We start from the raw sequence: 57,671 nt of genomic DNA on the forward strand, positions 1-57,671 counted from the left end.
GGAGCCTTCTCTCTACCGAGTCGAGCTTCTCCCATCACGCGGATAGGATCACTTCCGAAAACCTTGGTCAGAATCCCAAGATAGTGTGTGAGAACATTATGCATCGCGCCACCGCCGAGTGAGAGATCAAATGTCCACGCCCACGGAGAGTTTGAGTTAAACATCGGTAAGAAGGCACAAATTTCTACCGCCTTTATCCGTCCGATTGCTTCCGAACGAACCAATTCTTGAATCCAGGAAGTTGTAGGATCATACGCTTGAGTTGCTGCGTAAGCATGCTTAATACCAGCTCTCTCAACCGCATTCAACATACGTTTTGCTTCAGCCGCAGATACTGCGAGGGGCTTCTCACAAACAATATGGGCTCCTAGGGCAAGAGCCTCTTGGACAACATCCTCTCGTAACGCAGCAGGTGTCGCCAGCGAAATAATATCAGGCTTCAATTCCCGCAATGTAGCGCGCCAATCAATCGATGCTACAGGAACATTGAGCCTGTCTGCTACCCCCTTTACGATATTAGCATTACGAGCGCAAATAGCAACCACTTCAACGCCTGCACTTCTAAGTCCTAAAGTATGGCCTTCCCCAGCCCAACCGGCACCAATAACAACTGCCCGCAACGGCGCGCTCATTTCAAACCACCTCCGCTTCACGTTTCCTACCGATTCCAATATATGCAAACGGCGATGCTCTAATACAAGGGTCAAGCAAGTTCTAATCGTCTCCAGAATAGGTTCATTGACTTAAGTCAATGAACCTAAATACCCTCCCCGCTACAATGGAGTCACCACGTATAACTAGGAGGGTCTCTGATGATTGTCCAAGGAAGAGAGCTGTCGAATCAGCGAAAATCGGCTCTAACTACCGGTATAGCACTCCTGATCATGACGCTTGCCGCACTTTTTTCATATGGCTTTGTACATGCAAAGATCCTGAATCAGGGAGATACGAACGCCGTACTCCAGTACATTATTTCGCATAATCATCTTTTCAAAGCTGAAATCTTGGGTTGGATTATCATTCTGCTATGCGATATTGTTGTGGCTTGGTCTTGCTATGTATTCCTAAAGCCAACAAATAAAAATCTGGCGTTGCTCGGTGCATGTTTCCGTCTTGTATATGCGTCCCTATTGGGAATAGCGATCTTAAATTTACTATTCGTGCTGCTGCTTACAAACGGGACCGAATATTTATCTAGCTTTACCTCAAATCAACTTGGTGCACTAGTAATGTTACATTTACAAGCCTTTGATGCCTTCTGGTCCGTCGGTTTAATCGTCTTTGGCGCACATCTGCTGATTATGGGCATATTGGTTCTCCGATCTGACAGCGTTCCGCGATGGATTGGCATCCTGCTGCTGTTAGCTTCGATAGGCTACATTCTCATTCACCTGGGTAACCTATTTTTTGCGGATTACGCGGAAATCAGGAAGATACTTGAAACCGTTTTTACTGTACCTATGACAGCGGGAGAACTAGGCTTTGGAATATGGTTGCTATTCAGTGGAGGGAAATAGATATATCTATGTTCAGCTATTAAAGTTCTCGATTCATTCTCTTTTTTATTCTACTTAAGGACTCCGGTGTTATGCCGAGAAAACTCGCCAATTGATGCTGAGGAACCCGGTCGATTAAAGAAGGTCGTTTCATTCGCAGGGTCTTGAAGCGTTCTTCAGGCGAAGAAGCGATAAAAGCAGCGAATTCCGCTTGTACCTGACCAAAGTTTTCTTCAATCATCTTGCGAGTCATCGACTCTAACTGCGTGTATTTGGTATACATGTCCTTTTCCGTATTCAGGTCGCCAACGACCGCCACAGAATCTTCAACGCATGCGATGGTGTAGTCAGATGACTTGTCTAACCTATAATGATTAAAAATGGCGATGGCTTGCTCTTCGGTGTAAAAGTTCGATGTAACCTCATTCCCCTCTTCATCGATCGAGTACTGCCTGATGCATCCATTCAGAACGAAATAACATTTTGTGGGAACCTCTCCTTGTCTAAGGAGGACGGTTCCCTTCTTAAATTCTTCTATATGAATCTCGTTTACGATCACTTGTTGTTCTTCTTCACTAAGGGAGGTCAATCTCGACATATACTTGAATAAAATATGGTTCATATTTCCCCACTCTCCCTCTTGACCAGTCATCCCGTATATCGCCCAAGCACACACCGCTAAACCTGCGACGCATGCCCAAAAAAGGCCGTAAGCCCTCCGAAACGAAGGATTCGCGAACGCAGTTCGTATCATAATCTCATTCACGGTAAGGATGAGTCCGACAAGCGAATATCCTCCCCAAATTTTAAGCAGCGTAAAAGCCGACTCGCCGGTATCGTTGAATAGACATGAGATCCCTATAACGCAATTAAATAAGGATTTGTTCCATTAACCTCCCTCTGTTCTTGTCCTCTGATAGTTCAGAAAAAAGTTCAATCTCGCTTATGCCCCTTAAGTTTGACATCCAATTTATCATAATGCTACTGTATACTTGAGGTGATCGAAATGGCAGAAACAGCCAAAAGTATGTTTGTTAATTTACCAGTAAAAGACCTGAAGAAATCTATGGCGTTTTTCACCCGGTAGGCTTTGAATTCAACCCAAACTTTACTGACGACAATGCCGCTTGCATGGTCATCGGAGAAAACATTTACTCCATGTTGTTGGTTGAAGCGTATTTCAAGACCTTCACCAAGAAAGAGATTTCCGATGCATCCAAAACAACCGAAGTCTTAGTTGCATTAATGGTCGAGAGCCGCGAAAAAGTGGACAAGTTAGTTAACAGCGCGATTGCAGCAGGTGGCCATATTGCAAACGACACACAAGATCTCGGCTTCATGTATCAAAGAAGCTTCCTAGACCTAGACGGTCATCAATGGGAAATCGGCTATATGGATGAAAGTGCGATTCCGCAAGAGTAAGGAATTTTGATATTGCTTGTTCATTATACGTAGGGATGTTGTCTTTGTGGTATAAATATCTCCCGTTAACCTTACAGGCCACCGATTAATCGGTGGCCTGTTCTTTCATTTACGGCTTAGTTTGCGGCCTAAGACGAGTTCGCTTGTACAGCATCATCCATATTTGCGCGGCGATGAAGATCGAGGAATACGTTCCACATAAAAGACCGAACAGCAGGCAGAGCGAGAACAGCCTAACGCTTTCCCCGCCCATAACGAACAAAGCCAATGCGGCGAAGAAAACAGTAAGTACCGTGAAGACGGAACGCCGCATCGTCTGCCACAAACTTGCGTTTACGAGCTGTTCCAGCTGCTCCGCGGTCGTGGGCCATTCCTTCCTCATGTTGCTGCGAATCCGGTCGAAAATAACGATCGTATCGTTGAGTGAATACCCGATAATCGTCAAAAGCGCCGCGATGAAGGTTAGATCGATCTCCAACCCGAATACGGAAAACAGTGCGATTGGAATTAGAATATCATGGGCGAGCGCGATGATGCATCCGATGCCGTACAAATAATGAAATCGAAGTGCCGTATACAGCACAATCGCTCCGGCAGCCATCATAACGGCGTAACCCGCCTTCTTCACCGTTTCGCCGGCAACGATGGGATCGACCGTCGATTCCTGTCCGGTCACCTGCTCCCCATACAGCTGCCGCAGCTTGTCTTCGATCGAGTCGAGCTGAGAGGGAGACAACACGTTGCCGAACGTTGTAACGGCGGAGGAGCCGCTGCCGTTGCCCGCCTTGACGATGGGCTTCATGTCAACGGACGGAACGACTTCGTGAATTACCGCCCCGATGTCCGCGGTTTCAAACGGCGCTCCAATCGCCAGTTCCAGTCTTGTCCCCGACTTGAAATCCACTCCGAGCTCCAGCCCACTGAGGAATATCGCCGCCAATCCCACTACCAGTATGAACGCGGAGAGGCTTAAATATCGCTTTCTGCGTTTGACGAGATTCGGATACCGCACGGTATTTTCGGATTTGCCGCCGACAATGCGAACGCCGAACCAGCCGATGCTGCGGATAGCCTCTCCTCTAAGCAGCAGCCACAGGAACAGCCTCGAACCGTACACATTGGTGAGCAGACTGACGACGATTGTCATTGTCAGTACGATCGCAAAGCCTTTTACGGAGCCATCTCCGAAAATCATTAAAATAAGGGCGGCAATGAGCGTCGTCACATGAGCGTCGACAATCGTGGCCATTGAAGCACGCGCGCCGATGCGGCAAGCGGAGCGCAAGCTTTTCCCATCCCGCAGCTCTTCTCTAATCTTCTCGTAAGTAATAATGTTCGCATCGACCGCCATGCCAATGGCCAGCACGAAGCCGGCGATGCCGGACAATGTCAGCGATGCGTTCATCCAATCGAGTGCAACTAGGCCGATGTAGGCGAAGCAGGCGATCGTCAAATTGGCTACCATCCCCGCAAGCCGGTAAACCGCAGCCATAAAGACGACAATCGCCGCGACCGCAATGCCGCCCGCAAGCAGCGTGTGATGCAGCGCCTCCTCTCCGAGCCCGGGCGAGATCGTATCGACCTGCAGCTCGATTAGGCGGGCGGGAAGCGATCCGGCGTTCAACAGGTCCTTTAGCTCGACTGAAGAGTCCTGATCGCCGCTTGTTATGGCGGATACTCCGTCTCTGATAACAGCTTGTACGACAGCTTTCGATACAACTTTGTCGTCCATCAGAAACGTAAGCGTCTTGCCCAGATTGTCCTGCGTTACCCGCTTCAGCTTCACCGGATCCTTGAATTTGACAATGACCTCCGGCCGATTCAGTGTATCAAACCCCGTATTCGCGCCGTTTGGCAGCAAATCGCCGCCGTCCAGCACGACGCGGCCCTGATCGTCTTTTATGCTGAGATAGGCAGGCTGGCCGATCAGCTCCCGCAGCTTCGTCTGGTCGGCATCCCCGGCGATCCGGACACGGATCCGATCAGCTCCTTCGATTGTTAGCTCCGGCTCGGAGACCTTCGTAATGTTGACGCGTTTCTCGATCATCCGCTCGGTCGCGAGCAGCAGCGGCTTCGTCACTTGCTGTTTGGAATCGATTGGCTTTACTTGATAGAGGATGTCGAAGCCGCCCTTAAGATCGAGGCCCAGCTTTAAATTTCCGACGATATTCGGCAGAGTCGATGTGATCAATGCCAGCACGAATAGAACCGTCAGTATAAACGGCAGCAAGCTTTTTATTGTTTTGGACAATTCAAATACTCCCTTTCATTCTATAAAGTCATAGATGAACAGAGAGCAAGCTCGTATATCGGGATTGAAAACGAACGGGGTCGAGTACATAGAGCCGTTTGAGGATTTGCACGGGAGAACGGAAATAGAACCTAAGCCTGACCTTGGGGGAAGAGGAGGATAAAAAAAGGAGAAGAAAAACAAAGGAGAATACAACCTGCGACACATGTTGGCCGTTCTTGGCTGCGCCAACTTCGATCGCGCCGAAGCCGTAATCGTCGCCGCCCGCGATAAACGCCGGACCGGACGCATAATTGTAATCCGAGGAGGAATCGGCATGCAGCAGCGGACATAAGCAAGCAATGAGTAGAATTGCGATTGCGAACGCAATATGGAACCATTTTCTCATTGTAACACCTCCCTTCCGCATAGCGGGATTATAGCATATTTTCATTCAGAAGATAAGGAATGTGGGATTTATCACCATTTATTGGGTTGTAATCGTAACTATTGCAGATTCTTCGTAATCTTTATTATCCTGTACCCATTTAAGGATGTATTCGTGAGTGAATTTCTTATCCTGGAAATGAACATTGCTAATTGTAAACCCTTTAGTATGTGGTTGAATCGAGCTGGTCGAAACTATCAAACTACCCTTAAGAGTAAGTGACGGACTAAATGCTATTGCATCTCCTAAATAATCAAATTCAATGTTATAATCGCTCATTTGACTATTTGGTGTTATTGAAACTTTCCAGTGGTCAGGAGTTTTAGATAACGACCATTCTAATTGCGTTACAGGCTGAACACTTTCTTTAGAAGTGTACTCTTGTATAGCCTTCTCTTTACTCTCGCATCCACCAATAAGCAAGACTGCCAAACTCAGTGTGAGCAATACGATTACTTTGTGCATTAGATCCCCTCTCTCAATGATCATTTCGCCCATAGATTGGGAAACTCATTCACACGAGTAACTCTTGTGGAAAAACCCTTTAAACGGGATATCGTCTTCCAGGCATTTTATGAGAAACGACAGTTCCTCATCACACTCCGGCTCCTCACCATTATTCTGCATCGTTTCAAATGCATCCACAATATTTTCCATGAGCGTTATGTTGATGAATAAGGGTAATCTATCCAACATCGTATTATCGATCTTAGTCTCCGATCTGTATCCTTCAAGGACTGTCTTGAAATAATCATCCATAAACTTTTTGCGTTTATCCGCGTCCGATTCAGCTGCTATCCAGCCCATTCCGCTTGTCCAGAGATCTGCTAGGTCATACATATACCAACCGAAACATGAATTATCGAAATCATATACGGTTATTTGTCCTGTATCGAAATCGATCGAATAATTCCCATCATTGTAGTCAAAATGGATCATACCGAAAGACTCACGGTTTCTGTCCAATCCTTCTAAGGTTTTAAGGAGTTGTACCAGCTTCTCCTTGAGCAAAGAAAACGTAGCTGGTATCCGTCTATTGATAGTTTCGACGTTGAATGTATCACTAAAACTATTCCGGCGATGGACTGGCGTATATGCTTTCGATAACTGGTGAAGTTTCCCCAAGACTTTGCCACAATTATAATAATATTCGGTAATCGGAACGCCTTCCCGGTACCGATAATTATTGTCCACTAGCCTTTTTCCTTTGGCCTTTTTAAACACACAAATATAATAGGTATGCTGATTATGAGCGATCTCTTCCAGCAGATTCCCTTTCCCAGAGCTGACAACATCCGAAACACTTCCGCCATGCTCGAATAAATACCTGACATACTCAAGCTCTCCCAGGTAATCATCCCGGGTTCTGTCATTTAAGAAAGCGATTCTAACAATTATAGAATCGTTGCCCTCTTTCTCACAGGTATAAACGACATTACGCCCTCCATCATGCGCATTAACCAACTTGACTTCATAACCTTCTAATCCGTATAACTCTGATACTATTGGAAGTAAATATGCATCACTGACTTTAATAACCTCTTTAATATTTATAATATCTCCTCCAGTCAAAACATGTAATTATCCAAGCATCCAGTCTAGATTATTCGCGCAATTATATTCAATCCCTTTTTTAGGGAAAGCCGCCTGTAAGCGACACTAAAACCATATAGGGTATCGATAATTTCATTTTTTGCAGCCTGTCTTTCCTTGGAAAGAGCGATCAGATGACGATGTCATATTCTAACCTGTATGTAGAAAAAGGCGCCCTTATGGGCGCCTCGATTTATTCTTATGTTGCTTCCGTATATCGTTTGAAACTATCCAAAATCGCTTGCCAACCCGCCTGTTGGAATTCAACGGGGTGAGTGCTCTCGGGGTCGAAGATTTCAACGACCTTAGTGGCCTCGCCTTGATCGACGAACGCAATATCCACACTCCGTCCATCTCCCAATGTGTAGGAGATCGTCTCATGCAGCTTCACTTCGTCGTAAATTCCGCTAAAATCAAAACCCATGCTGCCATCCATCGCTTCCATCCTTGTCAGGAATTTGCCGCCAACCCGCAAGTCGTTCTCCGCTCTTGGCGCATGCCATTCCTCGGAAGGTTGATTCCACTTCGTAATGTGGTCCGGCTCGGTCCAATAGTTCCATACTTTTGCTACAGGGGATTGAACGACGGTCTCTACGGTTACTTTCGTTGGATTGCTTGTTTCCATTGTGAAGGACACCTCTTTACGGGAATTTTGTTTCTCACTAATATAGACGAATGCCAATTTCCGAATTCATCGGTCTATTTGTTCCGGAAGCCCTAATCGGGAAAATAATTTTGCATTAATGAAATTTTGAACATGGAATATCCGATTATCTTTCACTTCAATCACGTGAATGCCCCAAGGCACCAGGACGGATGCCTCCTTACCCGGCACATACTGCGCCAGAGCGGGATAACCGCCATTCACTGTAGTTGGTAAAAATTTAGACCCCTCGCAATGCCAGCGCGTAATAGCAAAAAACGCGGACAAATCGTCTTGCCCGCTTATCCACATGGCGAAAGGCGGCATGGACATACAACCTTCCTCATGGAACAACGACACAAGCGCATGGATATCGAATTGCTCAAACGCTTCCACGTACCGCGAGAGAAGATCCTGATCGGGATCGACATCCATCTTACTAAATTGGTCGGAGCGAAGCCGCGTTCGTTCCATCGTCTCCCTGGCTCTTTGCACGGCGCTGTTCGCCGCTGCCGGCGACATTCCCAACGTTTCCGCAATTTGTTTCGAAGACCATTCAAAGACGTCCTTAAGAATAAGAACCGCTCGTTGACGGGGCGGCAAGGTTTGCAAGAGTGCGATGAAGCAGAGCTGAAGGGTATCCTTGCGAATAAGAGCATCTTCCGGATTTTCTCCGAATTCGGGTGAGGGCCAAATCCAGGACGAATCCGGCAGCGTTTCGTTTGGTTCGACAATTTTGACCGCCGGGTCGGACAGGTCAACGGGAAGTGTACGGCGCTTCGCTTGCCTCAGCTTGTCCAGACATAAGTTCGACGCTATGCGGTAGACCCATGTTTTAATGGATGAGTCCTGTCTGAATCGATCCCAGCTCTGCCATGCCCGAATATAGGTTTCCTGTACAGCATCGTCCGCATCATCTATGGATCCCAACATTCGATAACAATAAGAGGTTAACCCCGGCTTGTAGCTCTCAAATAACTTCATATCAAAAGCGGTATCGTTCATCTTCGCCCCCCTAGGTCTCTCTTCTTGAAACGCCCTCCTTCCATCATATTCGAATCATTCGGCAGCGACAAGGCGAAACGGCTACGCCTTCCTTTGGCAGAGAGGCGCGTTTCGGTACCAAGAACAAAAAGAGACCCGCAGCAACGGGCTGCGGGTCTAAAATGTATATTTTAAAAGGGGGTTGAGTTTTATTATAGCTATTCTTCATTAAACCGAGATGAAGATCGGATTTCAATCGTGTTACAATTTTTCGCTAGATTTATTGCGTCAATTTCTCATGACTTTGGCCTGTTAAATGGACTTTATAATGCCCGGTGGTAGTGTTCCTCTCATCGGTTGTACCCAATTCATAATAACCGGAAATATAAACGCCATCATCTGCAATTTCCCAGTTATCTCTTACAACCGCAATATTGCCTTCGGGAGTCTGTTGCAGTTTAACGCCATAAATATAACCTTTAACACCAAGATACTCTTCGGTATTATCCTGTAAATTAACCTTCAATAAATTGCTGTGATCATTTACTAAAGGCCACGGATCAACACCAGGACCATTAACCAAAATATACATATCTGTACCGGTGAATTTGATATCGAAAATAGGGTTAGCATAGATAAGTTTTAGCGTGCCGTCTATATATTGATAAATAGAATCTTCCCCGACTTCCGCGTCAACACTGAAGACCAGGTATTTTGTATCCGAAACCGTAAACCAATGAAACGGAGTCCCGGGAGTCCCGGGATAAGGATTATAGCTGTTAAAAGGATATTCGCGACCAGACCAATCATGCAAAACCATCGATCCATCATCCTTGTAGTAAACGAGTAAGTTATTGTCACCATAAAACACTTTATTACCTTTACCTTCTATTGCCCATTGAAACATTGCTAGATATCGATAGCTGTCAGCATATTTTTTAATGAATTCCGATTTGTCAGCAATGAAAATCAGTTTATGAGCGTTAACGTAACCAACCGATTTTCTCAAAGCCTCGCCAATAGCACGTAAAGGTAAATAAGTACGACCACCTGAAGCCTCAGCCGCTACATCCAGCTCCTGTTCAACCCCATTTACGTGTATTTTCTTGCTGCCTAATATCAAATCCACTTTCAGGCTGTTCAGCGTTACGGTAATTTTTTTGTTTGGAGCAGACCAATCTACTCTAGCACCAAGAGCTTGAGCGACTGTGCGCAGCGGCACCATCGTACGGCCCTGCTCAACAAATGGTTTATCGCCGCTGGCCTCATTGCCGCCTATAAAAAATCGTTCCTGCCCTATCTCCATAATGACCGTTTTGGAAAAATCTTCTTTCGAGAGACTTCTATTGTAATTTAAGAGTGTTGCCGCATTGACAATGTTAGCTATGTTGGTACTTGTATCCGCGTTGGCAGTAGCAGTTGCACCGACAACAGGTGAAGAGATCGAACCTAGCCCCAAGAAAGCAATAAGCCCAAAAGCAATGTGATTTCTCATCCTATCATTCTCCTCAATCATCTTTCAGTATTAATCACTTCCACCGAAGACCATGACATATCCATCCAGGTCCTTAACCGCGAAATGTTTCCACTGACTATTTCCCATTGGTTCTATTCTTGGTTCGTATGCAATTATTGCTCCCTTTGACTTGAATTCATTATACAATTGTCCAACCCCGTCAAAATTGCTATAAAAATAAGAATCCCATCCAATGGTTTGCTCGTCCTCGGTTGGTTTATCCGGCTTTGGATTAGGGCGAACGTCTTCCGGCTTATTCGCTTGTTGAAGGATAAAGCCAAGATTATTTCCGCGTTCGGTATGTCCCCATCCGTCGACTTGGAATCCTAGTACATCTTGATAATACGTTCTTGCTTTTTCGAAATCCGAAACTAATCTTACTTGTAGGAAATTCTTAAGATAAACATTCTCGTTACTCAAAGGAACACACTCCCGTTAGTTAATGGACTCATCAAATGTAAAATTCTTCATCCGCCACTCATACCCTTTTTTTGGATAAAGCATTACATTCGCGAAAAGCGAAGTGTTTACAGCCCAAGCATTTATTAGTATCTAAGTGGGCTATCGCATAATCGATCGCATTGCCTGTATGTTCAAACACGCGGTCTTTCCCAATTCGTTCAATCAATCCAGTTTGTTTCAGCAATTCCAATGGCTGCGACTGGATTCCCGATATCAAAATCATGCTGCCAAGTTTCTCTGTATGCTTCACTAGAACTGCGAGTTGGGACTCCCCTGTTGTATCCATGAATGGGATCTTACCCATGCGCAGCAATACAATTCTCGAGTGTATTCGGAGAGTATCCATGACTAATTGCTCAAACTTACTTGCGGTCCCAAAAAATAAAGGGCCTTCTATTGAGAGGATGTTGATTTGCGGACAATCGCGTTCTGCTGTCACCATGTAAGCTTTTACCTTTTCATGATGAATCGCCGGATCGGGTAAAACCTTTGAGATGGTCAACGTCTCGCTCATCCTTTTGACAAAAAAAATAATTGCCAAAGCAAGTCCCACTTCGACTGCAGTTGTTAGGTTTGTAAAAACGGTCAATGAGAATGTGATCAGTAATACCACTGAGTCAGTTGTTCTTGTTCTTAGGATCTGCATGAACTTCTTGCGCTCACTCATATTCCAAGCAACAAGCATCAGGATGGGAGCCATACTAGCAAGAGGGATATTTGATGCATAGGGAGCAAGTAATATGAGGATAAGAAAAACGACGATGCCGTGTATGATCCCTGACATCGGCGACACTGCGCCGCTCTTGAAGTTTGTTGCAGTTCGTGCGATCGCTCCGGTGACGGGTATCCCACCGACCAGGGGGGTCACCATGTTTGCAATTCCTTGGCCAATCAGTTCACGATTGCTGTTATGGCGGCTGCCTGTCATGCCATCAGCCACTACGGCCGATAACAGTGATTCGATCCCCCCAAGAAGTGCAATGATGATTGCAGGCTGAATGAGTATTTCTAACTTACCCCATGTCATTTCCGGAAAGTGAAAATGAGGTAGTGCACTAGGTATGTTCCCATAGACGGATCCGATTGTAGCCACGCTTCCTTTGAAGAACAATGCAGCAATGACACTAGAAATGACAAGTCCAACTAAGGATCCCGGAACTTTAGGTACTAATTTCGGCATAGCTATCATGAGAATCAAGCCTACTCCCGCAGTCAAGATGCTATAGATGTTTATCGTTGATAGATGCGTAATAATCTCTCTCATGTTGGGCAAGAAATGTTCATGTTTTTCAATACTTTTAAGCCCTAGGAAGCTCGCGATCTGTCCGCTGAAAATAATAACCGCTATGCCGGCAGTAAAACCTATTGTAACTGGGCGGGGGATGAACGTAATGAATTTGCCAAACTTTAGTACCCCCATCGCGACAAGAATAATGCCTGCAAGAAAACCGGCAATCAATAGATTCTCGTAGCCGTACTGCATGACGATTGCAAAAAGGATGGGGATAAAAGCACCTGTCGGTCCGCCAATTTGGAATTTAGAGCCGCCGAACAGTGAAATGAAGATACCGGCAACAATAGTCGTATAGATGCCATATTCGGGCTTAACACCTGAAGCAATAGCAAATGCCATCCCTAATGGAATGGCGATAATCCCTACAACCAGACCGGAGACAAGATCTTTTCTGAACGCGGATAGATGATACCCTTCAAATCTTCCTGTCCATTTTATCCGATTCACCTTCTTATTTTGAATATTTGATTATTTGAATATATATGGAATAATACTCCTGGATTTAGTCGATGTCAACACGAAAAGAACGGGATTGCGTTCGCGAAGAAACCTCTAAGAATATAAAAAAAGGCCATCCATCATTTCACATGGATACCCTGATTTGTTCGATTTATGATTCTTTGCGAATGTCTTCGAGCAGTGAAATCGCATCTACGAGGTGATTATCGAAGATTTGCTTTGCTACGGATAATAAGTCTTTGATTAGCGGGTCTCGTAAAGAATAAATGACTGTTGTTCCTTCTTTTGAGCCATATACGACATTTTTATTTCTAAGTACCGCCAACTGTTGAGATACTGCAGAACCTTCAGACCCTAATATGTTTTGTAACTCATTTACGTTTCTGTCGCCTTCGCATAGAACTTCAAGAATTCGAATTCGCATCGGATGAGCGAGAGCCTTGAAAAACTCAGCTTTAAATTGTTGAATCTGGTTCATGGCATTTGCTCCTTAATCATTAAACTTCTAAAGATATGAATATAATAGCACACTTCCACAAACGGTTGAAAATAAGCTTTCCAGTCTGGGAAATAAACTCCCTCGGATGCACTAACCATTTAATAACGAGTTGGCGGGTCTCATCACACTGTAGGAAACCATCTTTTGTCATTTCCACAAGTCAAATCTTTCGTTACCTTCTTGTAACTGTTTCTTTACCGTTCTGTCATTCCTTTCAAGGCTGGTCTGGGTATTATGAGGTTGTAAGCCAACCGTCCCTTGTCTCCAATAATAATATGAGGTGAAATTCTAAATGTTGAACAAATCGAAACACTCGTATAAGTTAGCCGCCAAGCTGGCCTTGACCGGATTGATTGCGGTAAGCTCCATGACGGCAATCTCTCATTCGAATGTCCAAGCGGCAGCAGCCAGCGCTAGCACGAACTCGCAGAATGACTATATTGAGAGCATTTACAAGCTTGCGAGCGAAGGAAAAATCCCGGGCTTAAACGCCATTGCGGGCAAAACGCCGATCTCCGCCGTTCGTTACAAATGGGGCGAACCGGATGTAGGCGGTGACCTGAAAGGCAACCATTACGAAGGGTACAATTTGGGCATGGGAAAAGGCGAATACGGCTTCGGCATCAATAAAACCGGCGTCATCTACGATTTGCGCAATTTTGGGACGTCCATCGATCGGACGGGGGGCATCAAATCGCTGACCTTCGCGTCCGTCATCAATACGCTTGGTACGCCTAAGGAAGTTCGTTTCTCTGGCGCGGACAAAATCTATGTTTACCATCCATCCAAAGCATACGAACTGAAATTCGTCGGCCCAAGTAAAGTAGCCAAAGGCAAAATCGCGCATATTGACCATATCAACGTCTATGCGGGCAAAGCGAACACGTAACACGATGCAGAGCGAAAAAAACCGTCCCGGCGCAGCACTCGCTGAGCATGGACGGTTTCTTTTTTGTATACCAAGTTAGCACAACAAGGTACGGTCAACCGGCTGCTTGTCGGCAATCGGACAATCTTCTTTCTAAACCTCTCCTGCCAAAAGCTTGTACAATGCTTGAGTGCCGCTGTTCTCTTCTCCCTTGCTTGCAAGCTCATCATATAATGATTTGGCTAATTCAAGCCCGGGTGTTAATAATCCCATTTCTTTGGCAGCATCAAGAGCAATCCCCATATCTTTGATGAAGTGTTTGACATAAAAGCCGGGCTCGAAGTTTCCGTTGATCATTCGCGGTCCCAGATTACTTAATGACCAGCTCCCGGCTGCTCCGGTTTCTATGCTTTTCAATACGGTATCAGGATCAAGTCCTGCTCTTTGAGCATATACGATCGCTTCACAGACACCAATCATAGTGGATGCTATTGCAATTTGGTTGCACATCTTTGTATGTTGTCCGGCACCTGAATCGCCTTGCAATTGGATATTCTTGCCGATAATTTGAAAAATCGGAAGCAGTGCTTTGAAAGCAGAAGCGTCTCCACCAACCATGATTGCTAATCTGGCTTCTCTTGCCCCAATATCGCCGCCGGAAACCGGCGCGTCAACTGCGTAGATTCCTTTATTTTTCGATTCCAAATAAATTCTTCTCGCCAATGATGGTGTAGATGTTGTCATATCTATGACATATGTGCCTGCTTTTGCATTTGATATGATTCCGTCTGGTCCAAGATAGATTTCTTCCACATCTTTAGGATATCCCACCATAGTAATAACAACATTTGCTTGTGAAACTACCTCCGCTACAGTATCCTTCCAAACTGCGCCCTGAGTGATCAGTTCATTTGACCGACTTTTTGTCCGATTATAAACGATTAAAGAATATCCTGCCTTCAACAGATGACCGGCCATGCTTTTACCCATTACGCCAGTACCAATAAAACCAATTACAGTATTATCTTTATTAAGCATCATACGTGCGCTCCTTTAAATAAGAGAATGTCAAAACGTTCTTAGTTTTCTTTATTTTATCATTTCTGTCTATTCAACTAAACGGCCCGTTAGCTGAGAAAACAAAAACGGCTGCAGGAGCAACCGCAATTTCACTAACGTTTCCCGTTAGATCAATAAAGATAGCCTAAAAAATCTAAATTCCCCTCGCTCCAAGCGATCTTTCCTACTTCCTTAATCATCAATTCATCAATTGCCTCAAACCCTATACCATTTGTAATCAGAGTTTCATTATCAATTTTCACCCATTTACAATGGTTCTTTACTAATTTATAACCATTTTTCAAATACAAGGTCATGTTATCTGCAAATAAAAGTATAAAGTCAATATTTCGTCGCACAGAAAACTTATCGATTTCTACAAGCAGCGTTGAAGCCACTCCCTGGGAGCGAGTGTTTTGTGAAACACATAAATCAATTACACCCAGTATTCTTACGGGTTTCCCATTTAGATTCATCACCCTATAATCTAATCCAACGTGTCCTATAAGTTGGTTTTCCTGGTTAAAAGCTAGAAATCTAAAATGCGGTAGTTGCTTAAAATAAATTCTGTTTTTTGGATAAACTTCTGGAAAACTGGCGTTTAATAATTCTTGTATATTTGCTGATAATTCATTACTTAGATCATATTCAAATACCATATCTATCTTCAAATTACCTCTCCAATACTTAATTATTTGTTTTATGCCTTTTCTACATATCAATCAGCGGTAGCCTTCACGTTGTTTCATTATTTATGTCGGCGGCAAAGATCTACTCTACGAAATTTGATTTACCATGAGCCACTAACATATTTCCGCTAGGGTCATAAAAATCGAAATCCATTCCAAGGATCTCTGTTTCTCCGGATTCGGTACGAATAGCTCCTCTTTCTTCTCTTACCTGGCCAATTTGTACCTCTTTACTCTTTAGGTCGGACAGTAACTTCACGATATCCGTTGCTTCAAAACCGATAACGACCGACATGGTTCCCTGGTGCAATTCTCTTTCGCATAGAAAGATCGATGGACCCGAAGGGAGAGCAACTATGGCCATTTTATTGTCCGGTCGTTTAAAGTGCAGCTCGAATCCTAGTTTACTTATGTACCACTCCATGGAATCCTCAAGATTCTTAACTGGAACTTGAAGAAATGAGACACTGTTAATATTAGTTTCTGTCATATTAAATAGCCTCCTATAAAATTAATTGGACTCCTGCTTCCCTTTAACTCATTTACTCCAAATAAATTAATCGTATTAAATTTGCTTTGCGTGTTGTACTGGTGTAACATTTACTAATAAAAGCACCTTTGGAGAAGAGGACCTAATCATGGCAAAAGAAAAACCGCTATTCGCTGCTAAACAAGAATTAAAGACAGACCAAGATTTCGAATTAGCGATGATGCATAAAGAACCCATTGAAGCCTACCAAGATCGTATGCGTATGAGACCTATTTCCACAATTAAATCTTACAATGATCACTCCGTACGTATTGTCGATGGAACAACCATCGTCCGTGGCTCAAGCAGATTTTACACGTTAAGTGAAGAGGATAGACAGAAATACATTACAACTTAATGATACCGCGGAAGGGGAGGTGCATTGCGCCTCTCCTTTTCTTTTTAGCAAGCCCAGAACAGCAGTCCTTCTACGTCCTCTCGATTGAGCACATTTCGATCGGACTATGCGCGCGATTTCTCCTGTTGCCTGGACCATAGATTTTGATACAATCCCGTAACAGTCAGTCGGACAATGCCTTTTTCGCTTAACGTTATCGCATCCTTCTCATACGCATCATTCGGAAATAGGTAGAATGAAAATTCATCCCCATCCTTGAAATTAAGGCCGCCGGTGCCGTACGTGGCGCTTTCATACTCGTTTCCCTTATATGCAGCCGTCATCTTCGCAGCCATCTCCCTTGTGAATTCATGTTCGCCTACCGTCTTGTGATGCGTGCCCGAAATTAATGACGCTCCGTTACGCGAATAAGTTCCGACCGCCCGAAATCCGATCCGATATCCTCCTCCTTGCAAGCCGACGTTATCCATCCACATCACATAAATCCGGTGCGCCCCGTCATTGTACAACTCTTTACCTACGTTGCTCTCCAAATCGGCCAAATCAACGGAAACGGAATACTCCCCCGTAACGGCATAACCGTGCTTATCTGTAAATTTCTCCGTGTTATTCGCGATATCCGCCATTTGTATCGTCCATGCAGCCGGATAGCCAACCAGCCAGTAATAAGAAAATACCACAGCAGCCGCGCCGATTATCGCAATGATAAGTTTTGTTTTAAGTTTCATTAGAGCCTCCGAATCTGTTGAAATATAACAACTCTAGTGTAACATGATCTCGAGCTGCTCGCTTGAAGGCGGTGATTATTAGGCTATGTTATACTCTAAAGTCGATATTCAACCATAAGAAAACCGCCTTGGTGAAAAGGCGGTTCTGTATGTTAATAGTTTATATGCTTGATACAACGCAGAAGTTTATTATCGTGTCGCCTCAACCCCAAATCGTATTGCCTCTTTAAGCATATCAATGTTTATATCTTTTAGCGTTTTGAACTTCATACAATATCCGCTCACACTCGCCTTGCCCAGTTTTTTTCCGTACGTCCGGTTTAAATATGTCTTATCTTTAATACCAAGGATATAGACAGAGATTCCGGTTTTGTTAGCACTGATACCAATTTGATAAAACTCTCTGGTTTTTCCATCAGCATATTTTATAGTGTGAATTCCATATCCTATATTAGGATTGGAAACAGTTATATTTTCATCGTTTTTACCATCCAAGAACCATAACTTACATTCTGGCATTACTTGCAAAATGATGCGGTGCAAAGTTTGCATATCACTACGCTTTGGTTCAGATTGGCTCGTCATATAATTTTCGATTTGTTCTTGTACGTTCATATAAGTGCACACCTCTTCAAATAATTGCCTTTATTATTGTTTCCAGATTTATTTTTTTGACATAATCATCCCGCACTTATAATCTTGATTGCGGGTTTATTGTGTCATTCCTCACAGTTATAAGCTATCCTCTTACCTGTATCTGAGTGAATTACATTCTACCGATTCGAAGATTTCCAATCGTTTGTTTAAAACTCGATCAAGAATAGCATAATAAAGGAAAACTTAGCGTGCTGATTCAGGGGATGAAAAATGACAGCAATTTCTTTAGAAGCTTTAAAGCAGCGCCTCGCCCTAATTGAGGATGCAGAGATAATTGATCGAGATACTACCGACGGACTTCGTTTGACATTTATTTATCTTGAAACCTTAATCGATCAGGAGCGTCTTAACGAATCGATTCTTGAGCCCCTCGTTCGATCATTCCAAAGTTCGGTGGAAAAAAGCCTAGCTACCGCCAAAATTGCACGTTTATCCAATTTGGAGCAAGCCCTCCAGTATCTCATGAAGGGCTCAGTGCTAGTTTACGACTCATCCAGCAGGCAATGGCACGCTATTATGCTCCCCAACTCGCTCAGCCGGTCCATCGAAACCTCAGAGACGGAAACCATAATGTTCGGCCCAAAAGACAGTTTCAGCGAGCAGCTGGAGCAAAACATCTTGCTGATTAGAAGAAGGCTTCCTTTAACAGCGCTTAAAACAGAGAGATACTCCGTCGGCTCCTTAACCCAAACAACCGTAGTCCTTATGTACATCGACGGGCTAATCAATCCGGAATTTGTAGCGGTCGCGAAAAAAAAGCTTTCCAGCATCGACTTCGATATGTTTTTGGACTCTTCACATGTTGCAGCGTTTATGGAAGACCATTATCACAGCATCTTTCCTCAATATCTCCAGACCGATCGACCGGATTCCTGCGCGTATGCACTAGGCATCGGAAAATTGATCATTTTCGTCAATAACACTCCTTTCGCCTTAGTCGCTCCGATTACGCTGTTTCACTTGTTTCAGTCGCCGGAGGATTATATTAACCGCTGGTTGGTAGCTAGCTTCTTGAGGCCGTTACGCTATCTCAGTTTCCTTCTTTCCATTACTCTAATTCCAATTTACGTGGCATTAACGACTCATCATTATCAAATGCTTCCCCTACAAATTTTATATGTAATCATCGAGTCTCGTAGCAAACTGCCACTATCCCCCTTCTGGGAAGCGTTTATTATTCTTATTACGCTAGAAATTATCAAGGAAGCCAGCCTAAGAATGCCGACCAAAACGAGCCAAAACTTGGGGGTAATTGGAGGAATCGTTATTGGACAAGCTGCGGTAGAAGCCGGATTCGCAAGCAAAGTGCTAATCGTATTGGCAGGCATTTCGGCGATTTCCACTTTTCTCGTTCCAAACTATCTGGTCACCAAATCCAGTTTACTGCTTCAATTCATATTCTTGATTCTCGCGACCTATTTGGGCGTTCCCGGCATTTTGCTAGGACTCTTCGGCATGCTTGCCCATCTGAACGGGCTTACGTCCTTGAACCAGCCCTACTTGGCGCCGGTATCTCCGTTTTATTGGAGAGATTGGGTCGATCTTTTCATCCGAGGGCCGTTACACGCTATGCGCATTCGTCCTGAAGCATTGCGTCCTTTAAACAAGTATCGTATTAGCCGAAGGAGTAAATGAACCCATGCAAACTATGTCGCTGTTTCGAAAAACCTCACATCAAGAAAGCGGTTTTTACGCGCTTTTCCTCACCAATAGAATTCAAATGCTATATTACATGATTGTCATGCCCTCAGCCCTCGTTCAGCCGTATATGTTATTGGTGATTGTAGCAATGGGCATAGCCTCCCAATTTTGCCTATATATGCTGTCCAAGTGGTTCGCAACTCCCTACTCTGCCCAAGGGTACCAGGGTTTTGAAAGAGTATTCGGAAAAACAGGCATCAAAATTTTAGCTTTGGCAAGCTTGCCGCTCCTTTTGCTCAAGTTCTCTTTCATTTCAGTCAGTTATGCCGATATCATGCAGCAATTTGTTTTTCCTTCTATGGACCGAGAATGGCACATTGTGTTTCCTTTTATCCTTAGCTGCTATTTGGCGCTGTTTGGAATGGAAAACATGGTACGGTTCGTAGCGCTCGTGTTCATTGGAACGATTTGGATCTTCTTTTTGTATATTCCGTTTTTTTTGGTGCAATCAAATTCGATTCACGATTTATACCCTCTCATTCCGATTGGCCCAGAGCCGTTTACATGGAAATCACTACTGCTCGTTTTTTCGTCGTACTCCGGACCTGAATTTTTAATCGCTATTTCATACTGGCTTAATCCGCAACGGAAAATGCTAAAATATTTGACGGTCGCTAACGCCATCTCGGTCGGCGAGTATCTCTTTATTTCCATTGCGTCCTTGCTCTTCTACGGCTCCAAATACTTGCCAACCATCAAATACCCGAACGTGGAGATGGGGCGCTACCTGCAATCTCCTGTATTCGAAAGGATCGATATTATTCTGATCTCGGCATATATGTTCAGCTTCCTTTACTCGATCGCCTTGTTCGTGTTAATGATATATGGCGCATCTCGTTTTCTAGGCAAGACGAAGACAAGCACTACGCGTATTGGGCTGATCGTTAGCGGCTGTGCGGCGATGGCCGTCACTCTTCCGATCAGTAAATGGTTTTGGGAGCCCGGGATCGAGCAAGCATTTTGGCTCGAACTGCAGATGTGGGCAGGATCCGCCTCTTACTTGTTAGTGCCTCTTCTCGTCTGGATCGCGATCAAGCGCAAAGCCAGGACAACGTCATGAAACGCTTCGTACGAGCAACGCTTGTGCTGCTATCGTTTTCATTGTTGACATTCGCATGCAGTTGCGTCCCCTTACCAGAAAACAATATAATCGAAGAAATCACGCCGATCATTTTCTGGTCCGTACAGGGTGGAGGAGAAGAAGACGGAAAGATAACAATCAGCACGCTCGTCCCTCCTCTTATCAAGGAGAAGAAGCGCGTCCTTACCCTTAAGGTCTCTCTATTGAATGAAGGCAATAAGGGGTTTAATTTAACCTATTATAACGAACTGAAAGCCGGTCAAATCCGCTTGCTGTTCGTGGACGAAGCTTATGCGAAACGGGGACTGACCCGTCTTATCAATACCGTCCTGACCGATCCGAACATTTCGCAACGGTTGTACTTAGTCATCACGAAAGGCAACTTTAATGAATTCCTCGCCAAACACTTGGATGAAACAGACAATATTGATTATTACCTTTATCGCATGTTAAAACATTACGAGAAGAAAAAACAAGGCGAAATTACCGTCGTCAATTTGCACCAGTTTATGAAAATGCTGTACTCCCAGGTTTCCGATCCCCAGCTACCAGTATTTCGCGCGAAAGGCGAACAGTTCCTGTACGAAGGCACAGCATTTTTCGACCGGGACAGTATGGTTGCAGAGATACGTGGAAAGGACGATCAAATCAATCAATTGTTGTATAGGGACAGATTCGTACGATATTTAGTCCTTCCTGACCTCTCGGTTACGCTAGGGCATATTCGCGCGCATACCCGTAAGAAACTAGCCCCGGATTTATCATCCCTATCCATCGAAATCGACGTGAAGGGAAGAATTGATGAATTAGATTCGCTCTCAAGAATCGAAAATAACTTCCAATTTGTCGCTCTCACACAAAATATCGAACGGTACTTGGAGGAGAATGTCATCCGCTTGCTATCCAAAATGCAAAAATTACAGATTGACCCCCTTCAAATCGGGGGGTTGACTGCTAAACCGTTCTCCAAACCAATAACCAGAGATACATGGGATAGGCATTGGTCTACTATGAAGATTAATGTAAAAGTGCGGCTACATTTAGAGTCTCTGACGAAGGTAAAATAGTAAGTTGGAATTTTGTTCAAAGAGGTCGGCACAGCAACAGCCCCGGAAGAGAAAATAAAGCTGGTTCATCACCCAGAAAGCGATTACATTAAATTTGATCCCTATACATCTGTAACCATTTTTCCTGTATAAGTAAATTAGCCATAGTTGAGGAATGACGAGTAGATGGGTAAAATCACATCAACAATGGTTCCTTCGTTGACCGTGCTTTCGATGTGAACACTCCCTCCGTGTTCGTGGACAATCTTGTTGCTGACCATTAGGCCTAATCCCGTTCCCTTTTCTTTGGAACTATAAAAGGGTTCTCCAATGGATTTAATTCGTTCCGATGAAATGCCACTTCCTTGGTCTATAAATCGAAATTTGATAAACTCTGAATCATGGCATAGAATCTGTGTTTTGATGATTCCACCGTTTGGCATAGCGTCAACCGCATTCTGGAGAATGTTAATAAATACTTGCTTGATTTGATTCTCATCGCAGTAGATACGTGGTACTTCCGAGTCGTGTTCTTCAATAATCTCAATGTTGTTTAATATGGATTGTGTACTGAATAACAACACCACCTGTTGTAAAACAACCGCCGCATCAAATTCCTGCATTTTCGGAGTTTGGGGTTTGGCAAGCGTTACAAATCCCCATAATATAGCTTCCAATCTCCCGACCTCAGATAGAATCAATTCAATATACTCGGGTTTTTCGTTACCTTGTTGTAACAGCTGGGCGAATCCCTTGATCGAGGTTAGAGGATTTCTAAACTCATGTGCAACCCCTGCCGCCATTTGACCTACTATCGAAAGCTTTTCAGTTCGTAGAAGGAGTTCTTCTGCCTTCTTTCGTTTTGAAATATCACGAGACCCGTACACGCATTGCACTACTTTGCGATTTTCATCAAATATAGGAGTGCCCCTGGTCTCGATATATACCCAACTGCCATCTGCTTTTTTACACCTCCACTCAAAATCGAACGTTGATTCTAGTGTAACCATGTCATCGAATTGCCTCTTAACGTACGCAAGATCGTTAGGATGAACGAAATAAAAAGCAGAATTTCCTTCAAACTCGCTGGACGGAAATCCCAAGACCAATTCATGGGACGGCGAGGCATATAGAACTATACCTTCCATATCCACGACACCGACTAAATCCTGGGTATTTTCGGCAACAAAACGACACTTTTCAGTCGTTTGTGGCGGGATCCAATCGGGATGTTTCATTGGGTCAAATAATAGTTTGGTCACACCTTACTCCTCCTCCATACTCCTCCTATAGAACATTGCATTTAACAGTGAGTAGACCTGGCTCGAAGAGATTCGTCCAAGTACCAGGATCCTCGTGTGTGACACTCCAAGTATGTACGATCTATTAAACTGCCAGTTAGCGTAATAAACAATCGGTCACGGATCCATTGGATTACCTCCACAAAAGCATGTTACCTTTCTAAACGAGTAATTGGAAGGGTTTGTTACAAGAACAACACAGAAAAGACCAAACAGCACTATCATGCGGTTTGGTCTTTTCTACTAATTTCTATACTCCAATCAACCTCTTATTACCAGCCGATATCATCACGCGATGCAGCTTTTTCACCGACATACGCAGCCATTTCCTCTACGCCGGCAGATTTAAACTTGTCTTGAATGCTGTGCAGCATCTTCAGCGCTTCGTCATCGGATTTCGCGTAGCATGCTTTGCGGAATTCTTCGTCAAAGTTTAAGCTTGCCGTTTTATCCCTGAACTCTTGATATTTAGGCCAATCTCTTTCCAGATAAGTTGCGCTGACCTTGTCAATGATTTGGATCGGCAGTCTCTTCGAATAGCTAGCCTCGAGTTTCTCCCATTGCGTCTTCTGGTCATCCGGAATCGGCCAAGTGACTTCAGAGGAGAAAGCGCCCATGAAGCTGCCGGATAGATAGTTGAGGCCTTCGTCACGCTTCACATCCGGATTATCGTCGAATTGCTTTTTCACATCTGCAACCCATTGCGGCTTGCCATCTGCCAGCGTATAATCTTTGCCTTCGATGCCCCAGTAAGCGAGAAGTCGGCCTTCATCGCTGTTCAAATAATCAATCAAACGCAGCGCTGCATCCGGATCTTTGATCTTCGCGCTCAAGAAGATAACCGGGAACCCGGAACGACCTGGCTTCTCGACTTGCGTCACAATATTACCGCTCTTATTCTTCATTGGGCCGAGCAGTTCGTATTGCATTTCAGGATTCGTTTTATAGAGAGTTTTTTGCAATTCGCCAATCATGCTCTGAGCGCCGAATACAGCCAGCTTGCCTGTAGCGAGCTTCTCATTCGCTGTCGTATCGGTATTGCTGAATGCCTCAGGGTCAAAGAGACCATTTGTGATCAGCTTTCTCATATAGAGCAGGCGAGCTTCTTGGTCTTTGGATTGTGTCCAGTGGATAAGCTTGCCGTCTTCCTGACGGAAGTCCGAAATGTTGTAATCAGACCAGCCGGATAGGAATTGGCTATAGTCCCAACCATTATGCATCGTACCGGAAGGGATGACCGGCTTGCCGCTAATATCTTTGAAATTGCCGTTCTTGATTTTAGTTAACAGATCAGCAAGCTTTTCTTCCGTGTCGATATCGGCACCATTAACATTCAACGCCTTTAGAATATCTCCACGGGCATAGAGGCCGTAGTTCCAGTTATGAATGCTCTCTGGAGTGCCGTCCGGCGTCTGCATAGGAATGACATATTGCTTGCCTTCCAAATCAGGACTATTCAGGTCAAATTCTGCAAAATCCTTCGCTACACCTTGCGTCATCAGTTTCTTCACGTTCGGATATTTATCAAGATAAGGGGTTAAATCGAGAAGTTGGCCTTCCAAAGCTGCTTTCTTGATGACTTGTCCTTCCCCGCCTGTCGTGGACCAGTACGGCGCATTTACGATATCCGGAACCGTATCCGAAGCGAAGATCGTGTTCAGTTTCTCAACTTCGCTTGTTGTGATCGATTCCAGCTTTAACGTTACGCCGGTTTTCTCTCTAACCGCTTTGGCAACCGGATTGTTTTCCTGATCCTGCGGAAATCCCGCACCGCCGCCGTTCCAGGCGCTTAGGAAGGATAGAGTAGCCTCCTTAGGTGCATTGGATTCGTTTGTCCCCGAAGAATTCGTTGTTCCCGAATTGGAGGAACCCGAATCATTGTTGTTTCCTCCGCATGCTGTTACGGATAATGCAATCATCGGGACGGCAAGCATCAAGCTAAGAGAACTTTTTAGTCTGGTCTTACGCATTAGACAAGCCCCTTTCTTTTGCTATTTTTTTTTATATAAAAGGCGATGCCTTCTATACTCGGTACTCGACTACTCCTTGAGCGAACCTACCAGTACGCCTTTAACAAAATACTTCTGAAGGAATGGGTACACACAGATGATCGGTGCCGTAATAATGATAACGAAGGTCATCCTGAGTGCCTCAGGCGTTACACCTCGCAGCGCCATCTGGTTTTCGTTCATGTTTTTAATGGACGATCCACTGCTCGAACCCGTCATGGACTGGAACGACGCTTCACTGATCATTTTGTTCAGGAACGTTGCTGCAGGTTGCAGATCTTCTTTTTGGATGAAGAACTGTCCGGTAAACCAGTCGTTCCAGACGCCTACCCCAACGAAGAGGGCGATGGTAGCCATTACCGGCATCGAAAGCGGGAGGATAATTCTCCAAAATACGCTTAACTCGCTTGCGCCGTCGATTCGCGCCGATTCCGATAGACCTAATGGGATCCCGTCGAAGAACGTCTTCATAATAATGGCATTGAAAAAACTATACAGCGATGGTAGGACAAGCACCCAATACGTGTTCAGGATATGCAGTTCACGGTACAGAATGAAGGTCGGAATAAGTCCCCCGCTGAACAGTGTTGTGAAGAAAAAGAAGAAGACGATATACTTTCTGCCCGGCAAGCCTTTCCGCGAAAGCCCATAGGCTAGTAAGGCCGTCAGCAGCGTAGAACCTACGGTTACGATAACCGTTCGGGAAATGGAGATCCAAAATGAATTAATAATGTGCGGATTATTGAATGCTTTGCTATAGTTCTCAAACGTACCTACCCTCGGGATGAAGTAGATGCCGCCCTTCATGGCGTCATAGCCGTCATTGAAGGATAGCGCCAAAAAATAGATAAAGGGATAGAGTGCCGTCAGGCAGAATATGAGCAGCAGCGTATAGTTCACTGTGGAATAGAATTTATCAGCCGCCGACAGTTTTCTCACACCCATACCTGCACCTCCTTAGGTTCATAAAATAAATGTTGCCTGATTACCATAGCGATACGTCGCTCACTTTTTTGGAAACTTTATTAACGGCTACTATGAGGAGCAGAGAGATCAGTGACTTAAACAACCCGATCGCCGTGGAGTAAGCAAATTGCCCCTGCTGAATACCTGTTTTCAAAACATAAGTGTCTAATATTTCCGAGACGCTGAGTGTAGCAGGCGTCTGCATCAACCAGATTTGGTCAAAGCCGGCGTTCAGAACGCCGCTGAGAGAGAAGATCAGCAAGATACCGATCGTAGGCGTCAAAGATGGCAGCGTAATCTTAAACAGCTTACTCCATCGACCTGCTCCATCCATTTCCGCAGCTTCATACAAATGCGGATCGATATTAGTCAAAGCGGCCAAGTAAATGATCGAGCCCCAACCTACGCCCTTCCAAATATCCGAAATGACGACCAGTGGATAAAATAAGGACGGCATCCCCATAAAGAAGATCGGTTCAAGCCCCATATGATCCCTGATGTCATTAACCAGTCCCACATTAGGAGAAAGAATTTTCTGCATCAGCGTCACAACAACGACCCAGGAAACAAAGTGCGGCAGATAGGAAATCGTTTGAAAGAGTCTTTTTATTTTGCTATGCATAACGCCATTCAGCATCAATGCAAGGATCAACGGCGCCGGGAATCCAAGCAACAGCTTCAGGAAGCTAATAGACAGCGTATTGTAGAGCACCGAATAGAAACTGGAATCGCCTAAGAATTGCTTGAAATACCGAAGGCCTTCCCACGGACTGTGCAGGATCCCCAGGTTGTATTTGAAATCTTTGAACGCAATCAAAATACCGTACATCGGATAGTAGCAAAAAACGAGATACCAGATAAAAGCCGGGAGCATAAATAAGTAGATATGCCTGAAACTCCATACTTTAGCCCATGCATTGTTCTTGTTTAACCGCGCCACTTCGGGCATGACTTCAACACTTGCTTCTTTTGCAATCATTATTCCTCCCACCTTCTACAGGATATAGCCAAGCGAAGCGCTTCAACTAATGAATCGACAGACATGGATGCGTGAAGTGCAAAGGCATCGGCTGATCGCCAAGCAAGTTCTGCGTCGTCCTGCAAGCGATTACATTAATCTCATACAACAATATTATATTTAATATATTTATTCAATACTTATCAAAAAAATTGTTTTTATCAGTGCTTTCGACACAAAACACTTCTTTTAGCATACTTTTTTATTTGAAATAGGATAAATTACTCATATTTTCGAGCTTTTACAAAATAATTTATAGTAAAATATATTTAATATATATTTAAGCATTAAGCGTTGGTATGTAGGAAAATCGAGATTGGTGTCGTAGCAAACCCGAAACATTTAGGTATAAAGGAAGAGGTACTTTTATTAGGCTAGTGCTGTTACATTCGCCATTTGAGCATATAAAAACGCCTCAAATCCATATAAAAAACCACATTGGCTAAAAACACTCCCCGTAATTTCTGTCGCGGATTGTTTTTCAACCAATGTGGTTGCTTATATTCCTGATGCCTTCTTCATTTTCAGTGTTACCATCCAATATCTAAATAAAGCTATTCTACCCGCGACCTCATTTTCATGTGGTCGTAAGATTGCAGTAGCCCGGGATCGAACGTTCCTGCCCGTGCGATCCGTTCATCCCCTAGCATGAAACTATCAAGATAGTGTTTTTAGCTGAGTATTGGTCATATGACACAAAAGAACTCACATAGAAGGCCAAAGCCTGGCTTTTTGGCCTTGTGGAATTTCGAGTCAGGCAGACCAACACCGCCTGGTAAAACCTACCTCCCCCTCCAATTCATCATACCTTACCAATTCTTAACTTTTGGGCGATTCCAGCCTTGAGCGAGGCGGCCTGCCCTTCCGTTAAGCGGCGCATCGCAACCGCATAGTCGACCGTCTGCAGCATTTCATCGTAAATTTTAAAACGAGGCTGTGGATCGATTAGGTCCTTCCAATTAAATTTTTGTTTGGGCACGTATTTATTAGCGACGTCTTCGTATTTCAACAAGCACTTAAAATATCTTTGCAGAAATTGGAGATCCAAATCCAGCTCCTGCACGTCAACAACAACAACCACGTTGTTTCTGCCGACTTCGGCCCCTGCCACGTTCGTCGCGATCCATGTTACCGTATAGCGATAGTTGTTATCGACGGTGTCGTTATAAAGTTTCAAACCTTGGCTACCGTCCGAGCCCTTTTCGCGAATAAATCGAACCGTAACGGGCTTTGAGGTCGTTTTAGATTTTATAAATATCGGCACAGTATCGGGTTCGTAGGTGAGGCATTCCGTCGTGAAGGTAATGAAACCTTGATCCCGATCGGTCGGAACGGGCTGACCCTCAATTTCCCACTTCACAGTCATGTATGGGTATGTAAAGCGGATAATATCCTCGTGCAATGCCGTTTTGCTTTTCCAGCCGATATGGGTTCCTGCTGTTATGCATAAAGAATCTTGATCCGTGATGATTTCTCCTTCGGCCAGCTGCTGCTGGTTCAAAACGTTCGTGTTATGCTTGATGTCTAAAGACGATATCTTCACAGTTCTATTTATTTGTCCTAGCAGCTCGTATTTTGAAGTCCATTGACCATCGGCGTCTGTCGGTTCGATATCGAAACGAAAAGGGAAATGCGGTGCCGCATTTATCAACTCCTTCTCGTCGTAAACTAGACGAACGTTATCAATCTGGTCATCGGCGTCGAAGAAGTTGACGATCAGATCAAACACATTGGAGTCCTCGATAACGGCATCTTCCACCACGTGTTTTGCCGACTCTCTCAGGTTATCGGCGAACTGTTGAAACATACTCTCGACCGCGGCAATCAAGTCTTGAGTTACTGCAAACGCCTCGAGTACTTTCTGTTCGGTTATGCCATTTATAAAAAAATTCCATTGATCCTCCAAAAAAACTCGCAGCGCTTCATTTGCCTTCAAGATTGAGGAGTCGGCCGTAGCGTCCTCATCCATGAGTACAGCAACCATCACCATCTTAGAGGGGATGAGGTGATTTAGGCCACCATATTGCAGTTTGATGGGACGAAGTACAAAGTTGTGGGCGCCGACATTGTGAGGGATGTCGTACATGTTGTCGTGTCCGGGAACGTTACGTCCATTGCCGATATTGCCATGACCCCCAGCTCCCGCCGTAACTGTGATGTTCCCTTGAAAGGAAGCTTGACCGGGGATCCGTTGACGTACGGTGGAACCATCCAGTTGAAAAAAATATGTCCACAAATACGGTTCGTCGCCGCCAGCCTCGTCATTCCAGAGGCAATTCAAGCGCGTTAGCTCCAAATTAACATTCAGTTCCAATTTCCATCTCCCACTTTCTGATTCATTTTCGTTACAACCTTAAAAGGCAGCTCCTATTCGAATTTATCTGGGAAGACTAAGGCTGCTCATGTTATAGATTTTATGAGACGAATCTTTCTTTCAAACCATATGCCCTAAAATATTCCATATTTGACCAAGTCAACAGAGTATTTGCTGCCTTCCCCTGCCTCACTAATAAATAAATTCTAGTAACCTCAATAGGAAGAGAAATCATTTATTTATCGCTAGCGAAAGAAAAAAATTTATAATAATATCCATTACTGGAATTATATTTAATCTATATTGAACTGATATGAACTAACATACACGTTAGCGTAAAAGATGATCGTAATGGAACTAAAACCTTTCCATGAAATACAATCAATAACCCGATAGCGGAACAGGCTACCGATTGTCGGTAGCCTGTTCTGTTGCATTATTGTAACTGTTATTTGCGCCATTAAATTTATCAAAAGTTGCTTATACGACGACGTTACTTCTTAATGATATGTTCTTTTCATTCATCAGAGTTCTCCCCGTCCGTACTTCGCTTATTACTAATGTTCGTTAATTCAAAGTCCTCCTTGGAAATCCCCAAGTCTAAGGCTAATCTTTTCTTGATTACCATAGCCTGCTGCAAACTGGTGGCTCGATACTCGATAGTAGTTCCGGTTGAATCTTCGAATAAATAGTAACTCTTTTTATTAGACATAAACGATGCTCCTCACTTTCGGTGGTAGTCAACAAAGTCATTATGTCCCTGTCTCTAGATTATAAACGTCCCCCCTCAGATAAGGGATGAATCTGAAAATCACTTCGTTTCATTATTACTAATTCTTTCTATTGTTATCGTTCTCCATTAACCCCGTATTCCTTTAGTTAAATCCAGTTTGTTACTATCTCTTAACCTAATCACTTTCTCATTGTAAATTTCCAACTTGTTTTCAAAACTGTGTCTACGTTGTTCAAACTCCCTTGTCCATTTGTACATCATCTTCAACATCGTGATATCTGACTTATAATGACACCTTTCGATACCAATTTTTTGCTTAATAAATCTTGTTAGGATTCTGACCTTTCGCTTCCATAATGGAGTATCAAGAAATATGATTGTATCTGCCATTTGATACAGACATTGATAGGAATCTCTATCTGTACCTTCAAATATCCATGTTCCTTTATTATCGATCTCTTTTATAACTTCAATTTGTTCCTCTGGAGAACGTTTGTAACGTCCAGTAAGAGTTTTATGATGGACGATGGAGTCAAGTTCATACCAAGGGACACTAATTTTCCTTGACAAGCTTTTAGCCAATGTCGTTTTACCACTAGCCACAATTCCAATAATGAGGATCTTTTTCATTCGTGGTCGATCTCCTTGGATTGGCGATTTTTTACTATTACCCTTTCGCCATAGCTACGATTAACCCTTTGTTGTGCTATCAATCTATGAAAACCTGTTGCTTCAATGAAAAACGGCAGCCGATAATCAATCCAGCTGCCGTCGTATTCTATTGTGCTATCGTTTCCCGTTAGTGCACTATATATTGATTTCCATTATTTCCATCCCTTGATATGTCTACGTTCATCATGGTTGGGATGTGTTTTTTCGGAACAGCCAGCAAATGAACAGGGGCAGAAGGGTCTTTACAGTGAAATACAATAACCCGGTCATCTTCATATTCTACTTTTGCTGGAAGTTTTCTGTCGACAAATTTACAAAAGACGCAGTCCATCTCCATTTCACTATCGCCTCCATAGCCAACTACCCGTTAAGCTAAAGGCTGCGCTTAGCAGCCTAACTATTCGTTCGGCCAAGTCGGGTTCAAATTGCATGTCTCATAGACGAGCAACGACCCGCGCTCGTCGTCCGGCACCGCATACAGCCGCAGCTCTCTGCCCGCGGTCTCCAGAAATACCGGATTGCGCGTGATCACATGTCCTCGAGGCGAAAATTCCGTAATGGGCACTTCGTGAATTGCCTCCAGCGCGTTCATATCGATCAGAGCTAAACCGCCTAGCTCGTACGGCTCGGCATGGCCACCTGCCGGATTGGGATTGGCCAGCTCGGAGATGCCGCTCGCGATCATTATCCCCTCGCCTGCATATTGACCGTCCTGATAATCCACAAAGTGGCTCGCATTGTCTTTCGTTCGCAGCATCCGCCCCGCCCGGTTCCATTCGTAGAACGTGCGCGAGCCCCAGCTATTCCCGATCAGCGATCCGTTCCGGCCATCATGAACCACGCCCCCGATGTGATCCCGGACGCGAAAAGCTTCCTCTGCGAGCATCGTCATCGGATCCACCTTGTACACGATAGATTCGCTATGCGGCCTATATTCGGCGACCGGCACCCATAGATGTTCGCCGTCGAAATCAATTCCGCCCGGATGGTACATGTCCCTTTCGCCAAGCAGCGTATGCTTCACGAGCTTCCCTCGGTTGTCAAAGGCAAACAGGTGCCCGATTCCCATGCCGGGAGAACGGTCATACCCGTCCAGCGGTTTATCGTAGCGAACCGGCATCTCGGTAAGTTCAACCGAGGACATGTAGAAGAGGTCACCTATGCGAACCATCCCTTGGGCATGGCCGTTGTTGAATTGCAGACCAATCTTGTCTCGCAGTTTCCACTTCGTACTGCGTGTAAGCATTCGGAACGATGCGATGAGCTGATTATCCATAATGAGTTTGTCCTCCAAAGTAAAAATGGCACTGCGATCCGATGCCCCGTCGAACTGCAAAACTGTCCTTGTTGTTTGATCATCTCTGCCTGTTAGCTGGTATTTATAAACAGTTTTCCGTTAGTGTAACAGTTAATCTATCAATATTAAGATTTACTTATTGGATTTAGTTCAGATAACCATCCGTACACATTAACTATTCGTCCAGTCAACTCACCATCAGTACCAACCTCAGATATAACAAACGACGGATATTCGGAATCATCTAAATTGTCCATATAGGGGTGTTCAAATCGATAGAATGTGTCCATGATTCCTTCATAATGGAATACTTTCAATAGGGTCATCAATTCCTCGGGCGTAATACCTGCATTGTTCACTTTTTGAACGATCTCCTTGATTAAGGGATATCCATTTCTCTCAAGGGAACTTGCACAGTCTGACGGGTTTTTATCGTAATCAGCAAGGCTATTCTTCAGATATCGGATAAATCTGTACTCTGACAGAGCCGGTGAATTTCTTTCGATTTCTGAATATGCAATCCCCAACGCTTTTGTCTTTTCAATATTGGGGGTAATTCTTTGCACTTTGTCAATCAGTAAGTCCGCCTGGGCTTTCTTCTGCATATCGAGTTTTTCATACCAATTTTCATAATACATACTATTACACTCCCCAACATGGATTTTATCGAAAAAAGATGCAAAGATTTCACCATAAAAAATACTACATTTTCATGAGTGCGAATACTATCCGAAATTTGAACTAAACTGCCAGTTAGCAGAACAGGCTGCCGTCTATGGCGGCAGCCTAGTGTCGTTGAGCTATTGTTCTCCGATAGTTCAATCATTTCTAACGCCGGTCGATTGCCGAAGTGGCAATTAGGCAGTGATTTGAGCAGCGATGCCGTTCAATTCAGCTACGTCTTTGGCGGAAAGCTCCAAGTTGGATGCACCCGCGCAGTTAACGATGTTCACCGCTTTGCTGGCGCCGGGAATAGGTAGAATGACGGGCGACAATCGAAGCAGCCATGCAATCGCGATCTGCTGCGGCGATGCATCATGACTTCTGGCGATCCGCGAAAGCGTCTCGTTGCTGCCGATGCCGCGCGCGTTGCCCATGCCGTTTAGTGGGCTGTACGGTAGAAAGGCAATACCCAGCTCTTCACAACGCTTCATCACGTCCATGGATGAATGGTCAAACAAGTTCATACGGTTTTGAACAGACGAGACCGTTACAATTTTGCGTGCTTCTTCCAGCTGTGCAACGGTAACGTTCGACAGTCCCACGTGAACGACCTTCCCTTCCCGCTGCAATTCCGCGACTGTTCCCACGGATTCCGCAAACGGAACCTTAGGATCCGGACGGTGGAATTGATAGAGCGTGATTGCTTCCACGCCGAGCGCACGCAAACTGTCCTCGCACGCTTGACGCAAGTGTTCAGGACGACCATCGGTTTCCCAGCGTCCATCCGGACGAATGTGGCCGCCTTTTGTCGCGATGACCACTTCGGGACGGTTATGTAATGCTTTGGCGAGTAGACGTTCGTTATGACCGTTTTCGGTCGAATTCAAGCAGTACGAATCAGCTGTATCGAACAGTGTAATGCCTTGCTCCAATGCGGCATGCACCGCTCTGATGCCGTCTTCCTCTGAAGGGCGTCCGTTAACGGAAAGCGGCATTCCACCCATCCCGATTTCCCCCACGATTATCCCCGTCGAACCTAGCTTACGTTGTGGTATTGTCATCTTACATCCTCCTTAGAGTTAGTTATGAAGCTTCCAAGAGTATGACGAAAATTCCATTTTTAAGTATACCAGTTCAGCTTTTTCACTAGTAGTACTGAAAAAAAGTTCCTTATTCAACATAACTGCCAGCTAGCTCAACAGGCCGCCGATGTTTCGGTAGCCTTTGCTATGTTGTGTTAAAGTTCTCCGTTTAGCGTAACAACTCATTGGGTTGTAATATTGACTATTGCAGATTCTTCGTAATTCTTATTGTCCTGTTCCCATTTAAGGATATATTCATGAGTGAATTTTTTATCTTGGAAGTGAACTTTACTAAGTGCAAACCCTTTAGTATGTGGCTGAATCGAGCTTGTAGAAACTATGAGGCTACCCTTAAGAGTAAGTGATGGACTTATCGCTGCTGATTCTCCTAAATAATCGAATTCAATATTATATTCATTCACTGTATTACTTGGAGTTACTGAAACCTTCCAGTGGTCAGGAGTTTTAGATAATAACCATTGAAATTGCGTTGTTTGCTGCCCATCTAGCATGGTAGATGAAATCTGTACTGGCATTTTTTTGTCCGATTGGCATCCTGAAGTAATTGCAACAGTCGCAATCATAACCATAGATACAAATAATTTCACAGTACACAACAATTCTAACCTCCATCCCTTATGTTTTAAGATTTTCCTTCTAAATTAATCAATATTCCCCTCTATTTGTTATACCGCTGACTTTACTTTACATCCTTAGTAGAGTATCCTAATTTCTCCATAAGAGATATAAATTAAAAAGTAAACAAATCGAGATAACAATCAGACCAGTATTTTTAGATTTATATTCTGCCCACATTCCTCTTTTATATCTCCGCACTAAAACAACAACTATTGATATAATGAAGGATGATATCATCATTGCAACAAGAAACTCCATTTTATATCTCCTTTCTTCCACTATTTAGACGTAAACGTTTGGAAATTGTTACGCTAACCTGCCCGTTACTTCAAAGAAACAAGGAGCAGTTGCCCCCGGCAACCTGCTCCTTGTTCGTTCCGAAACCGACAGATAATTGCGGTCTTCCCACCAGTCTTGCTACTTCGTGAATGGTCATGATAGATCCTTCGCATCGACTTCATTCATCAAGGAAATTATACGGAGCATCGTCTATTAATCCTGCCTCTCACAACACGAATTACGAAACTGATTACTAATAGCACAACTCCGACTTCAATCGCATGGTCCGCCATATTAAGCACGCCATTACCGGAGCGCGAAACCAGAAAATCCGTAACCCGTCCGAACAACAAACGATCGATTCCGTTCCCGGCCGCGCCCCCTACTAAAAAAGCTATGCTAATCTCGTTCAACTTCCCTTTGAACATTCCCGTTTTTCGATAATAGATCACACATGCTACGAATAAGACAGCCACAATCCCAAAAAATCGACTGTATCCTTGTAATAAGCCGCCAGCCATACCGCTGTTCTCAATATGGGTGATTGGAATTCCCCAAAGATTACTGGTCTCGTCGATATTTAAGTTTAAGCGGATAATGATTTTGGATAGTTGATCGACCAGTACGACTAGAACGGTAACCATATAAAAAAACATGAGCTTCACACCTTTCTTATTACCTGGGACATTTTATTAACCAAGTATAGAGTAGTCAATATGTAAAGCCAATCATGTCGATAACAATTAAAAATATAGTTAAGATTTCTATACCAAATATACATTTTTGTAATGCACCTTTGTGTGTTTCAACCCTATATTCCGGACTGCGAGTCAATAAAATTCCTCGGTGGCAATGTGAGCCACCGAGGAACCGAGGAACATTTAACCAATTAAATTGAGCATTTTTTCTGCTTATTTCTAATTAACGCAACGACTTGAATCCCCGTCTTCCAGGAAAGACGAACCGCTGAAATCGCCGTGTTCATCAACCAGAAGAGTGTGATGTTGTCTAGAACATCGTCTCGTACCGGACGGCAGCGGTTTCCGGACTAGATCGCAGCATCAACTTCAGACGGGATTACTTCGGGCATATTGGTATGAATGCCGAGCAAGACTTTAGGCTCTTGAACGCCCCTCATGTTCACGACGACCGATCCCCGTTCGCCGCCCTGCGCTAAGCCAAGTCGAGTGCGGCTCTATCAGCTTGATTTGCTCAATGATAGAACCCTATAGTCGGTCGATCTGTTTCACTTGCTTTTTCAACAACATCATTTGCCCGATATGGTACGCGTTATGAATGCACAAATTTGAAATGACACCCCACCACTGAGCATTAAAGTAGGATGGTATACTTCTTTCTAGTTTAGACATCTCACAATGCGAGATCATGTCTCGCCATTCTGCAAAACCATTATTTAATCGCTGTATGGTCTCATCCCAACCTTTTTCATTCTTCTTCGTAGGGTCCAATTCAAAAGTTTCATCATTTCCTATATCATTCTTCTCGATGATATCATCATTAATAAACCTTCTTAGCCACATTTCATTCCAGAAAATGAGATGGTTCGCGATCTCCCAGATGGAATTTGAGTTACCCTCTGTTTTCCAGAGGGCTTCAGCCACGGATATATCTTCTAAAATCGTTTTAGACGGTTTAAACCAACTTTCATCATTATGGCAAGCTGCCAACTGATCGAGTAAAACTTCCCTCACGCTAGTCATCAGTACCACTCCTAATTCTATATTTCAAACGACTTCCCCCTACTTGTCAGCGGAACAGGCGGCTGCAGTTTATGACGGCATCTTGAAACTATCACGCTCCGACATAATACTGCGCCTGTGCATTCCACAGTTCAGCGTATTTCCCGCCCCGGTCGGTTATAAGTTCGTCATGGGAGCCGCGTTGAATGAGACGACCCTCGTGAAACACGGCGATGTCGTGACAGAACTTACAGGACGAGAGCCGATGGGAGACGAATATTGCTGTCTTATTGCTGATTAACTCATTAAATCGGGAATAGATCTCGAACTCCGCTATGGGGTCCAGTGCCGCCGTTGGCTCGTCAAGTACCACAAAAGGCGCGCTTTTATACAGCGCTCGTGCCAATGCAACCTTCTGCGCTTCGCCTCCTGAAATCTCAACGCCGTCGTCGGAAAAATCCTTATGCAAGAAGGTATCTAGCCCACCCGGCATATTGTTTAACTTCGTGCCAAACCCAGCCATAATGAGTGATTCCTCCGCCAATTCTGCATCAAAGCTCTCGGAAGCGGCAACGTTATGTCCGAGTGAGAAGGAATAGAGCTTAAAATCTTGAAACACGACACTGAACACGCCCATATAGGCCGAATAGTCGTACTCCCTAATGTCGATGCCGTTTAAAGTGATTACACCCTCTGTAGGTTCATAAAGCCGGCAAAGGAGCTTAATCATGGTCGTCTTGCCGCTGCCATTCAACCCTACAATTGCAAGCCGCTGGCCGATATTAAACTTCATGCTAAGGTGCTTAATAGCATAGTTGTCGGCGCCGGGATACCTAAACGACACGTCACGGAACTCAAACTCCAGATCCGCTTGCGGGATTGGTCTGTTTCCTTTGTTCTCTCGCATATTGTCCGGCAGGTCAAGATAATCGAAGATTTGGCCGAGATACTGATTGTTTGTAATAAAGTTGCCCAGAACCGAAACAAGCTTGGCCAGCGCGCCGACAGCGCCGGAAACCGCGCCGATATACTGAACCACGCTGCCTAAAGGATACATGCCATACAACGCACGCAGACCGATAAAGAGATAGACGCAGCCGCCTAGCACGGCGTTCACAGCCGCTGCCAATGCGTTGTTCCTACCGAATAAGTCGAAAATTCTATACCAGAACTCCGCTCCAACTGATTTATTATAGTGTTCCTCGATCGCTGACGCCTGTTTATAAAGGCGAATATCCTTGGCGGCATTCTTTGCCTGCATATACTCGTTAAAAAAATGCACATAGGTGTTTGACTTTGGGTTTTCCTCAAACACCGTCTTTTGGATCCTCTCCTCCCTCTTCTTGAGCACGTACGTAAAGGGTAGGATAAGCAGGATGAGAATGATCAGCAACACGGTAGCAAACGGAGAGGTTATAAACGTCTTCTCGTAAGAAGATACAGCCGTAAACATGCCGAAGAACAGTACGATCGACGCGATTAGTTCAAAAAGCGGCTGCAGCAGTTCCGGCAAGCTGTAGTGCAGGCGAAGAATGCCAAGTCCGTTGCCGTTTGTCTTCGCTTCAATATCCGCTAACTTTTCATTATTCATCGTATCTTCCACTTGATCGTAATTAAGCTGCATGTACCGATTGCCCAGGAAGAAGTAGAAACGCGCCCACAGGGTACTGTTTAAAGTCGTAATCCGGCGAGAGACCGCGGCATTTGCAGCTGACAAAACAAATGCAAGCCCTACTGCAAGCGCGGCGTACAGGATAATGCGACTTGTGTCGCGCGCGCCGGCCAACTCGTTGATGATCTGTGCAGACAGGAAAAGTATCATTAACGGCTGCACAGCGTTAATAAAAGAGGCGACGAAAGTAAGTGGAATATAGGTCGGCGTAAGGCGATTTACAATCCCGTATCCGCGGCGCAGGTTATGCCAGATGGAGCGCGTTTTCATTCTCTGAAACCTCCCCGTCCTTGTAGTAGTGGGACTGGACGTTAAACATCTCCGCATATTTCCCGCCATGTCTCATAAGCTCGTCGTGCGTGCCGCACTCGGCGATGCCCCCGCCATCAATGAACAGAATTCTGTCGCAAAAACGCGTGCTTGCCAGTCTGTGGGAGATGTAAATGGAGGTTTTACCGGCAGTCAGCTCGGCGTAACGCTGATAGATTTCGTTCTCCGCGATAGGATCAAGCGCAGCAGTCGGCTCATCCAGGATAATAACCGCCGCGTCTTTATACAGTGCGCGCGCCAGCGCCAGCTTTTGCTGCTCACCGCCTGAGAGCTCAATTGCATCGTTGTGTACACGACGCACCAGAAGCGTCGACTCCCCTTTATCAAGCCCGTTAACTTTATCCATAAGCCCGGACATTTCCAGGCATTTCTTTACCTTCTCGTAATCTGTCTTTTCAGGCGATTGTTGAGATATATTTCCGGCAATATCACAGCAGAACAGATGGATATCTTGAAAAACCGTCGAAAAGAGCGAAAAGAATTCATCTCTGTTATAACGCGTGATGTCGACGCCTCCGAGCGTAATCTCGCCGGTTGTCGGCTTATAGAGTCCGCATAAGAGCTTGATAAACGTCGTCTTGCCTGCCCCGTTCCCCCCGACAATGGCAATGCGCTCCCCCGGCTTAATATCAAGATCTATGCCTATAAGGGTCGGTTCGTTTGCCTCCGGATATGAATATCCGACGTTTCTAAGCGTAATCGCGGGAGGCAGCATTTCTCCGGACGGCAGCTCATCGCCGGCGCCGGTGTTAGAAATATCAGGGACGTCAAGATACTCGCGAATATCGGACATCTCACTTAAAGCGCGCATAAGCTCGCTTGAGCTTCTCAATATGCCGGATAACCAGCCAGCAAACGCGCCAATAGCGGCAAACACGAGCACGAAATTGCCCAAGGTCATCTTGTCGTTTATCAGCAAATAAATGAGAAACGCGTATGCTGCACCGTCACGCAGGAGGCTGAGCGCTGCATCCGACAGCTGAGCCTTCATATCGCCTGTCGCTACCTCTCGCTCTTTTTTGGTGCTAGCAGCGAGTACGTTTTGAAAAATACCGTTGATTAAGCTGCCTAGGTCATATAGGCGTATGTCCTTGCCGCCTGACGGCTCTTTTGATACTTTCTGGATATACCACAGTTTGCCATGAAGCTTGGACCGCTCCTCGCGCGTATCCTTCTCAATCTTTCGGGCGCGCGAGAGCGCCAGCCAATTAATTCCGGCTGAAACAGCCAGAAAGAGAATGATTAGAGGATGTACCGTTACAATAATCATCCCGTATGCAAGAAATCCTAATATGTTCATTAAGAGGTGTGACAAGTTGCGCGGTACGTTGGAAGCGGGAGAGTGGTTGCTTTGCATGGCGCGCCATGCCTTTTCCCCCAGCTTGGCGTATCCGGGGCTCTCTAGCACCTCGAAGTCCATATTAAGATGCTTATTCATCGTAGTTTGAAGGTGTTTCAATATGCTGATTGTACCGACAGATTCATTGGTAATGAGGTCGGCATAGCTCTTCGCACTGCTCAGCAAGGCCAGAAGAAGCGCCATAGCGCCAACTGACATTATAAACCTGCCTGGCGTGACACCTGCTGTAATATTGTCGATGACAATTTTGGGCATAAGAATACTTACAAATGGCAGACCTACACCAACTAGCACCGAGATGACACAACAAATCAGCGTAAATGGCCTTGCCCGCCAGTGCAACCGCATGGCATAAATGATGTTTGACCAAGCGGAGTACGCTGCTCCTTTCTCAGTTGACACTCTAACTCCCCCTTATAATAGTAATAATTAATCGTGCAACAACGTGAAGCGCGATGTCGGAATCAGCATAGCACACCCGCGAATGACAACCTATCAAGCATTAGTTGAAATTGCAGGCTTTGGAAGATTCAATTAACGGTAGAATTAGCCGCCGTTTGAAATTGATTCCACTAATTTCTTCAAAATAACCCCGTTTTCCTGCCCGTTAACGTAATGAAGCCGCCGTTCGTGCCGGCGGCTTCATCAAAGATGTTCCATACCAGAAGAAACAAAGACTTTCACACTCCTAGGTCGCAGGACTGAATGGGTTGACTCTTGATTATAAATGGACTGCTACATCAGCGATTTTGGATACATATTTCTAGTTACTTACTGGCAGAATTATTGCATACAACTTTTTTGAATGCAAAGCCTATTGCTAGAGATGCCCTCCATCGTTCCCCACTATTAAATTCAAGAGGTCTATAGATTCTAGCTGTTGGTTCATTAATTCCTGTTAATTCAAACAAATCTACAATTTCATGTAGCGACATCCTATTCGCACTACTATTTATCCCCTCTATAATTTGGTCTGCTACAGTTTTTATTTTTCTGATTTTCCAAGTTATTTTCAAAGGGTAAGAGTTATATTTCTTATAGGGATTTTCTGCCACTCCCTCACCAATATAACAAGAGATCCTTTTTAATCGTTCATTAGTTGCTGGTATCCCATCTATTGTTATTTGAGACTTGCTTTCTGACATCAAATTCTGAGAAAACAAGTGATCTCTTCCTGCGAGCAGATAACTTAGTAACCACCCTCCTGAACCAATCGAGCCCACTAATCCATATATTTTGCCCGACTCTATTGTAAGGTTAAAGTCTCTAATCCTATCTAACATTGAATACTTATGGAAAATCATGGGAGTCGCATCATAATTCAAATCTTGAATAAGTATTTTCAACAAATCTCCCTCCCAATAAGTAGAACAATTGCTTACTGATGTTGCCACCTCGAAGGATTCGGGATGTGATTGAAGTCTCCTTCCCTTTAGCGTAATGAAGGCTGCCGAATCACTAGATCGGCAGCCTTCACGTTGTTAATTGAGCAATCAAACCCACCTCGGCTTCCTGCGCGTTTTCTTTATTGAACTAAAGTTCCTCGTTAGCGCAATCATTGTCCCCGTACTTTAATCCATAGTGTCAATAAGCCATTTACCATTCTCCTTCTTTAAAACATAAAAAGCCTCAGTCGCTTCTCCATTTATCCCTGGAAGGTCCGTCTTTTCAGAGACGATTGCAAAATACTGACCGTACTCATTCTTGTTTATTGACCTTAGCGTAGCAGACAAATATGTATAGTCCCTGGGGGTGTAATGACTTTTTCCATGGTATTTGATATAACTGGTGGTAAACAGTTCATCATGAGCAGCGTTGTTACGTTCGTTCTGATACTTCATATGGAGATTGATAACGTGTAAGCAACTCTGAATCTCTTCTTTAAAGGAACTCTCATCGATAAAAGTTCCAAATTCGTTTTCAGTTTTAGCAAATGCAGCGGCTTCTTTCTTATCGTTCCCACAGCCTGTAATAAAAAATAGCAATGTAATTACTATTAAGAATCGATTCATCAGAAAATCATCTCCTTTCATTAATTATTTACGAAGGAAATGAATTATAAAACTATCCACTATCTGTCCATTATTTCAACGAAACAAGGAGCAGTTTGCCGGCGGCAGCTGCTCCTTGTTTGTTCACCTATCGTTCCCGTTAGCGTAAACGACCTGCCCGATATTTAAACTACTTTGCTATCACCTTGCATGCCCCTAAGCGCACATACTCTTGATTATTTTTTCAATCGTGATAATACATATACAGTGCATGAAGCTAATGTTGCTAAAAACCTATTCCAGAGATAGATGTATATATGAATAGAGGTGCAGGATTAGGATCGGCATAAAAATTATTATGATCTGCTATCTTATATTGAGCTAACGTTTCCCGTTAGTTGAGAAAACGGCAGCCATGCCGGCTACCGTTTCTTCATGCTTATTGAACTATCGTTCTCCGTTTGTTCAATGACTTCTTTTTTTAAACTATCCATTCTTTAAATTCATGTACTCTCCAATCGTCTTTATTGATTAGCCTCTCATCTGCTAAAACAACTTCAATTGCGTGACTAATTAATTGTTGTCCTTCCAATAATACCTTCCTGTAAGTCGGTCAATACACCATCACACAAAAAAGCAAGCGTTGCCGCTGAATACCATCCCATCCTAAATTCAAAACTATCCTGAGCACTTATGTAAAAACTTATTTCAGTGTCCGCTTCTTTAAGTTTCTTCTCAATTGTACTCAACAGTTTTTGTTCGCCGAATAGCTTTGAGAAAAAGGCTACCTTCTTATCCTTTTCTTCAATACGACTAACAAACAATTCGAAACCTGTCATTAATTCGATATTATTCAGATTTCTGTTCGGGCAATTATAGATGACAACCTTGAAAGGCAGAAAACCTGAATGATTATTGAATGAAAAAACAGGATGTACTTCTACATCCATACTAAGTTTTCTTATTTCAGACAACCATTCTTGTATTATGTTGTCATTTAATCCCCTTAGCTTGACAGTCAGATCGTAACTCAAATAATTCTCTCCTTTTTAATGGATTGCTTTAACGAATTATCATTATTTGATCAGTCTACATCATAAGTTCCTTTCTCGGTGTACAACTCCGCTAAACTCCCGTTACATCAATGAAAAACGGCAGCCGATTGTCTGGCCCGGCTGCCGTCGTGTCATGATTGCACCAACGTGCCCGATAGCTTAAAAACCAGCAATCTGTAAATCGGGATAGTTAGCAACATTAATAACATTCCCCGTAGGGTCTGTGACATTGAATTCTGGAAAGCGTTCAATATTCCAAGTATAGGTTATTTCGGTTACTTCTTCACCATCCTCGACGAATCTTCGGTAACATTCAAAAACATTAGAAGTTTTTATACAAAGGACTGCATAGGGTCTTCCTTGTGACACAATTTGAATCGGTGTCAGTTGGTCTACTCGTTTTAAAAACAAGTAGGGTCCTGGTTCAAGCTTCAAATCTGATTCTTCTTCAGTTTTCCAGCAATGTGTAAACCCGAAATATTTCTCATACCATGCTACGGATTCATCAATATCTCTGGCAGGTAGTCTCACTTGAACTACTGTATGAACAAGTGTTTTTGTCTCTGTTGTGTCATTCATTTTCATGTCCTCCTTCAGAAAAAGTTATTAACACCTATTCTCTATGGGTATGATCAGAGCAAATTCTAATTGTAAGTTGATTCATTCTGACACCCCAAACTAAATAATAAATAAAAGTCATATTGGAGTATTCGTTAAATGGCTAAATTATCCTGCCCGTTAACGTAACGAAGGCTGCCCGATCGAAGTGCCGGCAGCCTCAACCTGGTCATTATTCAGTTATCGTTCCTCTTTAGTTCAACGACATATATAAATTAATTGCTCCAATTAATATCATTACAAGTCCAATTAGTCCAAGAAGTAATGCCCATATGCGGGAATTTGTAAAAACCAAATCATAAAACAAATCATGGATAGCTTCAAAAATAGTGACCCAAAAAGTTTCAGGATTACTTCTCTTCCACAGGTACCGTGCAAATATAAAGAATAAAACTCCGATGATAAGTATTATTATTCCTTTCAACAAATGAACACTCATTGAAAATCGGAATCATCACTTTGTGAATTGTTTTTAATTCCTGTATATATTTCAATCCCTTTTAAATTAAAGCTCTGTTATTCTTAACTGTTGTTTTTTCTGAACTATCGTATCCCGCGAGTACAATGGCGAGTGAGATAGAAAGCTATTCAACTGCCGAGAGTGCTTGTAGAAGCGAAGCGGAGTCCGATACCCAACCGAACATTCTTTCTATTGCAAGAAGGCTTGCCTCGTAATTGTTATGACCGAACGGTTCCGCTGTACAGTCAGCTAGTAAGAGGCATTCATAGTCTCTGTAAAACGCATCGCGAAGAGTTGATTCGACACATACGCAGCATGTGACGCCAGTAAATATCAGTTGCTTAATCCCAAACTCTTTCAGGGTTGCATCAAGCGTCGTCTCGAAAAAGCCGCTGAATCGGTGTTTCGACACAACGATGTCATAGGGCTCGGGATTGAGTTCGCTTATGATGTCCGTGTTCCAAGTGCCTTTTATCAAGTAGCGACCCATTTCCCCGTTGGGTAAATCGACCGACTCGCCAACCCCACCGTTTCTGAAACGGTTTGGGGCCTCTAGTCCTCCGAGATTCGAGAGGTCGCTCTCGAACTCATGTTTCAGATAGACAACATTCATCCCGGCGGAGCGAGCGGAGTCTAGGACGCGTGCAGTCTGCTCGACAGCTTCACGAGACGTTGAAAGCGGAAAACCCGCTCGGGCAAACATACCTCCATCAGAAATGAAATCATTTTGCATGTCCACCACGATAACCGCTGTATTGGTCGGGTCTAGAGTCAATGGACCTGGTCTTGCATTGACCTGCACGTAGGATGCGGACTTAACGAATTCCTCGCTCACTTGAATTCCTCCCAATAAAGATGCCGTTTTCATTCATTTAGCAAACGACAATGTCTCAAAGATGGACCCATGCATATCATTGCCTTGATCTAAATTGGACTTTCCTCAAAAACTTATTTTTAAAGGGAATCATTCTTGTATGGATACCCACTTGAACACTGTGAACTCGTCGATGATCCACGGGAAACCAAATCTACCAATACCAGATCCTTTAGTTCCGCCAAATGGAACATCCCCTTGCCAATTGATGGGTGAATCATTAACATGAGTCATTCCTGAATCAATTTGAAGTGCCAAACGTTCTCCTTTTTGTATATCGCTAGTAAAAATCGAACTGCTTAATCCTGCTTCCGTTTCGTTAGCTAATTCAATCGCATGTTCATCCGATTCTGCTTTTATGATTAAGGCGATAGGACCAAATAGCTCTGTTTGTGCCAATTTGCTGGAATTTTCAACATCAACAATTACATATGGAGTTAAGACATTTCCAACTCTTTTGCCCTCAAGAGCAAATTTCACTCCCGATTTTTTCGCTTCATTCACAGCTTGCATAGCTCTTTCGAGTTGACACTCATTGATCATCGGTCCGATAAACGTCAGAGGATCTCTAGGGTCACCATACTTAAGATTTTTCGATTGTTCCACAAATTTAGCTACGAAATCATTATACAGATCTTGGTGAACAATAATTCTGTTCGCAGCCATACAAATCTGACCTTGATGAAAATACTTCCCAAAGATGGCCGCATCAACTGCCCGATCTACATCGGCATCGGCTAATAACACTAATGGGGCATTTCCTCCTAATTCCAAAGCGACCCGCTTCAGGCGTTTACCCGCAAGTTCACCGACATGCCTGCCAACCTCCGTAGATCCTGTGAAACTGATAAATCCCGGAATGGGGTTGGTTATCATTTCGTCGCCGATTTCTGATATGTCGGTCAGAATCATATTAAAGACACCAACCGGAAGCCCTGCTTCCTCAAAGGCTTTCGCAAGGATAGAACCTCCGGATAACCCAACCTGTATATCTGGTTTGTGAACAACCGAATTTCCCAGTGCAAGGGCTGGACCTATCGTTCTTATGGATAGACTCATAGGGAGGTTAAAAGGGGATATCGAAGAAATAACACCGATCGGCACACGAAAAATCCGATTCACTTTACTATCGACAGTTGCTGGTACTTCCTTCACTCTCTCCATTTCGTCCGCCATTTTAATAGCGCATTCCAACTCGGCAATCGCTGTCCAATGCTCTCCATAGGCTTTATGAAAAGTACCTCCAGTTTCTCTAATAATGACACTAACAATCTCGTCTTTATTTGCATTTAAGTAATCGACAGCCTTTTGAAGGATGGCTTTCCGTTGTGCCGACGATGTTTTTGCCCAAGATTTTTGAGCTTCCTTAGCTAGGTTGAATGCATCTTGCAACTGACTTTTTGTTGCCAGACGAACTTCCGTAATGACTGAATTGTCATATGGATTCAGAATTTCATACGTATGATCACTTAAACCTTCCGTCCATTGCCCATTAATATAACTCTTGTTCAGTTGTTCAAAATTTTGCATAATAGAATTCTCCCTCAATTTTATTTTGAAAATCAGTATCATTCTCCCCTGCCCAGCCTGCACCAACTACTACTGCCCTAGATTGAGATGTTAACGTGAATCACCTCGAATCGAATGTCCTCTAAATCGAATATCCGTTGGCAATATCAGTATAACTCCCGTACCTGCATCAAAGTATTAATCAAAAGTTGTAAAAAAGTCGTATAGAAAAAAGCCCCCAAGCCTATACACTTTTTGCTAAGTGTCTAGGCTATGAGGGCCAGTATAGAACCACGCTCATTATTATTTTCGCGATTCTCTGTTATAGCGGTTAATGAGTTGTACCCGATTTTTAATACCGAGCTTATCGAAGATGTTGGAGAGGTGTTTTTTGACCGTAGCCTCGCTCATGAACAGATCACTTGCGATCTCCTTGTTCGAACTCCCTTTCACGACCCCCTTCACGACTTCTCTCTCCCGAAGAGAGAGATGATCATCCATACTTTGAAGATCCTGCTCTGAGGATAATGAAAGACCGAAGGAAGAAATCATTTTCTCCATATAAGGTATAATCTTTTGGCCTCTTGCATCCATGACGTAATATGGAGTTGGCGTCACGCCATCGTAATCGTAATGGACGATCCCCTCCTTCTGTTCCATCCCTAGGCTGCATAAGATAGCTTCCGAAACGGGATTTGCAGTAGGGGCACCTACGAGGTATCCCGCCGACAAAATATAGGTAATAAACGTGGAGATCGCAGCATCCATCGCGTTCGGGACGACTTCACCGGATACAACGACCGTTTTGACGAAATATCCGGCGAGGGTATGCCTTGGAACGCTTAATTCTTTTCGCTCGGCATCTGAAATGTGGTTGAAGTACGCGGCGGATACGGGGCGAGATTTCAAATATTCCATGGTATGTTCATTGATAGGGATGCTCTCCATTAGTCCGTAGACGGTACCTTTTTCATCGCGGATGAGCATGACGGAAGCAGGATCAAGTTCGAATAAATCTTTTAATCGGACTTGATTCAAATAACTTAGGCTCTCCTTAGCTTTCATTAAATAACTCGCAGGTTTGTTTGTTTTCCAATCTATGTATTGGATGGTGTGGTCTTGAACGGTAGCTCGCTTATGCTCTACATACTGTTCCGCTTCCTCCCAATTCGTGGGATGAAGGGGCTCCATACTATGCGAGATAGACTGACGATTCAATAGATATTGGATAAAATGATTTCCGATATAAAATAATATTTCCGAGTTCTCCCAAAAGGCCAAGCTGTTCTTGCCATACCGCTTTATTTTGTCGGAAAAATAGGTTATAGAGCGTAACCAGAGTCGATTATAATAGTCGGGGCTTCGTCGACGGAACTCCAACCCGATGGCATCGCGAAGCAAATCATGCAATAACCAGCCGCGCTCAACCCTCTGTACAAAAGAATAAGAGATTAATTCGCGGAACTGCTCGCTTGAGACGTTCTTCCCCAGCACTTCATTCAGAAGTTCGTGGTTGAAATGACGGATAACTGACGCCACTTCTACAATTTCTTTCATACTCGAATCGGGCACCTCTTGAAGCCAAGTCGCGGCAACGTCAGCAAACACATCGCTTTCATCTGAAACATCGGTTAGCGAATGAGACCCGGCAAGTGTCGTCGATACGAGCAGCGAAAGCGTCAGTGGATGCCCCTTAGATCTCGCCCAAATCTGACGAATGCGAGTTTGTTGCGTAATCCCGGACATTTCCAAATACTTTCGAACCGCTTCGTAATCGAGCTCCGCAAAATGTACTCTACTTATGAGATGTCGCCATCCGGGAGAGGCCAACCAAGAGCCTCGCATGGGAAATCTGCCGGAGATGACCACAAGAATATCCGGTATCAACTTCGGCAGCAGCCCTTCTCTCAACCAGCTCTCCATTTCACCGGCAGCTTCGAACGTATCCAAGGCCAACACGAGTTTGTCGCCGTTCGCGTAGGATCGAATCGAATCGACACAGGTCTCCGTTAGCACATCAAGGGAAGCCTTTGGCTCCATTCGGTCGGAGGGGTAATGGAGTTCGTTCAGGAAGTGTAAGCAAACGTCATGCGGATGTCTCGGCAGAACACGGCAATCGAACATGACGTATTTTGCACGAGACGATAGCGAGATTCTTCGAAACTCGTTCAATAGATAGCTTTTCCCCGAACCGCCTGTTCCGTACAGATTAATGATACCTCCGGAAATCGTTTCCGATTTCAAACGGTCTTGGAATAGGCGAATTTCCCGGTCTCTTCCGACCAGGAAGCGTTGTTCCATACGATCGATCTCGCTGAATATTGGAAGCGGGGAGTCGTTTTCTTTCATTGCTCTCTCCTCCTATTCGTAAAATAGCACACTTAAGACAATGTGCAGCGGCTCGGGTTTGCCATTTAATAAATACAAAGAAAGTCACAGTCAATAGAGAGTCGATGCAAGTCTCGGATCAATGGATATCCTCTGGATATTACATGAATCCAAAAGATGATCTGCAGTTAACTTATTCTCCAACCATTAATGCTACTCCTTTGATTGATCGTTTAGTTATCCAATCCCTCTCTAGGTCCTATCTCTATATTATGGAACATATTTCCTGGAAATTTCACTAAATTGGTCGACTCCACAGTACAAATCTGTCCGTTAGTTTAATAAAACAAAAGAGCAGTTGCCACTGCAATCTGCTCCATCTTATTGAACTATCGTGTCCCGTTAGTTGAATGGTCGGAGGCACAAACACGCCCCGACCAGCCTCATGGAATACGTTAAATAACTATGAAATTGACCCCATAAAATGATAAGGCTAATTTTCTCGCCACTTTTTGAGATGCAAGATTTTCCCACGAAGTACTGAATAATGGAATACTTCCCAACTTTCGCACCTCCATGGCCCATCCGGCAACAACTGCAGCGGCATATCCCCTTCCGCGAAACGCATTCAAGGTCTCAAGTCCTGCTTCATGTGCCTTAGATGTGATGCGAACGCTGCGGCAGATTGAGACAACCCTGCTTTCGCGCACTAGCGCTATACAGGGTTGTACATAGTCAATTTCTAAGGTCAGCCATTCGAAACTGTCAAGCAAAAATTCCGCTATATTTTCCCGGGTGATGCTTACCACCTGCATTTTCAGCGTGGCTTCACCGGGAATTATAAAACAAGGTCCCATCGTGAATCGTTCCCCTTGGAGGAGGTTCATATATGCCTCGAAATATTTTGGTTTCGTCTGGATATCCCTCACGATCGGTTCATCAGCACACAATCCCTCCAATTGCTCGACAAGCATCTCCGGGACATCATACCGAAACCGACAAAGAGTCGTTCCCTCTATAGTCCGCCCTAAGAAAAACCGGGGGGCGGTGGCCTCTCCGGGCCAGGGCTCGTTTATCGCGAGAAGCCGCATGTTCTGGTCATGCGTAAACAGCGCCTCAACATGGAACTCCATCAGCTCATGGGCGGTTGGTTTGATCTCTTCCCGATCAGTCATGCTTCCTTCTCTCCCATCAATGATTTATCCTGCCCGTTAGAATTCCTGTAAAACGAATATTTTGGTGTTTGAACAAAAATGAGCGCCTCGGTACGATGGGGTTACGCACGAGGTCAAAAGCCTCAAAACGCCCATCAGGAGGTCGCTCTACTATGAAGTTTAAGTCACAGGACAAGCAAAATCAACTCATTGAAAACATTACCGTTTCTCACCTTGTCGTCGGCGTAGACATCGCCCAGGAAGCTCATGTTGCCCGCGCTGTCAGCTTTCGTGTCATTGCTCTGGGAACTCCGCTCGAGTTTGGCAATCATCGTGAAGGGTTCAAATTGTTCGAACGCTTAGTGGCTATTCACATGGAAATGCGCTGCTACGGCATGCCGGTTTAAACTTAGCTGAAGCTAGTTCCGGGAAATGGCGAGGAAAGATGGTGCTTAGCAAGCGAGGTAGGCCACGTCTGCGTCATTTTCTCTATCTCATGACGATGTGTATGGTCATGACAAATCCTGAAATCCGTGCTTTGCACCGTTACAATGTGGAAATGAAGAATTTGAAGAAAATGAAATCCATCATGAAATTATGTAGTAAAGTAGCGCGTCTACTAGTCAGTTTGGCAACAAGCAGCGAGGCTTACGATTCAACTAGAGTTTCCCCAATGGCAGCTTAAGATCAGTCAATCCTCACCAGCTCAAGCATTCGCAGGATGACAAGAAGCACGGAGAATCGGGAGATTTTACGCAAAAGGGCTCGGAACCGTTCCGTTAGAAAGACCGACCTCCACCACCATAGTTAGATGTGACGAAGGAATGAAAGGGCAGTGACCCGTTGAGACATGGGAGCGAGAATCGCTAGGGTGACGTGGAGACGTGCACATATGGAACAATATGGTGAAACATGATTCACCTTTATTTCCGCATGCCCATTTCCCCATCCCCCAGCTACCGGCTCCTCCTCCATCCACTTCTTCATACTATCTACAGGATGAAATCCTGCGAATTCATGAGTCTGAGTGAGGAAACTGAATCATTTCGAGGGAGCGTAATAAAGCTGCCGTTTCGGGCCGGCAGCGCTGGTATGTTAAACTATCGTTCTTCGTGAGCGCAATGATTTAAGATTCTTTCTGAAAAAGGCATGCCAATAATACTAATGGTTCTATCTCTTTTCCTATAAGATTGGCGTTCCAATCCGTACCAATGAGTAAATTATCGTTATCAAGCCCAGGAATCCAAGTACTCACAAAATCATCAAGCGGCATCGAATGCGGGCTGTGGATTCCATTTGTTATTAGGATCGCCTGCTCATAGCTTGAAAGGCATGGCTCGTTACGCATTGCTCCAGCCAATTCAGATCGAGACCACCGGCGGCTGCTACAGGGAAGAATTCGGTAAATAAGTGATGATAAGGACGCAAATTGCCTCCATTGATCTGTCCTACATTGTACCAGCCGGTATCCTGAGACAACAGCACTCTGTCACCGACCCCGCATTCGAGCAGCTGATCTAGTAGATCCACATGCTCCTCATATGCCCCCGGCAAAATGGAGTCGATGGAAATCCAACCTCCTGCCTCCGCAAGCCGCTTGTAAACATCAGTGACTTTAAATGTTTGTGCATGTACCCAAATGAACCGTTCCTGGTCGAACTGCGCTAGTTTCATGATCTCGTATGCGTGCAGGGCGATATCATGGCCTATCGTATGACACTGAATCGGCAGGCTGGTTTCCAGTGAAGTTCGTATAGCGGCACGGAGGATCTTCAACTGCATATCGTCGATTGCCGTCCCGTCATTTAGCGCGATTTTGATATAACCCGGATACACACCGCTCTCTCCGATGCCGTCCCGCGCTTCCCGAATCCATATATCGGCCAAATCTCGTTCCGAAATCTCATAAACGAAAGAAGGCAGATACGGCTTCTTGTAAAATCCGGTGTTCGTGATTAGATGGACTCCGGACAGTTCCGACAGCCGCCGCAGAATGTATGGATCCCTGCCTAAGTACTCCGGTGCACAATCCACCATGGTGCTGCATCCGGCTTCCTTCAACTTCAACAAAAACGGAAGTATGGACGTGACCACCTCGTCACGGTCATACATCTTCGGTGTAAGCTTCCCGTCTTCTACAAACCCCACGAGCACATGCTCATGTTCCAAAATTCGTCCTGCTTCCTGTGCAGTAATTAAACCTGAAACCGTTTGCAGCAAGAACAGCACCTCTTTTCGTGTTAATCTGGCTTCTTGTCTTTCACCTTTAAAGTTATTTCGAGAAATCATTGAACTATCCTGCCCGTTAGCTTAATCGACCAAAGCATTGTCATCGAACCATTTGTTCTTTTTCTGATATATAAATCTATATCCATAAGGTAAAGCGAAATTTCGGATTCTCTCTAAATGCTACATGGATAATGAAACGTCATCTAGGATTCCACGTTATCGTCATACAGATGGCCCGTCTTCCGGAACGAGCTCGAAACCAAGAATAAAATGAAGGAAAGGGGAAGCGACCTAAATAGTTGCTCCCCCTTTCATTTTTGCGTTGCTCTTTCGTGAAAATGAAGTATTAGGTTTGTTTTAATAATAGGGTCCGATATTCAAGCAGTTATCACGGCAGTATCGATCCAGCAAAAAATATCGCAGTATTATCTACAATTAAAGTTCCACTTTGATCACTCGATAGAGTAATATCTACTTGATCTCCAACTACTAAATTGCAAATAGTCGATAAATTAAATTGTGCTGCACCACTTATAGCACTTATATGCTGAGTAACAGTAGCAATAGGACTAAGGTTCTTTCTGAAACTAACGGGTATATATGATGGTACATTATCTAGACCAATTCCTACACTTGCATTGAATAGATAAACACCAGCTATCGGAGCAGTAAACCTATTAGTAACTGAAGAATAACCACCACCCTGATTAAAAATAATATTCCCGTATGATACTACAAGAGGAAAACTAGCAACATACTCCTGACTAACATTTTTTTCAGCACGAAAATTTATCGGCACCACACTAGCCCCACTAGCTCCAGTTGCCCCAGTAGCTCCAGTTGCCCCAGTTGCCCCCTGAGGCCCAGTTCCTGATCCCAAAAGTTCATCTGATACAAGCCGATGGGCGGTTACTAATTGTCCGGATAAATCTTTTCCCCAGAAAGAAATTTCAGTATCATTTGCTGCTGGACCACTTGTTGTAAAAACGAATTGGAATGTATTTACATTAGCTGGATAATTTTTTGTAATAACTGCATCAGGTTGGATGGAGAACAATTCCTGTACATATAATGACCGTGTACCGTTTAGAACATAACCCTCTAGTAGAACAATAGAATAATTAACAGGATCGCGGTTATCAACTTTTATCGTGACTTGTTGAGTTGGTCTCATCCCTTCTACAGGTTCATTTGAAATTGGACCGGTTGATAATAATGCCATTCATTCATCCCTTCTTCACGTTAGACTTGAAGTTCATTTGATACAAGACGATGGGCTGCTACTAACTGTCCGGATAAATCTTTTCCCCAAAAATTGATTTCAGTACTATCTGCTGCTGGACCACTTGTTGTAAAAACGAATTGGAATGCGTCATAATTTACTGGATAATTTTTTGTAACAACTGCATCAGGTTGAATGGAGAACAATTCCTGTACATATAATGACCGGGTACCGATTAAAGCATAACCCTCTAGTAGAACGATAGAATAATTAACAGGATCGCGGTTATCCACTATTATCGTAACTTGTTGAGTTGGTCTCATCCCATCTGCAGGTTCATTTAAAATTGGACCGGTTGATGATAATACCATTCATTCATCCCTTCTCTACGTTACATTTTCCCTTTTATGGAAGTAAATAATAGTTATCATATGAATAGTTCATTCTATAGCTTGGACTCATTGCCAGGTAAATAGACTCAAGATGCCCAGTTCATCCTATTCGATGGCTTTGATCACGAAGAACTCCGAAGAGCAGATTACAAATACGTTAGGCTTGGATTCTGAGTATACGATAAACCCCGCCAGGTAAACGCCAGCGGGGTTACGTTGTAAAATATGTTAACTCCTCTATGTTGATATATGACCAAATGAAGTCCTTTGTAATATGCGGTTTGTTGATCTATCCTGCCCGTTAGCGTAATGAAGCCGCCGATCGTGTCGGCAGCTTCGTTAAACATGTCTATTAAGCTATATGGTCCTGTAAGTTTAAGAGCTATTAGCTTGAAACGTTCGAATAATTGAATCTACTCAAATAATCTTTTATTATATTCTGGTCCTGATGCCACCATAACATTGGGAAATCGTTATTTTTTACAAAACCTAACTTTGTAGCCAACTGAAAAGATCGTTGATTACCAGCATCACAATTATAATTAGGCACTATATTGTGGTTCAAACAGTGTTCAATAAATGCTGTACACGTAAGTGTTGCTAGTCCTTGTTTCTGATAATCGTCCGAAGTTACAATATCGATATCCGCATACCCTCCACCTACAAACATCGAATTGCAAGCACTTGCAAAATGATCGTCCCTCATAATACAATAACCGAATCCTTGCTCTATAAAGTGCTCGGCCATTGCCATAACGATTCATAGGACGAGTCCATTTCACTCTGATATTTGTTGTACAGCTTACTATCCATTCGTTTCATTTCAATTTGTTCAGGCAACATGTTAAGTATTGATTTAAGATGTTGGAATCTGTTTAGATCAAATATAAAAGAAGATCGGTGCAATAATACAGTCTTTCCTGTTAACTTTTCGCTAATTTGAAATAGCAATTCCGGTGTTGAAACATAAAGATCGTAGTAATTTGAATGGTTTTGATCATTCAGTAAATAATCAACTATATCGTTCATAAAGAGTTCGTCGTCGCCACTTCCAGCCAAAAGATACTATCCATAAGAATTGATAATAAGACTGCAGGCAGGATTTTCGCCGCTTCGATCAACAAACACTTTACCTGACTGATTATGATCAATAACGGAATATGCAAACACAGGTTCATACGCCAGGTTTTTCGGCAGTGGTAGAACGTGTGCATACTCTTCCTTTGATAACTCTATCATCTCAACTATCTCCTTTAGTTAGATCATCTGATTAGAATAACTTGATGCCTTATTATAACACTTAAAATAGGGATTTAATGGGATATGAATAAACCAAATCAATCTACTATCCCTTATTTTCATCATCTTATGCGTAATAGGCTGCCGGTTCGCGCCGGCAGCCTGGTGTGTTGAACTATCGTTCCTCGTTAGTTGAATGATTCTGATATTACCATTAGTAAATAGTTGTTGAAAGCATATCTGCGCTTCCTTCTCTCCTTGCCAAGCTGCTTATTCGGTTAACCCTAAATCCAAGCTCGCATTCAGCGCACGCAGGATGAGGACAACAGCCTCTTCGCGCGTTGCATTCGCGTTCGGTGCAAAGGTATGTTCCCCTCTGCCTTTCACGACGCCTGCTTCAGTCAATGCATCAATCGCTTTAGCTGCCCAATGATTATTCAAATCGGTAAACGTGCTGGTATGAGTGGCTTTGCCAAAGTCGATGACCTTAGCAAGAATCGTTACCATTTCTGCACGCGTAATCTGCTGATTCAGCTTAAAGGTGCCGTCGCCGTAGCCCTTAATGAAGCCCAAGGCTTCCAGTGCGCTGATCGCGCCATGTGCCCAGTGGTCGTCTTTCACATCTGTGAACGAGACCTTGGCCGATCCAGTCAGGCCAAACGCATTCGCAAGCATCGAAGCAAATTCGGCGCGCGTCACGTTCTTCTTCGGCAGGAACGAGCCGTCCGCATAACCTTGGACAAACCCGGCTTTCGAAGCCAATTCGATGGACGAAGCGCTCCAAGAAGTAGACGGAACGTCGCTGAACGTAACGGACGTCGCATCGGCCTTTGCTTTGCCGATCCGATCTTTCACCGCCGCACCATCCACGGAAGCGTTCAATACAGGCGTTTCTGGCGTCGGCGTTACCGGCGTCGGATCCGTAACCGGATCCGTTACTGGAGGCGACGGAGGCGTTACAATCGGGCCCGAACCGCCCGTATTAGCTTGCGTAACCGTAATCGTCAGGTATTCATTGAAGCCCCAATAGTAAACGCGCAGCTTCGCCGTACCCGGCTTAACGGCGGTTACGAGACCATCTTTGCTGACGGTAACCACGTCCGGATTTTTCGATTCGAACATCGCGAGATCCGTCACAACAGGTTCGCTTAGATCGCTCATCGTTGCCGTTGCCTTCAACTGTTGCGTTCCGCCGACCGTCATCGAATTCAAGTCAGGCGTAATTGTCAAGCCTGTAGCCACCGGCGTCGCATCCGAATACGTCGCGATTACCGGTATTCTGACTCCGATACCCTTGTATTGGCCAACGACGTTGGTTCCGCCTTTACGGTACGTCCGCGTAATTTTGCCGTCCTCCGTAAGATCGGCAATCGTCGGCTCGCCGCTGAACCACGTCAGATCCGAATTGTTCAGTGTCTGAACGGTCGCGTCACTATAGATGGCTTTGACCACCGGAACAACCGGCTGATCGTCGGCATCATCGAACACGTAATACGTTGGATCTGCGACAAGCGTCATGATTTTCGGCTTGATCGGGTTCTTCGTCACCGTCACGTCGAATGCGATCGTATGGCCGAAGTACTCCCCAGTCACCCGCGTCGTGCCCTCTTTCGTCCCAGCGACAAAACGAACATAAGGCTGCTCGTTGTAAACGGCGACGAGATCAGGATCATCGATCTGCCAATCGACGAACCCGGATAGAGGGTCGGTATACGATTGCCCGTCTTTATCCGTATACGTTTCATTCAAGCCGACGAGCGAGGAACCTTGCGGATGAACGTCGACAGAATAGACGCCAGCCGCTTCGTCCGCATCGGCTGCGATGCCTTCCAGGTCGACAACCTCGAAGTGAAGCGTACGCTTATAGGTCACGCCGTAACGCTCGTACGTGAACACAGCATCCGTCTCCCCGGTTCCTACGGCCTCAAAGCCATTGTCCGTGTTGACGTTCACGACGCCCGGCTGCGAGAATGTCCACGCTCCGTCTTCCACCGGGTAGGTATCACCCGTCGTATCCAAAGCGAATGGCTTCAGCTCGTATGGCGATTGTCCGTTGTACAATCTGAAGGACGCGCCGTCAAAATACCACGAATAGTCGGAAGTCCGGAAGCCGATGTCGAGCACGTCGGGCTGATCCGGCTGCTCGCTAACGGACACGTTCACGATCGTCGGCGTAAAATCGCCGTATCCGACGGTAAGCGTCGTTCTGCCCAACTTCTGATAGCCCGGATCTGGATTAACGTCACCCGTCGATTTTCCGAGGATGCTGACTGCGCCGTTATCCTTCACCACGTCGGCAATTTCGGTATCATAGACCGACCATGCTGCTTGGTCACTCACGTCCTCCGTCGTGCCGTCACTCTTGACAGCGAGCAGCTGGACGGGGAATTTAGCCCCTTTTTGCACCAATACCTTTGTGGTCGACAGAAGCAGCGCGTCAACCGTCGGTTCCGCTGCCGCGCCTTCGTCTGCCACTCTGACGTTGGAGGAGTAGTCGCCTTCCTTAACGGTGACGCGAACTGCGATGACTGCGCCGTCCAGTACCAGATGCACGCGGGTAGAGCCCGGAGCCACCGGCGTCAAGACGCCGTCCTTAACCGTAACCACGCCGGCATCCTGCGTCGACCACTTGCCTTGCGCGGTTACGTCCGCACTCGTGCCGTCACTGTAGTCAGCCTGCACGGTAACCGGGCGAGGGCCAGCCGTAACATCCAGCGTTATTTTCGGATTACTTACAGTAATACCGGTAATCTGCTTCGGTGTCTCTGCAACCGGCGGCAATCCCTCGGAAGCAGCAACCTCA

The 57,671-nt window shown here is 44.5% G+C and carries 53 protein-coding genes and 3 pseudogenes (2 of these 56 cut by a window edge); 9 read left to right on the forward strand and 47 right to left on the reverse strand.

All coding sequences use genetic code 11. The features are described from left to right. Positions 1 to 632: the 5' portion of a Gfo/Idh/MocA family protein gene (locus AC50Y3_RS17320; RefSeq protein WP_494819976.1), read on the reverse strand. 496 nt of this gene lie to the left of the window's left edge; 632 of the gene's 1,128 nt are visible here — the first part of the coding sequence; the start codon lies at positions 630 to 632; its stop codon lies off the left edge, out of view. 180 nt (positions 633 to 812) lie between these two features. Here AC50Y3_RS17320 and AC50Y3_RS17325 point away from each other — a divergent pair, with 180 nt between their 5' ends. Beyond that, positions 813 to 1,517 carry a DUF4386 domain-containing protein gene (locus AC50Y3_RS17325; RefSeq protein ID WP_494819977.1) on the forward strand — a complete coding sequence of 235 codons (705 nt, stop codon included), beginning with the start codon at positions 813 to 815 and terminating at the stop codon, positions 1,515 to 1,517. Positions 1,518 to 1,536: 19 nt separating this feature from the next. Here AC50Y3_RS17325 and AC50Y3_RS17330 read toward each other — a convergent pair whose 3' ends face one another. Next, on the reverse strand, positions 1,537 to 2,118 hold the full coding sequence (locus AC50Y3_RS17330) for a Crp/Fnr family transcriptional regulator (protein WP_494820040.1): 582 nt from the start codon (positions 2,116 to 2,118) through the stop codon (positions 1,537 to 1,539). 384 nt (positions 2,119 to 2,502) lie between these two features. On the opposite strand from AC50Y3_RS17330, the pseudogene AC50Y3_RS17335 reads away from it, so the two are divergent. After that, a pseudogene (locus AC50Y3_RS17335) lies at positions 2,503 to 2,918 on the forward strand (VOC family protein). 109 nt (positions 2,919 to 3,027) lie between these two features. On the opposite strand, the gene secF reads toward AC50Y3_RS17335, so the two are convergent. The 10 genes and pseudogenes from secF to AC50Y3_RS17385 form a co-directional block, all read right to left on the reverse strand. After that, positions 3,028 to 5,169 carry a protein translocase subunit SecF gene (gene secF / locus AC50Y3_RS17340; RefSeq protein WP_494819978.1) on the reverse strand — a complete coding sequence of 714 codons (2,142 nt, stop codon included), beginning with the start codon at positions 5,167 to 5,169 and terminating at the stop codon, positions 3,028 to 3,030. Positions 5,170 to 5,197: 28 nt separating this feature from the next. Then, positions 5,198 to 5,557 carry a hypothetical protein gene (locus AC50Y3_RS17345; protein WP_494819979.1) on the reverse strand — a complete coding sequence of 120 codons (360 nt, stop codon included), beginning with the start codon at positions 5,555 to 5,557 and terminating at the stop codon, positions 5,198 to 5,200. A 78-nt stretch (positions 5,558 to 5,635) separates the two neighbouring features. Next, complete coding sequence (locus AC50Y3_RS17350; RefSeq protein ID WP_494819980.1) at positions 5,636 to 6,094, reverse strand: hypothetical protein; 459 nt, start codon at positions 6,092 to 6,094, stop codon at positions 5,636 to 5,638. 12 nt (positions 6,095 to 6,106) lie between these two features. Continuing rightward, the gene (locus AC50Y3_RS17355) at positions 6,107 to 7,168 is read right to left on the reverse strand and encodes a phosphotransferase enzyme family protein (RefSeq protein ID WP_494819981.1); all 1,062 of its coding nucleotides are present in this window, start codon (positions 7,166 to 7,168) and stop codon (positions 6,107 to 6,109) included. 220 nt (positions 7,169 to 7,388) lie between these two features. Next, the gene (locus AC50Y3_RS17360) at positions 7,389 to 7,814 is read right to left on the reverse strand and encodes an SRPBCC family protein (protein ID WP_494819982.1); all 426 of its coding nucleotides are present in this window, start codon (positions 7,812 to 7,814) and stop codon (positions 7,389 to 7,391) included. A gap of 66 nt (positions 7,815 to 7,880) precedes the next feature. Next, positions 7,881 to 8,840, reverse strand: a pseudogene (locus AC50Y3_RS17365) (sigma-70 family RNA polymerase sigma factor); the annotation flags it as partial. Positions 8,841 to 9,096: 256 nt separating this feature from the next. Further along, complete coding sequence (locus tag AC50Y3_RS17370; RefSeq protein WP_494819983.1) at positions 9,097 to 10,311, reverse strand: copper amine oxidase N-terminal domain-containing protein; 1,215 nt, start codon at positions 10,309 to 10,311, stop codon at positions 9,097 to 9,099. A 30-nt stretch (positions 10,312 to 10,341) separates the two neighbouring features. Then, positions 10,342 to 10,752 (reverse strand): VOC family protein, encoded by a 411-nt coding sequence (locus AC50Y3_RS17375; protein ID WP_494819984.1) that lies wholly within the window; start codon positions 10,750 to 10,752, stop codon positions 10,342 to 10,344. A gap of 58 nt (positions 10,753 to 10,810) precedes the next feature. After that, positions 10,811 to 12,526 (reverse strand): SulP family inorganic anion transporter, encoded by a 1,716-nt coding sequence (locus AC50Y3_RS17380; RefSeq protein ID WP_494820041.1) that lies wholly within the window; start codon positions 12,524 to 12,526, stop codon positions 10,811 to 10,813. Between the two features lie 172 nt (positions 12,527 to 12,698). Next, positions 12,699 to 13,025, reverse strand: coding sequence for an ArsR/SmtB family transcription factor (locus tag AC50Y3_RS17385; RefSeq protein WP_494819985.1), 327 nt, complete (start codon positions 13,023 to 13,025; stop codon positions 12,699 to 12,701). Between the two features lie 313 nt (positions 13,026 to 13,338). Between AC50Y3_RS17385 and AC50Y3_RS17390 the strand changes: the two genes are divergently transcribed. After that, on the forward strand, positions 13,339 to 13,935 hold the full coding sequence (locus AC50Y3_RS17390; protein ID WP_494819986.1) for a YjgB family protein: 597 nt from the start codon (positions 13,339 to 13,341) through the stop codon (positions 13,933 to 13,935). Between the two features lie 132 nt (positions 13,936 to 14,067). Here AC50Y3_RS17390 and AC50Y3_RS17395 read toward each other — a convergent pair whose 3' ends face one another. From AC50Y3_RS17395 to AC50Y3_RS17405, 3 genes are all read right to left on the reverse strand, one after another. Continuing rightward, positions 14,068 to 14,952 (reverse strand): NAD(P)-dependent oxidoreductase, encoded by an 885-nt coding sequence (locus AC50Y3_RS17395; protein WP_494820042.1) that lies wholly within the window; start codon positions 14,950 to 14,952, stop codon positions 14,068 to 14,070. Between the two features lie 152 nt (positions 14,953 to 15,104). After that, positions 15,105 to 15,644, reverse strand: coding sequence for a GNAT family N-acetyltransferase (locus tag AC50Y3_RS17400; protein WP_494819987.1), 540 nt, complete (start codon positions 15,642 to 15,644; stop codon positions 15,105 to 15,107). Between the two features lie 100 nt (positions 15,645 to 15,744). Continuing rightward, positions 15,745 to 16,152, reverse strand: coding sequence for a VOC family protein (locus AC50Y3_RS17405; RefSeq protein WP_494819988.1), 408 nt, complete (start codon positions 16,150 to 16,152; stop codon positions 15,745 to 15,747). A gap of 148 nt (positions 16,153 to 16,300) precedes the next feature. Between AC50Y3_RS17405 and AC50Y3_RS17410 the strand changes: the two genes are divergently transcribed. After that, positions 16,301 to 16,549: a hypothetical protein gene (locus AC50Y3_RS17410; protein ID WP_494819989.1), complete on the forward strand. Its 249-nt coding sequence runs from the start codon at positions 16,301 to 16,303 to the stop codon at positions 16,547 to 16,549. Positions 16,550 to 16,653: 104 nt separating this feature from the next. Here AC50Y3_RS17410 and AC50Y3_RS17415 read toward each other — a convergent pair whose 3' ends face one another. Further along, complete coding sequence (locus AC50Y3_RS17415; protein ID WP_494819990.1) at positions 16,654 to 17,277, reverse strand: hypothetical protein; 624 nt, start codon at positions 17,275 to 17,277, stop codon at positions 16,654 to 16,656. A gap of 189 nt (positions 17,278 to 17,466) precedes the next feature. Then, positions 17,467 to 17,892 (reverse strand): DUF1801 domain-containing protein, encoded by a 426-nt coding sequence (locus AC50Y3_RS17420; RefSeq protein ID WP_494819991.1) that lies wholly within the window; start codon positions 17,890 to 17,892, stop codon positions 17,467 to 17,469. 252 nt (positions 17,893 to 18,144) lie between these two features. On the opposite strand from AC50Y3_RS17420, the gene AC50Y3_RS17425 reads away from it, so the two are divergent. From AC50Y3_RS17425 to AC50Y3_RS17435, 3 genes are read left to right on the forward strand one after another with little or no spacing between them, the layout of a single operon-like run. After that, positions 18,145 to 19,569 carry a spore germination protein gene (locus AC50Y3_RS17425; RefSeq protein WP_494819992.1) on the forward strand — a complete coding sequence of 475 codons (1,425 nt, stop codon included), beginning with the start codon at positions 18,145 to 18,147 and terminating at the stop codon, positions 19,567 to 19,569. A 4-nt stretch (positions 19,570 to 19,573) separates the two neighbouring features. Then, positions 19,574 to 20,695, forward strand: coding sequence for a GerAB/ArcD/ProY family transporter (locus AC50Y3_RS17430; protein WP_494819993.1), 1,122 nt, complete (start codon positions 19,574 to 19,576; stop codon positions 20,693 to 20,695). Further along, positions 20,692 to 21,783 carry a Ger(x)C family spore germination protein gene (locus AC50Y3_RS17435; protein WP_494819994.1) on the forward strand — a complete coding sequence of 364 codons (1,092 nt, stop codon included), beginning with the start codon at positions 20,692 to 20,694 and terminating at the stop codon, positions 21,781 to 21,783. The genes AC50Y3_RS17430 and AC50Y3_RS17435 overlap by 4 nt, the downstream gene beginning before the upstream one ends. 137 nt (positions 21,784 to 21,920) lie before the next feature. Here the strand turns inward: AC50Y3_RS17435 and AC50Y3_RS17440 are convergent, their stop codons facing one another. The 23 genes from AC50Y3_RS17440 to aac(2')-IIb form a co-directional block, all read right to left on the reverse strand. Continuing rightward, positions 21,921 to 23,024 carry an ATP-binding protein gene (locus AC50Y3_RS17440; RefSeq protein ID WP_494819995.1) on the reverse strand — a complete coding sequence of 368 codons (1,104 nt, stop codon included), beginning with the start codon at positions 23,022 to 23,024 and terminating at the stop codon, positions 21,921 to 21,923. Positions 23,025 to 23,335: 311 nt separating this feature from the next. Next, complete coding sequence (locus tag AC50Y3_RS17445) at positions 23,336 to 25,033, reverse strand: extracellular solute-binding protein (protein WP_494819996.1); 1,698 nt, start codon at positions 25,031 to 25,033, stop codon at positions 23,336 to 23,338. 69 nt (positions 25,034 to 25,102) lie between these two features. Then, the gene (locus AC50Y3_RS17450) at positions 25,103 to 26,017 is read right to left on the reverse strand and encodes a carbohydrate ABC transporter permease (protein ID WP_494819997.1); all 915 of its coding nucleotides are present in this window, start codon (positions 26,015 to 26,017) and stop codon (positions 25,103 to 25,105) included. 40 nt (positions 26,018 to 26,057) lie between these two features. Then, a complete protein-coding gene (locus AC50Y3_RS17455; protein WP_494819998.1) occupies positions 26,058 to 27,017 on the reverse strand; it encodes an ABC transporter permease in 960 nt (319 codons plus the stop codon). Between the two features lie 841 nt (positions 27,018 to 27,858). Continuing rightward, the gene (locus AC50Y3_RS17460) at positions 27,859 to 29,370 is read right to left on the reverse strand and encodes a hypothetical protein (RefSeq protein WP_494819999.1); all 1,512 of its coding nucleotides are present in this window, start codon (positions 29,368 to 29,370) and stop codon (positions 27,859 to 27,861) included. An 859-nt stretch (positions 29,371 to 30,229) separates the two neighbouring features. Continuing rightward, the gene (locus AC50Y3_RS17465) at positions 30,230 to 30,733 is read right to left on the reverse strand and encodes a P-loop NTPase family protein (RefSeq protein WP_494820000.1); all 504 of its coding nucleotides are present in this window, start codon (positions 30,731 to 30,733) and stop codon (positions 30,230 to 30,232) included. 169 nt (positions 30,734 to 30,902) lie between these two features. Continuing rightward, the gene (locus AC50Y3_RS17470) at positions 30,903 to 31,112 is read right to left on the reverse strand and encodes an HIT family protein (protein WP_494820001.1); all 210 of its coding nucleotides are present in this window, start codon (positions 31,110 to 31,112) and stop codon (positions 30,903 to 30,905) included. A gap of 60 nt (positions 31,113 to 31,172) precedes the next feature. Then, positions 31,173 to 32,051, reverse strand: a complete 879-nt coding sequence (locus tag AC50Y3_RS17475; RefSeq protein ID WP_494820002.1) for a DUF6454 family protein — start codon at positions 32,049 to 32,051, stop codon at positions 31,173 to 31,175. 146 nt (positions 32,052 to 32,197) lie between these two features. Beyond that, positions 32,198 to 32,710, reverse strand: a complete 513-nt coding sequence (locus tag AC50Y3_RS17480) for a hypothetical protein (protein WP_494820003.1) — start codon at positions 32,708 to 32,710, stop codon at positions 32,198 to 32,200. A gap of 219 nt (positions 32,711 to 32,929) precedes the next feature. Beyond that, positions 32,930 to 33,796, reverse strand: a complete 867-nt coding sequence (locus AC50Y3_RS17485; RefSeq protein WP_494820004.1) for an aldo/keto reductase — start codon at positions 33,794 to 33,796, stop codon at positions 32,930 to 32,932. A 203-nt stretch (positions 33,797 to 33,999) separates the two neighbouring features. Next, the gene (locus AC50Y3_RS17490) at positions 34,000 to 34,434 is read right to left on the reverse strand and encodes a hypothetical protein (protein ID WP_494820005.1); all 435 of its coding nucleotides are present in this window, start codon (positions 34,432 to 34,434) and stop codon (positions 34,000 to 34,002) included. A gap of 495 nt (positions 34,435 to 34,929) precedes the next feature. Next, complete coding sequence (gene lspA / locus AC50Y3_RS17495) at positions 34,930 to 35,391, reverse strand: signal peptidase II (RefSeq protein ID WP_494820006.1); 462 nt, start codon at positions 35,389 to 35,391, stop codon at positions 34,930 to 34,932. Between the two features lie 570 nt (positions 35,392 to 35,961). Further along, complete coding sequence (locus AC50Y3_RS17500; protein WP_494820007.1) at positions 35,962 to 36,456, reverse strand: DinB family protein; 495 nt, start codon at positions 36,454 to 36,456, stop codon at positions 35,962 to 35,964. A 91-nt stretch (positions 36,457 to 36,547) separates the two neighbouring features. After that, a complete protein-coding gene (locus tag AC50Y3_RS17505; protein WP_494820008.1) occupies positions 36,548 to 38,377 on the reverse strand; it encodes an ABC transporter ATP-binding protein in 1,830 nt (609 codons plus the stop codon). Then, positions 38,352 to 40,199: an ABC transporter ATP-binding protein gene (locus AC50Y3_RS17510; RefSeq protein ID WP_494820009.1), complete on the reverse strand. Its 1,848-nt coding sequence runs from the start codon at positions 40,197 to 40,199 to the stop codon at positions 38,352 to 38,354. The genes AC50Y3_RS17505 and AC50Y3_RS17510 overlap by 26 nt, the downstream gene beginning before the upstream one ends. Before the next feature lie 365 nt (positions 40,200 to 40,564). Beyond that, positions 40,565 to 41,143 carry a P-loop NTPase family protein gene (locus AC50Y3_RS17515; protein ID WP_494820010.1) on the reverse strand — a complete coding sequence of 193 codons (579 nt, stop codon included), beginning with the start codon at positions 41,141 to 41,143 and terminating at the stop codon, positions 40,565 to 40,567. 225 nt (positions 41,144 to 41,368) lie between these two features. Next, complete coding sequence (locus AC50Y3_RS17520) at positions 41,369 to 41,809, reverse strand: hypothetical protein (RefSeq protein ID WP_494820011.1); 441 nt, start codon at positions 41,807 to 41,809, stop codon at positions 41,369 to 41,371. 548 nt (positions 41,810 to 42,357) lie between these two features. Further along, positions 42,358 to 42,822 (reverse strand): hypothetical protein, encoded by a 465-nt coding sequence (locus tag AC50Y3_RS17525; RefSeq protein WP_494820012.1) that lies wholly within the window; start codon positions 42,820 to 42,822, stop codon positions 42,358 to 42,360. A gap of 180 nt (positions 42,823 to 43,002) precedes the next feature. Beyond that, positions 43,003 to 43,422 (reverse strand): VOC family protein, encoded by a 420-nt coding sequence (locus AC50Y3_RS17530; protein WP_494820013.1) that lies wholly within the window; start codon positions 43,420 to 43,422, stop codon positions 43,003 to 43,005. Positions 43,423 to 44,045: 623 nt separating this feature from the next. Continuing rightward, on the reverse strand, positions 44,046 to 44,756 hold the full coding sequence (locus tag AC50Y3_RS17535) for a cysteine hydrolase family protein (RefSeq protein WP_494820014.1): 711 nt from the start codon (positions 44,754 to 44,756) through the stop codon (positions 44,046 to 44,048). A gap of 129 nt (positions 44,757 to 44,885) precedes the next feature. After that, entirely contained in the window at positions 44,886 to 46,325 is a 1,440-nt protein-coding gene (locus AC50Y3_RS17540; protein WP_494820015.1) for an aldehyde dehydrogenase family protein, read from the reverse strand. Positions 46,326 to 46,607: 282 nt separating this feature from the next. Continuing rightward, positions 46,608 to 48,653, reverse strand: a complete 2,046-nt coding sequence (locus tag AC50Y3_RS17545) for a response regulator transcription factor (RefSeq protein WP_494820016.1) — start codon at positions 48,651 to 48,653, stop codon at positions 46,608 to 46,610. Positions 48,654 to 49,087: 434 nt separating this feature from the next. Next, complete coding sequence (aac(2')-IIb, locus tag AC50Y3_RS17550) at positions 49,088 to 49,807, reverse strand: kasugamycin N-acetyltransferase AAC(2')-IIb (RefSeq protein WP_494820017.1); 720 nt, start codon at positions 49,805 to 49,807, stop codon at positions 49,088 to 49,090. A gap of 152 nt (positions 49,808 to 49,959) precedes the next feature. On the opposite strand from aac(2')-IIb, the gene AC50Y3_RS17555 reads away from it, so the two are divergent. Beyond that, complete coding sequence (locus AC50Y3_RS17555; protein ID WP_494820018.1) at positions 49,960 to 50,193, forward strand: hypothetical protein; 234 nt, start codon at positions 49,960 to 49,962, stop codon at positions 50,191 to 50,193. Then, positions 50,145 to 50,471: pseudogene (locus tag AC50Y3_RS17560) on the forward strand (transposase); the annotation flags it as partial. The gene AC50Y3_RS17555 and the pseudogene AC50Y3_RS17560, both read left to right, overlap by 49 nt. 441 nt (positions 50,472 to 50,912) lie before the next feature. Here AC50Y3_RS17560 and AC50Y3_RS17565 read toward each other — a convergent pair. From AC50Y3_RS17565 to AC50Y3_RS17595, 7 genes are all read right to left on the reverse strand, one after another. Next, positions 50,913 to 51,134: a DUF2750 domain-containing protein gene (locus tag AC50Y3_RS17565; protein ID WP_494820043.1), complete on the reverse strand. Its 222-nt coding sequence runs from the start codon at positions 51,132 to 51,134 to the stop codon at positions 50,913 to 50,915. Continuing rightward, positions 51,089 to 52,006, reverse strand: coding sequence for a phosphotriesterase family protein (locus AC50Y3_RS17570; RefSeq protein ID WP_494820019.1), 918 nt, complete (start codon positions 52,004 to 52,006; stop codon positions 51,089 to 51,091). The genes AC50Y3_RS17565 and AC50Y3_RS17570 overlap by 46 nt, the downstream gene beginning before the upstream one ends. Positions 52,007 to 52,403: 397 nt before the next feature. After that, the gene (locus AC50Y3_RS17575) at positions 52,404 to 53,237 is read right to left on the reverse strand and encodes a C1q-like domain-containing protein (RefSeq protein WP_494820020.1); all 834 of its coding nucleotides are present in this window, start codon (positions 53,235 to 53,237) and stop codon (positions 52,404 to 52,406) included. Between the two features lie 20 nt (positions 53,238 to 53,257). Then, the gene (locus AC50Y3_RS17580) at positions 53,258 to 53,608 is read right to left on the reverse strand and encodes a hypothetical protein (protein ID WP_494820021.1); all 351 of its coding nucleotides are present in this window, start codon (positions 53,606 to 53,608) and stop codon (positions 53,258 to 53,260) included. 406 nt (positions 53,609 to 54,014) lie between these two features. Beyond that, complete coding sequence (locus AC50Y3_RS17585) at positions 54,015 to 54,383, reverse strand: GNAT family N-acetyltransferase (RefSeq protein ID WP_494820022.1); 369 nt, start codon at positions 54,381 to 54,383, stop codon at positions 54,015 to 54,017. Between the two features lie 311 nt (positions 54,384 to 54,694). After that, on the reverse strand, positions 54,695 to 54,868 hold the full coding sequence (locus AC50Y3_RS17590; protein ID WP_494820023.1) for a hypothetical protein: 174 nt from the start codon (positions 54,866 to 54,868) through the stop codon (positions 54,695 to 54,697). A 270-nt stretch (positions 54,869 to 55,138) separates the two neighbouring features. After that, a protein-coding gene (locus AC50Y3_RS17595) for an S-layer homology domain-containing protein (RefSeq protein ID WP_494820024.1) crosses the window boundary here: on the reverse strand, positions 55,139 to 57,671 show its 3' portion. The gene runs 1,886 nt beyond the window's last position; the window shows 2,533 of its 4,419 coding nt (coding positions 1,887-4,419); its start codon lies off the right edge, out of view — the gene reads right to left on this strand; the stop codon is at positions 55,139 to 55,141.

This window comes from Paenibacillus sp. J22R98, from assembly GCF_059383835.1.

Excerpts from the sequence above, each read along its gene's own strand:
- AC50Y3_RS17325 (WP_494819977.1), top strand. The coding sequence starts at position 813 with ATGATTGTCCAAGGAAGAGAGCTGTCGAATCAGCGAAAATCGGCTCTA.
- AC50Y3_RS17330 (WP_494820040.1), bottom strand. The coding sequence starts at position 2,118 with ATGAACCATATTTTATTCAAGTATATGTCGAGATTGACCTCCCTTAGT.
- AC50Y3_RS17345 (WP_494819979.1), bottom strand. The coding sequence starts at position 5,557 with ATGAGAAAATGGTTCCATATTGCGTTCGCAATCGCAATTCTACTCATT.
- AC50Y3_RS17350 (WP_494819980.1), bottom strand. The coding sequence starts at position 6,094 with ATGGGCGAAATGATCATTGAGAGAGGGGATCTAATGCACAAAGTAATC.
- AC50Y3_RS17360 (WP_494819982.1), bottom strand. The coding sequence starts at position 7,814 with ATGGAAACAAGCAATCCAACGAAAGTAACCGTAGAGACCGTCGTTCAA.
- AC50Y3_RS17370 (WP_494819983.1), bottom strand. The coding sequence starts at position 10,311 with ATGAGAAATCACATTGCTTTTGGGCTTATTGCTTTCTTGGGGCTAGGT.
- AC50Y3_RS17385 (WP_494819985.1), bottom strand. The coding sequence starts at position 13,025 with ATGAACCAGATTCAACAATTTAAAGCTGAGTTTTTCAAGGCTCTCGCT.
- AC50Y3_RS17390 (WP_494819986.1), top strand. The coding sequence starts at position 13,339 with ATGTTGAACAAATCGAAACACTCGTATAAGTTAGCCGCCAAGCTGGCC.
- AC50Y3_RS17395 (WP_494820042.1), bottom strand. The coding sequence starts at position 14,952 with ATGCTTAATAAAGATAATACTGTAATTGGTTTTATTGGTACTGGCGTA.
- AC50Y3_RS17405 (WP_494819988.1), bottom strand. The coding sequence starts at position 16,152 with ATGACAGAAACTAATATTAACAGTGTCTCATTTCTTCAAGTTCCAGTT.
- AC50Y3_RS17410 (WP_494819989.1), top strand. The coding sequence starts at position 16,301 with ATGGCAAAAGAAAAACCGCTATTCGCTGCTAAACAAGAATTAAAGACA.
- AC50Y3_RS17415 (WP_494819990.1), bottom strand. The coding sequence starts at position 17,277 with ATGAAACTTAAAACAAAACTTATCATTGCGATAATCGGCGCGGCTGCT.
- AC50Y3_RS17420 (WP_494819991.1), bottom strand. The coding sequence starts at position 17,892 with ATGAACGTACAAGAACAAATCGAAAATTATATGACGAGCCAATCTGAA.
- AC50Y3_RS17425 (WP_494819992.1), top strand. The coding sequence starts at position 18,145 with ATGACAGCAATTTCTTTAGAAGCTTTAAAGCAGCGCCTCGCCCTAATT.
- AC50Y3_RS17430 (WP_494819993.1), top strand. The coding sequence starts at position 19,574 with ATGCAAACTATGTCGCTGTTTCGAAAAACCTCACATCAAGAAAGCGGT.
- AC50Y3_RS17435 (WP_494819994.1), top strand. The coding sequence starts at position 20,692 with ATGAAACGCTTCGTACGAGCAACGCTTGTGCTGCTATCGTTTTCATTG.
- AC50Y3_RS17445 (WP_494819996.1), bottom strand. The coding sequence starts at position 25,033 with ATGCGTAAGACCAGACTAAAAAGTTCTCTTAGCTTGATGCTTGCCGTC.
- AC50Y3_RS17450 (WP_494819997.1), bottom strand. The coding sequence starts at position 26,017 with ATGGGTGTGAGAAAACTGTCGGCGGCTGATAAATTCTATTCCACAGTG.
- AC50Y3_RS17455 (WP_494819998.1), bottom strand. The coding sequence starts at position 27,017 with ATGATTGCAAAAGAAGCAAGTGTTGAAGTCATGCCCGAAGTGGCGCGG.
- AC50Y3_RS17465 (WP_494820000.1), bottom strand. The coding sequence starts at position 30,733 with ATGAAAAAGATCCTCATTATTGGAATTGTGGCTAGTGGTAAAACGACA.
- AC50Y3_RS17470 (WP_494820001.1), bottom strand. The coding sequence starts at position 31,112 with ATGGAGATGGACTGCGTCTTTTGTAAATTTGTCGACAGAAAACTTCCA.
- AC50Y3_RS17475 (WP_494820002.1), bottom strand. The coding sequence starts at position 32,051 with ATGGATAATCAGCTCATCGCATCGTTCCGAATGCTTACACGCAGTACG.
- AC50Y3_RS17480 (WP_494820003.1), bottom strand. The coding sequence starts at position 32,710 with ATGTATTATGAAAATTGGTATGAAAAACTCGATATGCAGAAGAAAGCC.
- AC50Y3_RS17485 (WP_494820004.1), bottom strand. The coding sequence starts at position 33,796 with ATGACAATACCACAACGTAAGCTAGGTTCGACGGGGATAATCGTGGGG.
- lspA (WP_494820006.1), bottom strand. The coding sequence starts at position 35,391 with ATGTTTTTTTATATGGTTACCGTTCTAGTCGTACTGGTCGATCAACTA.
- AC50Y3_RS17500 (WP_494820007.1), bottom strand. The coding sequence starts at position 36,456 with ATGACTAGCGTGAGGGAAGTTTTACTCGATCAGTTGGCAGCTTGCCAT.
- AC50Y3_RS17505 (WP_494820008.1), bottom strand. The coding sequence starts at position 38,377 with ATGAAAACGCGCTCCATCTGGCATAACCTGCGCCGCGGATACGGGATT.
- AC50Y3_RS17520 (WP_494820011.1), bottom strand. The coding sequence starts at position 41,809 with ATGAATCGATTCTTAATAGTAATTACATTGCTATTTTTTATTACAGGC.
- AC50Y3_RS17530 (WP_494820013.1), bottom strand. The coding sequence starts at position 43,422 with ATGAATGACACAACAGAGACAAAAACACTTGTTCATACAGTAGTTCAA.
- AC50Y3_RS17540 (WP_494820015.1), bottom strand. The coding sequence starts at position 46,325 with ATGCAAAATTTTGAACAACTGAACAAGAGTTATATTAATGGGCAATGG.
- AC50Y3_RS17545 (WP_494820016.1), bottom strand. The coding sequence starts at position 48,653 with ATGAAAGAAAACGACTCCCCGCTTCCAATATTCAGCGAGATCGATCGT.
- AC50Y3_RS17555 (WP_494820018.1), top strand. The coding sequence starts at position 49,960 with ATGAAGTTTAAGTCACAGGACAAGCAAAATCAACTCATTGAAAACATT.
- AC50Y3_RS17565 (WP_494820043.1), bottom strand. The coding sequence starts at position 51,134 with ATGCGTAACGAGCCATGCCTTTCAAGCTATGAGCAGGCGATCCTAATA.
- AC50Y3_RS17575 (WP_494820020.1), bottom strand. The coding sequence starts at position 53,237 with ATGGCATTATTATCAACCGGTCCAATTTCAAATGAACCTGTAGAAGGG.
- AC50Y3_RS17580 (WP_494820021.1), bottom strand. The coding sequence starts at position 53,608 with ATGGTATTATCATCAACCGGTCCAATTTTAAATGAACCTGCAGATGGG.
- AC50Y3_RS17585 (WP_494820022.1), bottom strand. The coding sequence starts at position 54,383 with ATGGCAATGGCCGAGCACTTTATAGAGCAAGGATTCGGTTATTGTATT.
- AC50Y3_RS17590 (WP_494820023.1), bottom strand. The coding sequence starts at position 54,868 with ATGATAGAGTTATCAAAGGAAGAGTATGCACACGTTCTACCACTGCCG.